At 71.2% G+C, this 55,404-nt stretch carries 61 protein-coding genes (1 of these 61 cut by a window edge); 31 read left to right on the top strand and 30 right to left on the bottom strand.

Annotated features, from left to right (window positions below):
- Positions 1-376: 376 nt before the first annotated feature.
- The 3 genes from C4V41_RS46760 to C4V41_RS46765 form a co-directional block, all read right to left on the bottom strand.
- Positions 377-829 carry a hypothetical protein gene (locus tag C4V41_RS46760; RefSeq protein ID WP_200824715.1) on the bottom strand — a complete coding sequence of 151 codons (453 nt, stop codon included), beginning with the start codon at positions 827-829 and terminating at the stop codon, positions 377-379.
- Positions 830-984: 155 nt separating this feature from the next.
- On the bottom strand, positions 985-1,128 hold the full coding sequence (locus tag C4V41_RS62405) for a hypothetical protein (protein WP_160150638.1): 144 nt from the start codon (positions 1,126-1,128) through the stop codon (positions 985-987).
- A gap of 123 nt (positions 1,129-1,251) precedes the next feature.
- Positions 1,252-2,301, bottom strand: coding sequence for a serine hydrolase domain-containing protein (locus tag C4V41_RS46765; RefSeq protein ID WP_103962505.1), 1,050 nt, complete (start codon positions 2,299-2,301; stop codon positions 1,252-1,254).
- Positions 2,302-2,429: 128 nt separating this feature from the next.
- Here C4V41_RS46765 and C4V41_RS46770 point away from each other — a divergent pair, with 128 nt between their 5' ends.
- Positions 2,430-3,656 (top strand): MFS transporter, encoded by a 1,227-nt coding sequence (locus tag C4V41_RS46770; RefSeq protein ID WP_103962506.1) that lies wholly within the window; start codon positions 2,430-2,432, stop codon positions 3,654-3,656.
- A gap of 25 nt (positions 3,657-3,681) precedes the next feature.
- Here C4V41_RS46770 and C4V41_RS46775 read toward each other — a convergent pair whose 3' ends face one another.
- From C4V41_RS46775 to C4V41_RS46790, 4 genes are all read right to left on the bottom strand, one after another.
- Positions 3,682-4,923 (bottom strand): MFS transporter, encoded by a 1,242-nt coding sequence (locus tag C4V41_RS46775; RefSeq protein WP_160150639.1) that lies wholly within the window; start codon positions 4,921-4,923, stop codon positions 3,682-3,684.
- A gap of 8 nt (positions 4,924-4,931) precedes the next feature.
- On the bottom strand, positions 4,932-6,026 hold the full coding sequence (locus C4V41_RS46780) for a MerR family transcriptional regulator (protein ID WP_103962623.1): 1,095 nt from the start codon (positions 6,024-6,026) through the stop codon (positions 4,932-4,934).
- A gap of 97 nt (positions 6,027-6,123) precedes the next feature.
- Complete coding sequence (locus tag C4V41_RS46785) at positions 6,124-6,666, bottom strand: YciI family protein (RefSeq protein ID WP_103962508.1); 543 nt, start codon at positions 6,664-6,666, stop codon at positions 6,124-6,126.
- A 4-nt stretch (positions 6,667-6,670) separates the two neighbouring features.
- Positions 6,671-7,801, bottom strand: coding sequence for an epoxide hydrolase family protein (locus C4V41_RS46790; protein ID WP_103962509.1), 1,131 nt, complete (start codon positions 7,799-7,801; stop codon positions 6,671-6,673).
- A 63-nt stretch (positions 7,802-7,864) separates the two neighbouring features.
- Between C4V41_RS46790 and C4V41_RS46800 the strand changes: the two genes are divergently transcribed.
- Positions 7,865-8,821: a helix-turn-helix transcriptional regulator gene (locus C4V41_RS46800; protein ID WP_200824716.1), complete on the top strand. Its 957-nt coding sequence runs from the start codon at positions 7,865-7,867 to the stop codon at positions 8,819-8,821.
- Here the strand turns inward: C4V41_RS46800 and C4V41_RS46805 are convergent.
- On the bottom strand, positions 8,808-9,464 hold the full coding sequence (locus C4V41_RS46805; protein ID WP_103962511.1) for a maleylpyruvate isomerase N-terminal domain-containing protein: 657 nt from the start codon (positions 9,462-9,464) through the stop codon (positions 8,808-8,810). The two genes, C4V41_RS46800 and C4V41_RS46805, sit on opposite strands and share 14 nt — an antisense overlap.
- A 77-nt stretch (positions 9,465-9,541) precedes the next feature.
- Between C4V41_RS46805 and C4V41_RS46810 the strand changes: the two genes are divergently transcribed.
- From C4V41_RS46810 to C4V41_RS46840, 7 genes are all read left to right on the top strand, one after another.
- The gene (locus tag C4V41_RS46810; protein ID WP_103962624.1) at positions 9,542-10,138 is read left to right on the top strand and encodes a class I SAM-dependent methyltransferase; all 597 of its coding nucleotides are present in this window, start codon (positions 9,542-9,544) and stop codon (positions 10,136-10,138) included.
- A 118-nt stretch (positions 10,139-10,256) separates the two neighbouring features.
- Positions 10,257-11,033 carry a polyprenol monophosphomannose synthase gene (locus C4V41_RS46815; RefSeq protein WP_235030813.1) on the top strand — a complete coding sequence of 259 codons (777 nt, stop codon included), beginning with the start codon at positions 10,257-10,259 and terminating at the stop codon, positions 11,031-11,033.
- Positions 11,034-11,111: 78 nt separating this feature from the next.
- Positions 11,112-11,549 (top strand): Clp protease N-terminal domain-containing protein, encoded by a 438-nt coding sequence (locus tag C4V41_RS46820; RefSeq protein ID WP_103962513.1) that lies wholly within the window; start codon positions 11,112-11,114, stop codon positions 11,547-11,549.
- 7 nt (positions 11,550-11,556) lie between these two features.
- The gene (locus C4V41_RS46825; protein WP_407670160.1) at positions 11,557-12,414 is read left to right on the top strand and encodes an ABC transporter ATP-binding protein; all 858 of its coding nucleotides are present in this window, start codon (positions 11,557-11,559) and stop codon (positions 12,412-12,414) included.
- A complete protein-coding gene (locus C4V41_RS46830; RefSeq protein ID WP_103962514.1) occupies positions 12,411-13,238 on the top strand; it encodes an ABC transporter permease in 828 nt (275 codons plus the stop codon). Before C4V41_RS46825 ends, C4V41_RS46830 begins: the two co-directional genes overlap by 4 nt.
- Positions 13,239-13,283: 45 nt before the next feature.
- Positions 13,284-13,703 carry an SRPBCC family protein gene (locus C4V41_RS46835; protein WP_235030814.1) on the top strand — a complete coding sequence of 140 codons (420 nt, stop codon included), beginning with the start codon at positions 13,284-13,286 and terminating at the stop codon, positions 13,701-13,703.
- A gap of 35 nt (positions 13,704-13,738) precedes the next feature.
- Positions 13,739-15,016: a hypothetical protein gene (locus tag C4V41_RS46840; RefSeq protein WP_103962516.1), complete on the top strand. Its 1,278-nt coding sequence runs from the start codon at positions 13,739-13,741 to the stop codon at positions 15,014-15,016.
- 221 nt (positions 15,017-15,237) lie between these two features.
- On the opposite strand, the gene C4V41_RS46845 is transcribed toward C4V41_RS46840, so the two are convergent.
- Positions 15,238-15,930, bottom strand: a complete 693-nt coding sequence (locus C4V41_RS46845; RefSeq protein WP_103962517.1) for a CTP synthase C-terminal region-related (seleno)protein — start codon at positions 15,928-15,930, stop codon at positions 15,238-15,240.
- 70 nt (positions 15,931-16,000) lie between these two features.
- Here C4V41_RS46845 and C4V41_RS46850 point away from each other — a divergent pair, with 70 nt between their 5' ends.
- On the top strand, positions 16,001-16,876 hold the full coding sequence (locus C4V41_RS46850) for a LysR family transcriptional regulator (protein WP_103962518.1): 876 nt from the start codon (positions 16,001-16,003) through the stop codon (positions 16,874-16,876).
- A gap of 3 nt (positions 16,877-16,879) precedes the next feature.
- Here C4V41_RS46850 and C4V41_RS46855 read toward each other — a convergent pair whose 3' ends face one another.
- The 5 genes from C4V41_RS46855 to C4V41_RS46875 all read right to left on the bottom strand — a co-directional run bounded on the left by C4V41_RS46855 (position 16,880) and on the right by C4V41_RS46875 (position 21,384).
- The gene (locus C4V41_RS46855) at positions 16,880-18,211 is read right to left on the bottom strand and encodes a serine hydrolase domain-containing protein (RefSeq protein ID WP_103962626.1); all 1,332 of its coding nucleotides are present in this window, start codon (positions 18,209-18,211) and stop codon (positions 16,880-16,882) included.
- Positions 18,212-18,229: 18 nt separating this feature from the next.
- Entirely contained in the window at positions 18,230-19,783 is a 1,554-nt protein-coding gene (locus tag C4V41_RS46860) for a hypothetical protein (protein ID WP_103962519.1), read from the bottom strand.
- Positions 19,784-19,801: 18 nt separating this feature from the next.
- Entirely contained in the window at positions 19,802-20,755 is a 954-nt protein-coding gene (locus C4V41_RS46865; RefSeq protein ID WP_103962520.1) for an alpha/beta hydrolase family esterase, read from the bottom strand.
- A gap of 85 nt (positions 20,756-20,840) precedes the next feature.
- A complete protein-coding gene (locus tag C4V41_RS46870; protein ID WP_103962521.1) occupies positions 20,841-21,026 on the bottom strand; it encodes a DUF4236 domain-containing protein in 186 nt (61 codons plus the stop codon).
- Between the two features lie 67 nt (positions 21,027-21,093).
- Positions 21,094-21,384 (bottom strand): hypothetical protein, encoded by a 291-nt coding sequence (locus C4V41_RS46875; protein ID WP_103962522.1) that lies wholly within the window; start codon positions 21,382-21,384, stop codon positions 21,094-21,096.
- A 257-nt stretch (positions 21,385-21,641) separates the two neighbouring features.
- Here C4V41_RS46875 and C4V41_RS46880 point away from each other — a divergent pair, with 257 nt between their 5' ends.
- Positions 21,642-22,466 carry an NAD(P)H-binding protein gene (locus C4V41_RS46880; RefSeq protein WP_103962523.1) on the top strand — a complete coding sequence of 275 codons (825 nt, stop codon included), beginning with the start codon at positions 21,642-21,644 and terminating at the stop codon, positions 22,464-22,466.
- A 67-nt stretch (positions 22,467-22,533) separates the two neighbouring features.
- Complete coding sequence (locus C4V41_RS46885; RefSeq protein WP_103962524.1) at positions 22,534-23,397, top strand: helix-turn-helix domain-containing protein; 864 nt, start codon at positions 22,534-22,536, stop codon at positions 23,395-23,397.
- A gap of 33 nt (positions 23,398-23,430) precedes the next feature.
- Here the strand turns inward: C4V41_RS46885 and C4V41_RS46890 are convergent, their stop codons facing one another.
- Both C4V41_RS46890 and C4V41_RS46895 read right to left on the bottom strand, forming a co-directional pair.
- Positions 23,431-24,378, bottom strand: a complete 948-nt coding sequence (locus C4V41_RS46890; protein ID WP_200824717.1) for a DUF5829 family protein — start codon at positions 24,376-24,378, stop codon at positions 23,431-23,433.
- A gap of 93 nt (positions 24,379-24,471) precedes the next feature.
- Positions 24,472-24,666 (bottom strand): CsbD family protein, encoded by a 195-nt coding sequence (locus tag C4V41_RS46895; RefSeq protein WP_103962526.1) that lies wholly within the window; start codon positions 24,664-24,666, stop codon positions 24,472-24,474.
- A 116-nt stretch (positions 24,667-24,782) separates the two neighbouring features.
- On the opposite strand from C4V41_RS46895, the gene recD2 reads away from it, so the two are divergent.
- From recD2 to C4V41_RS46910, 3 genes are all read left to right on the top strand, one after another.
- A complete protein-coding gene (gene recD2, locus C4V41_RS46900; RefSeq protein ID WP_103962527.1) occupies positions 24,783-26,996 on the top strand; it encodes an SF1B family DNA helicase RecD2 in 2,214 nt (737 codons plus the stop codon).
- 253 nt (positions 26,997-27,249) lie between these two features.
- Positions 27,250-28,314, top strand: a complete 1,065-nt coding sequence (locus tag C4V41_RS46905) for a L,D-transpeptidase (RefSeq protein WP_235030815.1) — start codon at positions 27,250-27,252, stop codon at positions 28,312-28,314.
- The gene (locus tag C4V41_RS46910; RefSeq protein WP_103962529.1) at positions 28,314-28,823 is read left to right on the top strand and encodes a GNAT family N-acetyltransferase; all 510 of its coding nucleotides are present in this window, start codon (positions 28,314-28,316) and stop codon (positions 28,821-28,823) included. Before C4V41_RS46905 ends, C4V41_RS46910 begins: the two co-directional genes overlap by 1 nt.
- A 30-nt stretch (positions 28,824-28,853) precedes the next feature.
- Here C4V41_RS46910 and C4V41_RS46915 read toward each other — a convergent pair whose 3' ends face one another.
- Positions 28,854-29,810, bottom strand: coding sequence for a radical SAM protein (locus C4V41_RS46915; RefSeq protein WP_235030816.1), 957 nt, complete (start codon positions 29,808-29,810; stop codon positions 28,854-28,856).
- A gap of 121 nt (positions 29,811-29,931) precedes the next feature.
- Here C4V41_RS46915 and C4V41_RS46920 point away from each other — a divergent pair, with 121 nt between their 5' ends.
- The 4 genes from C4V41_RS46920 to C4V41_RS46940 are packed head-to-tail and all read left to right on the top strand — an operon-like array spanning position 29,932 to position 31,776.
- Positions 29,932-30,255, top strand: coding sequence for a DMT family transporter (locus C4V41_RS46920; protein WP_103962530.1), 324 nt, complete (start codon positions 29,932-29,934; stop codon positions 30,253-30,255).
- Positions 30,252-30,902 carry a TetR/AcrR family transcriptional regulator gene (locus tag C4V41_RS63510; protein ID WP_200824718.1) on the top strand — a complete coding sequence of 217 codons (651 nt, stop codon included), beginning with the start codon at positions 30,252-30,254 and terminating at the stop codon, positions 30,900-30,902. The genes C4V41_RS46920 and C4V41_RS63510 overlap by 4 nt, the downstream gene beginning before the upstream one ends.
- Positions 30,903-30,922: 20 nt before the next feature.
- On the top strand, positions 30,923-31,477 hold the full coding sequence (locus C4V41_RS46935) for a GNAT family N-acetyltransferase (RefSeq protein ID WP_103962531.1): 555 nt from the start codon (positions 30,923-30,925) through the stop codon (positions 31,475-31,477).
- Complete coding sequence (locus C4V41_RS46940; RefSeq protein WP_103962532.1) at positions 31,465-31,776, top strand: DUF952 domain-containing protein; 312 nt, start codon at positions 31,465-31,467, stop codon at positions 31,774-31,776. Before C4V41_RS46935 ends, C4V41_RS46940 begins: the two co-directional genes overlap by 13 nt.
- 56 nt (positions 31,777-31,832) lie before the next feature.
- Here C4V41_RS46940 and C4V41_RS46945 read toward each other — a convergent pair whose 3' ends face one another.
- Positions 31,833-32,582: an SDR family NAD(P)-dependent oxidoreductase gene (locus C4V41_RS46945; protein WP_103962533.1), complete on the bottom strand. Its 750-nt coding sequence runs from the start codon at positions 32,580-32,582 to the stop codon at positions 31,833-31,835.
- Between the two features lie 349 nt (positions 32,583-32,931).
- Here C4V41_RS46945 and C4V41_RS46950 point away from each other — a divergent pair, with 349 nt between their 5' ends.
- Positions 32,932-33,306: a nuclear transport factor 2 family protein gene (locus C4V41_RS46950; RefSeq protein WP_103962628.1), complete on the top strand. Its 375-nt coding sequence runs from the start codon at positions 32,932-32,934 to the stop codon at positions 33,304-33,306.
- 656 nt (positions 33,307-33,962) lie between these two features.
- Positions 33,963-34,217: a hypothetical protein gene (locus tag C4V41_RS46960; RefSeq protein ID WP_103962535.1), complete on the top strand. Its 255-nt coding sequence runs from the start codon at positions 33,963-33,965 to the stop codon at positions 34,215-34,217.
- A gap of 517 nt (positions 34,218-34,734) precedes the next feature.
- Here C4V41_RS46960 and C4V41_RS46965 read toward each other — a convergent pair.
- A complete protein-coding gene (locus C4V41_RS46965; protein WP_200824719.1) occupies positions 34,735-34,980 on the bottom strand; it encodes a hypothetical protein in 246 nt (81 codons plus the stop codon).
- Between the two features lie 51 nt (positions 34,981-35,031).
- On the opposite strand from C4V41_RS46965, the gene C4V41_RS61200 reads away from it, so the two are divergent.
- From C4V41_RS61200 to C4V41_RS46985, 5 genes are all read left to right on the top strand, one after another.
- Entirely contained in the window at positions 35,032-35,292 is a 261-nt protein-coding gene (locus tag C4V41_RS61200; protein WP_200824720.1) for a hypothetical protein, read from the top strand.
- A gap of 263 nt (positions 35,293-35,555) precedes the next feature.
- The gene (locus C4V41_RS46970) at positions 35,556-37,259 is read left to right on the top strand and encodes an enoyl-CoA hydratase-related protein (RefSeq protein WP_103962536.1); all 1,704 of its coding nucleotides are present in this window, start codon (positions 35,556-35,558) and stop codon (positions 37,257-37,259) included.
- 16 nt (positions 37,260-37,275) lie between these two features.
- Positions 37,276-38,805, top strand: a complete 1,530-nt coding sequence (locus C4V41_RS46975) for a helix-turn-helix domain-containing protein (protein ID WP_103962537.1) — start codon at positions 37,276-37,278, stop codon at positions 38,803-38,805.
- A gap of 80 nt (positions 38,806-38,885) precedes the next feature.
- Complete coding sequence (locus C4V41_RS46980; RefSeq protein WP_103962538.1) at positions 38,886-40,049, top strand: tyrosine-type recombinase/integrase; 1,164 nt, start codon at positions 38,886-38,888, stop codon at positions 40,047-40,049.
- A 436-nt stretch (positions 40,050-40,485) separates the two neighbouring features.
- Entirely contained in the window at positions 40,486-40,677 is a 192-nt protein-coding gene (locus C4V41_RS46985) for a hypothetical protein (protein WP_200824721.1), read from the top strand.
- A gap of 146 nt (positions 40,678-40,823) precedes the next feature.
- Here C4V41_RS46985 and C4V41_RS46990 read toward each other — a convergent pair whose 3' ends face one another.
- The gene (locus C4V41_RS46990; protein WP_103962539.1) at positions 40,824-41,075 is read right to left on the bottom strand and encodes a helix-turn-helix domain-containing protein; all 252 of its coding nucleotides are present in this window, start codon (positions 41,073-41,075) and stop codon (positions 40,824-40,826) included.
- Positions 41,076-41,181: 106 nt separating this feature from the next.
- Between C4V41_RS46990 and C4V41_RS46995 the strand changes: the two genes are divergently transcribed.
- A complete protein-coding gene (locus C4V41_RS46995; protein WP_103962540.1) occupies positions 41,182-43,455 on the top strand; it encodes an ATP-binding cassette domain-containing protein in 2,274 nt (757 codons plus the stop codon).
- Here C4V41_RS46995 and C4V41_RS47000 read toward each other — a convergent pair.
- From C4V41_RS47000 to C4V41_RS47020, 5 genes are read right to left on the bottom strand one after another with little or no spacing between them, the layout of a single operon-like run.
- Positions 43,419-44,558 carry an alpha/beta hydrolase family protein gene (locus tag C4V41_RS47000; protein WP_103962541.1) on the bottom strand — a complete coding sequence of 380 codons (1,140 nt, stop codon included), beginning with the start codon at positions 44,556-44,558 and terminating at the stop codon, positions 43,419-43,421. The genes C4V41_RS46995 and C4V41_RS47000 overlap by 37 nt on opposite strands.
- Positions 44,555-46,003, bottom strand: a complete 1,449-nt coding sequence (locus C4V41_RS47005) for a S41 family peptidase (RefSeq protein ID WP_103962542.1) — start codon at positions 46,001-46,003, stop codon at positions 44,555-44,557. The genes C4V41_RS47000 and C4V41_RS47005 overlap by 4 nt, the downstream gene beginning before the upstream one ends.
- Entirely contained in the window at positions 46,000-47,046 is a 1,047-nt protein-coding gene (locus C4V41_RS47010; protein ID WP_103962543.1) for an ABC-2 transporter permease, read from the bottom strand. Before C4V41_RS47010 ends, C4V41_RS47005 begins: the two co-directional genes overlap by 4 nt.
- Positions 47,043-47,933 carry an ABC transporter ATP-binding protein gene (locus C4V41_RS47015; protein ID WP_103962544.1) on the bottom strand — a complete coding sequence of 297 codons (891 nt, stop codon included), beginning with the start codon at positions 47,931-47,933 and terminating at the stop codon, positions 47,043-47,045. Before C4V41_RS47015 ends, C4V41_RS47010 begins: the two co-directional genes overlap by 4 nt.
- A complete protein-coding gene (locus tag C4V41_RS47020) occupies positions 47,930-48,322 on the bottom strand; it encodes a GntR family transcriptional regulator (RefSeq protein ID WP_235030817.1) in 393 nt (130 codons plus the stop codon). Before C4V41_RS47020 ends, C4V41_RS47015 begins: the two co-directional genes overlap by 4 nt.
- Before the next feature lie 167 nt (positions 48,323-48,489).
- On the opposite strand from C4V41_RS47020, the gene C4V41_RS47025 reads away from it, so the two are divergent.
- A complete protein-coding gene (locus C4V41_RS47025; protein ID WP_103962546.1) occupies positions 48,490-48,924 on the top strand; it encodes a hypothetical protein in 435 nt (144 codons plus the stop codon).
- Here C4V41_RS47025 and C4V41_RS47030 read toward each other — a convergent pair.
- The 4 genes from C4V41_RS47030 to C4V41_RS65615 all read right to left on the bottom strand — a co-directional run bounded on the left by C4V41_RS47030 (position 48,921) and on the right by C4V41_RS65615 (position 52,893).
- On the bottom strand, positions 48,921-51,260 hold the full coding sequence (locus tag C4V41_RS47030) for an ATP-binding protein (protein WP_103962547.1): 2,340 nt from the start codon (positions 51,258-51,260) through the stop codon (positions 48,921-48,923). The genes C4V41_RS47025 and C4V41_RS47030 overlap by 4 nt on opposite strands.
- Positions 51,261-51,400: 140 nt before the next feature.
- Complete coding sequence (locus C4V41_RS47035; protein ID WP_103962548.1) at positions 51,401-51,784, bottom strand: ATP-binding protein; 384 nt, start codon at positions 51,782-51,784, stop codon at positions 51,401-51,403.
- On the bottom strand, positions 51,781-51,969 hold the full coding sequence (locus C4V41_RS47040) for a DUF5999 family protein (RefSeq protein ID WP_103962549.1): 189 nt from the start codon (positions 51,967-51,969) through the stop codon (positions 51,781-51,783). The genes C4V41_RS47035 and C4V41_RS47040 overlap by 4 nt, the downstream gene beginning before the upstream one ends.
- Positions 51,970-52,125: 156 nt before the next feature.
- On the bottom strand, positions 52,126-52,893 hold the full coding sequence (locus tag C4V41_RS65615; RefSeq protein ID WP_103962629.1) for a MerR family transcriptional regulator: 768 nt from the start codon (positions 52,891-52,893) through the stop codon (positions 52,126-52,128).
- Positions 52,894-52,964: 71 nt separating this feature from the next.
- On the opposite strand from C4V41_RS65615, the gene C4V41_RS47050 reads away from it, so the two are divergent.
- The 3 genes from C4V41_RS47050 to C4V41_RS47060 are packed head-to-tail and all read left to right on the top strand — an operon-like array spanning position 52,965 to position 54,858.
- On the top strand, positions 52,965-53,720 hold the full coding sequence (locus C4V41_RS47050) for a MerR family transcriptional regulator (protein ID WP_103962550.1): 756 nt from the start codon (positions 52,965-52,967) through the stop codon (positions 53,718-53,720).
- A 44-nt stretch (positions 53,721-53,764) separates the two neighbouring features.
- A complete protein-coding gene (locus C4V41_RS47055) occupies positions 53,765-54,073 on the top strand; it encodes an ArsR/SmtB family transcription factor (RefSeq protein ID WP_103962630.1) in 309 nt (102 codons plus the stop codon).
- Entirely contained in the window at positions 54,070-54,858 is a 789-nt protein-coding gene (locus C4V41_RS47060) for an SRPBCC domain-containing protein (RefSeq protein ID WP_103962551.1), read from the top strand. The genes C4V41_RS47055 and C4V41_RS47060 overlap by 4 nt, the downstream gene beginning before the upstream one ends.
- 42 nt (positions 54,859-54,900) lie before the next feature.
- On the opposite strand, the gene C4V41_RS65620 is transcribed toward C4V41_RS47060, so the two are convergent.
- On the bottom strand, positions 54,901-55,404 hold the 3' portion of the coding sequence (locus C4V41_RS65620) for a DUF4037 domain-containing protein (RefSeq protein ID WP_268808830.1). Its footprint extends 480 nt past the window's final position; only the last 504 of its 984 coding nucleotides appear in the window; its start codon lies off the right edge, out of view — the gene reads right to left on this strand; it ends in the stop codon at positions 54,901-54,903.

Raw genomic sequence — 55,404 nt, forward strand, 5'->3', positions numbered from 1 at the left:
AAAGGATCTGCACTTGGATACGTGAGCCGAAGCACGGTAGTCGCAACCGCAGGACCTGCGCGGACGGTAAAGGGCGAATTCGGCGTGTCCTGGCCGTATGGCAGAGGAACGAGACGCCGTGGGTGGTTTGTGGTCGCATCGCTGCTCGTAGGTGGACCTCCGGATGCGGGTGCCCGTCGACTCCGGCAGGCAGGGGCCGGCGCAGGAGCGCCACCATTGACGAGCTCCTGCGCGGCCCCACCATCAGCGACCCGACTCGTCGGCTTCCTCACCGGCCGCGACACCACGGCCGACCGGGAATGGCAGGGTCGCTCATCGACCTGCTCAGGTGCGCCATCGCAGAGCTGTGCCACCGCCTCCGCACAGTTGGCCGAAATCACCCGTAGTCGTCAGGGAAGAAGCCCTCATCCTTCTCGTCGGGGACCGTGGGCGCATACTGCTGCAGCGTGCCGTCCCGCAGCATCCACACCCGAAAGTACGCCTCCTGCTGATCCATCAGGAACACCTGGACGGCGCTTGGGCATCGCCAGGCGATGCACTGGACCCGATCAAGAACCGCGGGCAGATCAGCGTTATTGAGCGCCCCGGCCCACACGGTGCACTCGGGGGACTTCCCGCCACCCCACTGCAAATCCTGGCCGGTCGTCTCGCTCAGGAACCCGCATCCTCCTCCTGGCCGGTCCCGCAGCGGAGCCTCGGTCCGCAACCATTCGCTCAACGCCTCAACGTTGGGCCCGTCCATCACATCAACCGACACCATGAGGTTCGTCACCCAGCTCACCAGGCGATTATCGGGCACGCTCTCAAACCTCGCGGCCGAGATCGTCAACCAGCCGTCACCGATTTCTCCGGGCCCGTTCAACCTCACCCTCGACGACCGCAAACGCCAAGAGGCCTGAGCGTTCATCTGGGCACGCGTCGCCCAAGGCGAACCCCGCTCCGCGCCGCAACCCATCGAGGCCCGGCAGCCATTCAAGAAGCTCCTCATCCACCCGGCCGCCCCTGACCTCCGGCGAAGACCCAGTGGCCCTCCGTCTGGAGCCGGTCATTGAACACGTCGATCGCAGCGTCCTGGTCCGGGGTGGCGAGGGTGGCCTGGGCGTGGATCACGGAAATCAGGTACTGCATCTGAAGATCATCTCCTGTGATGTGAAGACAGCCCCGGATTTCGTGGCGGGCGTCGGACGGCTCGGGCGCGAGGGCGACCTCGTCGGGCCCGCGAGCTGGTGATCAAGCGGCCGGCACGCCCTCTCAGCGGTCGCACAGCGCGGCGACGAAGGCGTCGATCAGGTGTTGCCGGTTCTTGGGCACGCCGGTGGTGTAGACGGTGGCGGCGCGCCCGGCCCGGTCCCGGCCGCTGAACACCGCGGCCCCCGGCATGTCGCCGGCGGCGAAGTAGGCGTAGCCGCAGCTCGTGTTCATCCGGACCACGCCGTAGCCGTAGCGGGCGTCGGCGGGCCAGCCTTCCTGCCCGACCTTCACCGGCCGGATCATCAGCTCGCCCAGCGGGGCCTTACGCCAGAACCGGTTGAGGTCTTCGGGCGTGGAGACCAGGCCGCCGCCGGCCCCGAACGCGTACGTGGGCAGTTGATCGGTCAGGTCCACCTCGCCGCCCTGCGGACGGCCGGGGTGCACGCCGTAGCTGCGGGCGTGCGGGCCGCGGATGCCGTGGTCGCCCTTGGCCGGCCAGTACGTGTCCCGCATCCCGTACGGCCTGAGGATCAGGTCCCGGCTCGCCAGGCGGAAGTCCTTGCCGGTCACCTCGGTCACGATCATGCCGAGGACCAGGTAGTTGGTGTTGGCGTAGGAGAACGAGCCGCGCGCGGCAGGCTTGAGCGTCAGGGCCACCTTCAGGAAGTCCGGGAAGGGCTCCTTCCACTCGATCGCGCCGAGATATTCGGGCAGGCCACTGGTCTGCTGCAGCAACATCCTGACGGTGATCTTCCGGCCGTCGATCCCGGCGCCGTCGCCGGTGCCGCGCAGCACCCCGGGCAGGTAACGTTCCACGCTGGCGTTCAGGTCGATCTTCTTCTGGCCGGCCAGCCGCAGCACGGTGGCGGCGATGATCGGCTTGCTCCCGCTGGCGATCCTGAACCGGCCCTCGGGTCCGATCATCGGCTTCCCGGTGCCGCGCTCGGCGGTGCCGGAGCGCCGGGTCACCGTCGCGCCGCCCGGGCTCCGCACATGGCTCAGCGCGCCCGCCATACCGTCCTCGGTGGTGAGCACATCAAGGCTGGACTGCGGGTTGGCAGGGGCGAACGCAAGGGAACCCGCGACGGCGGCGGCGAGCACTTTCATCATGCGTCCAATCTCGCGGGAGGATCGTTCAAGATCAGTCACGCCTGCACGCCTGTCGAGGTGGGGCGTTCCCTACCGCCCGGCGAAAACGCGTTGCCGTAGAGGCGCGCAAAACGTAAGGTTTTGCGCTCGTGATCACAGTGGTGGAGAAAGTCCTGCCTGCCCGGCTGGGGACGGGATTCCGATGGTTGCTGGCGTCGAGCTGGCTGACGAATCTCGGTGACGGGGTCGCGGCCGCGGCGGGCCCGCTGCTGATCGCGACGCTGACCCGCGATCCGCTCATGATCTCGCTGTCGGCCCTGGTGAGCTGGGCGCCGCCGCTGCTGTTCGGCCTGTACGCGGGCGTGCTGTCGGACCGGTACGACCGGCGCAGGATCGTGCTCATCGCGAACGCGGTCCGGGCCGTGGTCCTGGCGGCCCTCGTCGCCCTCACGATGACCGGCACCGTGACCGTGGCGACGGCGCTGGTGGCGCTCACGCTCCGGTCCATCGCCGAGGTGTTCGCCGACAACGCCACGGCCACGCTGACCCCCATGATGGTCGCCAAGGACGATCTCGTCATCGCCAACGCCCGCCTGGGCACGGGCTTCATCACGCTCAACCAGCTCGCCGGCCCGCCGATCGGCGCCGCGCTGTTCGGCCTCGGCTTGACCTGGCCGTTCGCGAGCCAACTGCTCCTGGTGCTGGCCGGAATCATCCTGGTCTCCCGGATCACGCTGCCACCGCACGGCCGCCAGGCCGGCGACCCCAGGCCCGGCACCGTACGGGAACTGATCGCCGGCTTCAGATGGACCCTCCGGCATGCGGCGGTCCGCACGCTCGCGCTCACCATCCTGATCTTCAACTTCACGTTCGGCGCGGCCTGGTCGGTGCTCGTCCTCTACACCCAGGAGCAGCTCGGCCTCGGCGCCCTGGGCTTCGGCCTGATGACCACCATCGGCGGGATCGGCGGCCTGATCGGCACCGGCCTGTACGGGGCCATCACCCGCAGGGTGAGCCTCGGCGCCCTGATGCGGATCGGGCTCATCCTCGAGACGTTCACCCACCTGGGCCTGGCCCTGACGCACTCGCCGTGGGTGGCCGGGGGCATCTTCCTGGTCTTCGGCGCGCACGCGTTCATCTGGGGCACGACCTCGGTCACCGTCCGCCAGCGCGCGGTCCCGCGCGAGCTGCAGGGCCGGGTGGGCAGCGTCAACACCGTCTGCGTCTATGCCGGGCTGGTGGTCGGCTCGTTGATCGGCGGTGTCCTGGCCACCCGTTTCGGTGTCGCGGCGCCCTTCTGGTTCGCCTTCGCCGGTTCGGCGGTGTTCGTGGTGCTGTTGTGGCGCCAGCTCATGCACATCGCCCACGACGACTGAGGGGTGTACCTGACACCCGCGGGCGCTACCTGCCCGGCAACGCCCGTCCCGGCCGGCCGGCCGGAGTGCTCACGACGGTCGTGTAGGCGCGCAGCTCCGGCCACCCCCAGGCGATCGCCGCCACGGTCACCGTGACGAGCAGCCCGCCGGCGCCGATCACCAGCCGGGGGTCCAGGACCGAGGCGGCGGCTCCGTGCAGCAGGCTCGCGAGGTGCGGCCCGCCGAAGAGGACGACGGTGAGCGATCCCTGGATGCGGCCGCGCATGGCGTCGGGGGTGTGCGCCTGGGTGATGGAGTTGCGGAAGGTGCTGAGCACGAAGTTGACCGCGCCGCCGAGGACGAGCGCCGTCAGCGCCACCCACAGCTGCGCGGCCAGCCCGAGGAGCACGAGGGTGCCGCCCCACGCCGCGGCGGCCCCCGCCATGAGCGCGCCGTGGCGCCGGGCGCGGGTGAACGTGCCCGACACCAGCCCGGTGGTGAAGACCCCGGCCGGATAGGCGGCGTACAGCAGCCCCAGCTCCAGGCCACCCCCCGCAGGACCGCCGTAGGTGTGCTGGGCGAGCTCGGGGAACAGGGCGACCGGCATGCCGAAGACCATCGCCGCGAGGTCCACCAGGATCACCGCCACCAGCAGCCGGCTGCCCAGCAGGTACCGGCCGGGGTGCCGCGCGGCCGGTCCAGGGGCGGGCGGCAGCGGTGGCAGCTTGGCGACCGCCCACACGACGGCCGACAGGGCGACGGCGTCCAGCAGGTACAGCGTGCCGAGCCCGGCCACCGGGATCAGGGCGCCGGCCAGGACGGGCCCGAGGATCGACCCGGCGTAGCGGGTGAGCGAGCTCAGGCTGTTGGCCGCCGGCAGGAGCTCGACGGGGACCAGGCGGGGCACGGCGGCGCCCATCGTGGTCATGATCGCTCCCAGGGACACGCCCTGGCAGGCGACCAGCACCATCAGCACGGGTACGGACTCTCCGCCCAGCACGTTCTGCACCCACAAGGCCGCGTACGTGAACGCGAGAGCGCCATGGGCGGCCAGCAGCACTTTGCGCCGGTCCATGACATCGGCCAGGGCGCCGGCCCGTAACGCCGCCACCACCAGTGCGACGAACGACACCGCCCCCGCCACGCCCACGGCCGCCGAGGAGCCGGTCACCGTGAACAACTGCGTCGGCACGGCGACCACGCTGAACGAACCGCCCACCGCGCAGACCGCCGACGCCGCCCACAGCCGCCGGAAGGCGGGGATGGCCAGCGGGCGGCGATCGATCACGAGAGACCTCACCGCTCGGCGCCCGGTGTCTCCAGGCTCACCACGTCGGCGACGACGCAGGCGATGTTGTCGGGGGCGCCGGCGGCGTAGGCCCGCGCGACCAGTTCGTCGAGCACCTGCTGGGGCGCGCCGGGCCCGGTCAGCACGTCGCGCAGCGATCCGGCCGGCACGACGGTGGACAGCCCGTCGGAGCACAGCAGGTAGCGGTCACCGGCCGCGGCCTCGTGCAGGGACAGGTGCGGCTCGGCGCCGCCCGTGCCGGTCAGTGCCTGGGCGAGCAGGGCGCGCCGCGGATGTGAGGCCGCCTCCTCCGCGGTCAGCCGGCCCTCGTCGACCAGCATCTGGACGTAGGTGTGGTCGTGGGTGATCTGGAACAGCTCGCCATCGCGTACGAGGTAGGCCCGCGTGTCGCCGATGTGCACCAGCGCCAGTCGCGAGCCCGACCACAGCAGCGCCGTCAACGTGGTGACCGCCTCACCGTCCGGCGCCGACGCGGCGATCTCCCCGATGGCCCGGTCGGCCGCACCGACCGCGTCGGCGAGGGCGCCGAGCAGGTCTTCGGCGGGGACGGCCAGGGTCTCCAGCGGTTTGAGCGCGTCGACGGCCGCCGCGCTCGCCAGGTCTCCGGCCGGCCCGCGCACCCCGTCGGCCACCGCCAGCAGCCGGGGTCCGGCGTAGGCGGTGTCCTCGTTGCTCGTCCGCCTCAGCCCCGACTCCGACCGGGCGGCGTAACGGATTCCGAGTATGGTCGCCGTCTCTTCCACGGTGCTCCCTCTTCCCGACAGATAGTCGACGAGGAAGGTGGCCAGCTCTCCGCGGGCGGCGGTCTCGGCCTGTACCTGCTCCCAGTAGGCGGTGATCTCCGCGGCGGCGGCGCTCATGGGCAGGTCGCACACTCGCCGGATCCGCGCCAGCGGCATTCCCAGCCGCCGTAGCCAGGCGATCAGCCGGGCCCGTTCGAGCTGGCCGGGGTCGTAGAACCGGTATCCGGACTCGCCGTCGACCGCGGCCGGCCGCAGCAGGCCGAGCTCGTCGTAGAGCCGCAGGGCCTTGGGCGACAGCCGCGCCGCCCGGGCGAACGCCCCGATCGTCAGCAGCCGCACCACGTCCTCCTCGTCCCGGCCACCGTGGCCGGTGCCGACGATGTTGCGGCTTCACCCAGGGGGAAGGTCAACACCTCGGCCCGGCGGAGCGGGCGCGCTACGATCGGCCGCCGAACTGCCAGTTGTGCACCTCGATGGCGGCGTACCGGTCCTCGGTCAGGATGGTGCGGGCCGCGCCGGGGCCGGGTGCGCGCAGTAGCGCCGCGGTGCCCACCCAGGTGGTGCCGTCGTCGGACAGCAGCGGCCCGTAGGCGATCAGTTCGCCGGGCGGTACGGCGAGGTCGGCGGCCTGGCCGGTGCCGTGGCCGAGCACCAGGTAGCGGTTGCCGCCCTCCGCGCCGCCGGGAAAGTCCCACATGGTGCGCCCCAGCGTGTTGCGCCACCGCCGTAGCAGCACGTCCCGGTAGACGCCGGCCTGGTAGTTGGGCTCGTCGAAGGCGAACGCGCGGGCGGCGGCGGGGCCGGGCAGGTCGGCGATGTGCACGCTGCCGGTGGGGGTGTCGCCGTCGTCGGCCATGGTGGGGCCGCGGGCGATCAGCTCTTTGGCGTAGCGGTCCATGTAGGACCAGTGCTCTTCCAGCAGTTCGTCACGTAACGCCAAGGAGCCGGGCCGGTCGCGGTGGTAGCAGAAGAACTCCATCGGCCTAGCTTCGCACCTGACGGAAGAACGCGCGGACGTCGGCGACCAGCAGGTCGGGTGCCTCCATCGCGGCGAAGTGGCCGCCCCGGTCGAACTCCGACCAGTGGATCACGTTGTGCTCGCGTTCGGCGACGCGGCGGATCCCGGCGTCGCCCGGGAAGACCGCCACCCCGGTGGGGACGTCGGACTTCTCGACGGGCTGCCCCCAGTCGGCCGCGCCCTCCTTGTAGAGGCGGGCGGAGGATCCGGCGGTGCCGGTGAGCCAGTAGATGGTGACGTCGGTGAGCAACTGGTCGCGATCCACGGCCTGTTCGGGCAGGTCGTGGGCGGGGTCGGTCCACTCCTTGAACTTCTCCGCGATCCAGGCCAACTGACCGGCGGGGGAGTCGTGCAGGCCGAAGGCCAGCGTCTGCGGCCGGGTCGACTGGATCATGGCGTAGCCCGAGCGGTCGTGGTCGCCGTAGAGGGCCAGCCGGGCCTGTTCGGTCTCGGTGAGGCCCTCCATCTCGGCGGGTTCGAAGGTGGGGAAGCCCAGGGCGCCGTTGACGTGGACGCCGACGACGTGATCCGGGGCGACGCGGCCGAGGTCGGGCGAGACGAGCGAGCCGGTGTCGCCTCCCTGGGCGCCGTACCGGTCGTAGCCGAGGCGGCTCATCAGCTCGGCCCAGGCGCGGGCCACCCTGCGCAGGTTCCAGCCGGTCTCGCGGGTGGGGCCGGAGAACCCGAAGCCGGGCAGGGAGGGCGCGACCACGTGGAAGGCGTCGGCCGGGTCGCCGCCGTGGGCGCGGGGGTCGGTGAGCGGGCCGATGATCTTCATGAACTCGGCGATCGAGCCGGGCCAGCCGTGGGTGACGATCAGCGGGAGCGCGTCCGGCTCGGGTGAGCGTACGTGCAGGAAATGGATGTTCTGGCCGTCGATCTCGGTGGTGAACTGCGGGTATGCGTTGAGCGCGGCCTCCTGCCGGCGCCAGTCGTAGGTGGTCCGCCAGTATTCGGCCAGCTCCTTGGCGTACGAGGTCGGCACGCCGTAGGACCAGCCGACGCCGGGCAGCTCGTCCGGCCAGCGGGTACGGGCCAGGCGGTCGCGGAGATCGTCCAGGTCGGCCTGCGGGATGTCGATGCGGAACGGGTTCATGTCTCCGACGTTAGGACCCGGTTAGGACAGATCCGGTCCTAGGATGCGTACAGAATGGACATCATGCTGGAAACCTCCGCGCGGCTCCTGCGCCTGCTGTCCCTCCTGCAGACCCGGCGCGACTGGTCCGGCGCGGAGCTGGCGGAGCGGCTCGGCATCACGACGCGGACCGTGCGGCGGGACGTGGACCGGCTGCGGGAGCTGGGCTATCCCGTGCACGCCACGCCCGGCGCGCCGGGTTACCGGCTGGGCGCCGGGTCCGATCTGCCGCCGTTGCTGCTCGACGACGACGAGGCGGTCGCGGTCGCGGTGGGGCTGCGGACGGCCGCCGGGGGCACCGTCGCCGGGATCGAGGAGACGTCGGTACGGGCGCTGGCCAAGCTGGAACAGGTGCTGCCGGCGCGGCTGCGGCAGCGGGTGCACGCGCTGCAGTCGATGACGGTGCCCATGACGGGGGCGGCGGCGCCGGTGGATCCCGGGGTGCTGACCGTGATCGCCACGGCCTGCCGCGATCATGAGGGGCTGCGGTTCGACTACCGGGCGCACGACGGCCGGGAGAGCCGCCGTGCGGCCGAGCCGCATCGGCTCGTGCATTCGGGGCGCCGCTGGTATCTGGTGGGCTGGGACCTCGGTCAGGGGGATTGGCGGACGTACCGGGTCGATCGGCTGAGCCTGAAGACGCCGAACGGGCCGCGCTTCGTCCCCCGCGACCCGCCCGACGACGACCTCGCCGCTTATACCTCGCGGGCGATCTCCAGCGCTCCGTACCGTTTTCGGGCGCGTCTGATCATGCACGCCCCGGCGGAGGTCGTGGCGGGGCGGATGCCGCCGACGATGGGGACGGTGGAGCCCGTCGACGCGCGGACGTGCGTCCTGCTGTGCGGCGCGAACACCCTCGACGAGATCGTCGTGTGGGTGGCTCTCATGGACATCGGGTTCGAGGTCCGCGAGCCGCCGGAGCTGGCCGAGCGGGTCGGCGTCCTGGCCGATCGTCTTCGTGCGGCGTTCAGCCGAGGATGAACGGGAGCTTCGCCGCCAGTTCGCCGAGTTCGGCCCGTTCCGCGTCGGTCGGGGCGCGCCGTCCGGTGCCGACCAGCAGCGCGTCCTGGTCGGGGAACGACGCGGGGAACGCGGTCCCGGCGATCTTCTCCAGTGTCTCGCGGCACCGGGCGAGCGCCTGCGCGGGCGGTCGCGCCACCTGCGGGAGGTGGGCGGCCAGGTCGAGATGGTGCAGCGTCCACTCCATGACGTACGCCGACAGGTAGTCGGCCACGGTGATGACCTCGTCGCGGGTGCCGACCCGCAGGCCGGGGTCGGCGAGCTCGGCGGCGCGGCCGGCGGCGGAGCCGACGTCGTCGAGGTGGAACTTCAGCAGCCGGGGCTCCTCGTAGGCGGCGGCCAGCCGGACGGTCAGCGCGTCGAGCGGATCGTCGCCGGTCGGCGGCGTGCGCGAGACCTCCCAGTAGGTGACCGCGTCGCGGGTCGGTTCGGTGCCGGCCGGGGTCACGAGGGTGATCAGGACGTCCTGGGCGTCGATGACGAGATGGCACACCAGGTCTCGTACGAGCCAGCCGGCGCACCCCGACGGCTGCGCGAAGTCCTCGTCCGGGAGTTCGGCGACCGCCGCGCGCAACGCCGTCCACGAGTGTGAGAAGAGATCCACATCGGGCACCGTAGTCCCGCGCCCCGATGACGGACAAGCGCGTTCGCACCGGGGCCGGCTTCGGCAGAATGCCCGGCATGACGAAGAACGGCAGGCGATGGAACCACAACATCCATTACCACCCCCGCATCCTGGGCGCCGTCCCCGAAGGTGCCCGGAAAGCCCTCGACGTGGGCTGCGGCGAGGGCATGCTCGCCCGCGAACTCCGGCGCGCCGTACCGCGCGTCACGGGCATCGACCTGGACGAGCCAAGCCTGGAGCAGGCCCGCGAGCGCTCCGACGACATCGACTACGTGCTCGGCGACTTCCTCACCCACCCGTTCGAGCCCGAGTTCGACGTCGTCGCCTCCGTGGCCACCCTGCACCACGTGGACGCCGCCGCCGGGCTGGCCCGCATGCGTGACCTGCTGCGCCCCGGCGGTGTGCTGGCCGTCGTCGGCCTGGCCCGCAGCAGGCTGCCCCACGACCTGCCGCGTGACCTGGCCGGCGTCGCCGCCGGCACCCTCCACCGGGTCGTGAAGGGGCATTGGCAGCATCCGTCGCCCACGGTGTGGCCGCCGCCGGTGACGTACGCGCAGATGCGGGAGCTGGCCGCCGAGCTGCTGCCCGGCTCCGAGTACCGCCGCCACCTGCTGCTGCGCTACAGCATCGTCTGGCGCAAGCCGCTGGCGTGAGCTTTGTGGCGCGCGCCGGCGGCCACGACCGGCGGGTCCTGGCGATCGTGCGCTTCCTCGGCGAATGACCTTCTCCGGGGATCGGTATTCTCTGGTGATCGATTACCTTGGGGGCGTTGTGAAGGAGAATGGCTGGTCGTTGCCGTCGCCGTGGCGGGACGCGCACGTCGCGGTCGTCGTGCCGACCTACAACGAGGCGGGCAATCTGGGCGAGCTGACGGAGCGGATCTTCGCGCTGGGCCTGCCGAACCTGCGGCTGGTCATCGTGGACGACGACTCGCCGGACGGCACCGGTGCGCTGGCCGACGACCTGGCCAAGCGTTTCAACGGCGATCACCCTGACCGCATGGTGGTCCTGCACCGTACGGTCAAGGAGGGCATCGGGCGGGCCCACATCGCCGGGATGCAGGAGGCGCTCGGGCGCGGGGACACCTACGTGGTGCAGATGGACGGCGATCTGAGCCATCGTCCCGAGTACATCCCGCACCTGCTCGGCACGATCCTGGCGGCCGAGGCGGGGGTGGTGATCGGCAGCAGGTACGTGGTGGGCGGCTCCCTGTCCACGGACTGGGGCTGGCACCGCCGGCTGCTGAGCCGGTTCGCCGGTCTGTACGTGAACACGATTCTCAACCTGTCCATCCGCGACCCCACCGGCGGGTTCAAGATCTGGCAGCGCGACGTGCTGCTGGGCATCGACCTCGACGCGATCCGCAGCGACGGCTACAGCTTCCAGGTGGAGATGAACCATCGGTGCAAGCGGCTGGGGCATTCGATCGTGGAGATGCCGATCCATTTCGAGGAGCGCAACACCGGCTCCAGCAAGATCAGTTTCGCGGTCCAGCTGGAGTCCATGATCACCCCGTTCGCGCTGCGTTTCGGGCGGCCTCCGCACTGACCGGCATACAAGCAACCGTAGTTGACTAATTTCGAGTTAGTCAACTACGGTTGCTCGCATGTCATCAGGGAGGCGCACATGAGTGCGTTCGACACGTTCCTTCAGTCGGTCCTCGAACGGGCCGAGGCCGAGGCGCGGCAGGAGGGCTCGGCGACGATCGAGGCGCGGCACCTGCTGCTGGCGATCGCCGCCCGCGACCCCGGCGCGGCCGGTCTGGACTACCAGCGGGTGAAGGACGCGCTGCGCGGGGAGTTCGAGCACAGCCTGGGCTCGGCGGGGGTGTCGCCGGGGGTCCCGCCGACGCCGACCCGCGACCCGGGCCGGCGGCCACGGCTGGGCACCACGTTCAAGCTGGCCATGGAGCGGATGGCGGCCGAACACCGCAAGCGCGACCTGCGGCCGGAACACCTGCTGCTCGGGATCCTGCAGGCCGAGGCCGGCACGGTGCCGCGCGCGCTCGCGCTGGCGGGCATCGACCGGGCCGAGCTGATCGAGCGCGTACGGAGCACCCTGTGAGCGCCCTGTGAGCGCCCCCGTCGTCGACGTCGAGGGCCTGCGCATGCGCTACGGCGGCACCGACGTCCTGCACGAGGTGACCTTCCAGGTACGCCAGGGAGAGGTCCTGGCCCTGCTCGGCCCCAACGGCGCCGGCAAGACCACCACGATCGAGATCCTCGAAGGCTTCCGGCTGCGCTCGGCCGGCCGCGTCGAGGTGCTCGGCACCGACCCCGCGCGCGGCGGCGAACGCTGGCGGGCCCGCGTCGGCGTCGTCCTGCAGTCCTGGCGTGACCACGGCAAATGGCGGGTCCGCGAGCTGCTGGAGCACCAGGCGTCCTTCTACGCCTGCTCCGCGCGTGAGCCGTGGGACACCGGCGAGCTGATCGAGGCGGTCGGCCTCACCGAACACGCCGGCAAGAAGATCAGGACGCTGTCCGGCGGGCAGCGCCGCCGCGTGGACGTGGCGATCGGCATCGTGGGCCGGCCGGAGGTGCTCTTCCTCGACGAGCCGACCGCCGGCTTCGACCCGCGTGCCAGGCGCGAGTTCCATGAGCTGGTACGCGGCCTGGGCACCACCATCCTGCTCACCACCCACGACCTGGACGAGGCGGAACGGCTCGCCGACCGCATCGCCGTACTCGACCAGGGCCGCATCGTCGCCGACGGCACCCCGCGGGAGCTGGCCCGCCGGATCGCCGGCACCGACCAGGTGCGCTGGCGCCACGACGGGCAGCGCCACAGCGCCTCACCCCCTGACTCGACCGCGTTCGTGCGCGACCTGTTCACCCGCCACGGCGCGGCCATCACCGAACTCGAGGTCCACCGGGCCTCCCTGGAGCAGACGTACCTGAGCCTGGTACGCGACGCGGAGGCGACCCCATGACGACGTGCGCGCTGAAGGCCGGCCTGCGGCGCGGCCTGATCGAGCTGCGGCAGTCCTTCACCAACGGCGCGGAGCTGTTCAGCCACCTGTTCTGGCCGCTGCTGATGCTGGCCGCCCTGTGGTTCATGCGCGACAGGGAGTTCGGCGCCACCGGCTTCACGCTGGGCGCGCTGGCGCTGCCGAGCATCCTGGGCATGAACCTGTCCTTCGGCATGATCAGCATGAGCCAGCAGCTCACCGCCGAACGCGAGGACGGCACCCTCCTGCGCGCCAAGGCCACGCCGAACGGCATGGCCGGCTACCTCGTCGGGAAGATCGTCTCGGTCTCCGGCGGGCTGCTCGCCGACCTGGCGATCTTCCTGGTCCCGGCCCTGTTCGTCATCGGCGGGCTGACGCTCGGGCCGGGCCTGGTGTGGGTGGTGCTGCTCGGCCTGACGGCCACGCTGCCCATCGGCGCGATCCTGGGCTCGCTGTTCACCAGCTCCCGCAGCCAGGGGATCGTCCAGGTGCTGGCGCTCGCCATGATCGCGATCTCGGGAATCTTCTACCCGATCACGGCGCTGCCGGGGTGGCTGCAGGTGGTCGGACAGGTGTTCCCGGTCTACTGGCTCGGCCTGGGCATGCGCTCGGCGCTGCTGCCCGCCGAGGCGGCGAGCGTCGAGATCGGCGAGTCGTGGCGGCAGGTGGAGACGCTCGGCGTGCTGGGCGCCTGGGTGGTGTTCGGGCTGGCCGTGGCGCCGATCGTGCTGCGCGGGATGGCCCGGCGGGAGTCCGGCTCCAGCGTGGCGGCCCGCCGCGAGCGCGCCCTGCAGCGGGTCGGCTGACACACTGGGTTCCAGGGACGTTGCTTCAGAGGCGGGGATTTCGTGGTGAAACCCATTTACGCGGCCGCCGCCGCACATCTGCCGGCACCGCCGGAGCAGGTGTTCGCGCTGATCACCGACTGGCCCCGGCACCAGGAGTGGATGTTCATGACCACCGCCCGGACCGTGGGCGACTACGGGCTGGAGGCGTACACGGGGGTGCGGCCGTTCGGTTTCCTGGACACGATGACGATCACGCACTGGGAGCCGCCGACGCTGCTGCGCGTCACCCACACCGGCCGGCTCGTCCGCGGTCTCGGCGCCATCCGGGTGTCCGCGCAGGCAGGGGGCAGCCGGGTGGTGTGGGCCGAGCGGCTGGAGCTCCCGTTCGGGCCGCTGGGCCGGGCCGGGTGGCCGTTCGTCCGCCCGATCGCGCTCGCCCTGGTACGCCGTTCCCTGCGCAAACTCGCAACCCTCCTGACGTAGCGGAACCTGGGCGGTCCGGGCGGTGTAGGCATGGCATGACCCCCTACACCAGACGCCAGGCGCTCACCCTCGCCGGGGGCGCGGCCCTGCTGTCGGCCTGCACCGCCGAGGCCCCACGCGCCCAGCCTCCGTCCGCGGACCGGCACGTCCAGGCCCCGTCCGCGGCGCCGTCCGCTTCGGCGGCGGTGTCCCGTTCCGGCCGGTTGTTCGCCGACACCGCCGCCGGGCTGGCCGTGGCCGACCTGCTCACCGGCCGGGTACGCGCCACCTACCCGGGCGCCGTCGCCGAGGCCCGCTGGGCCAGGATCTACCAGCTCGACCGCGGCCGCCTGCGCACCTACCAGGCCGGCGACGGCACGCTCATCGACGATCTGCCGGCCGGGGGCGGGCAGATCAAGGCGGTCTCGGCCGATCTGGTGGTGATCGGGCCGCCGCCGGGGCCGCGGACCCGTACCACGCTGACCCTGGCCGGCGACGGCCGCCCGCGCACCCTGCGCCTGGCGGGCAACATCGAACCGGAGGCCTTCTCCCCGGACGGCGCCACCCTGTACGTCCTGGACCGCCTGCCCCCCGCCGCCCCCGACCGCTACCGCGTCCGCGCCTGCGACCTGGCCCGCGGCCGCATGACGGCCCTCAGCACCCGCGACAAACAGCAGGTCCCGCCCGGACAGGAGGAGGAGATGCGCGGCCAGGGCCGCCAGGCCGTCCTCGACCCCGTCCAGAACATCCTCTACACGCTCTACACCCACCAGGACGCCCACCTGCACACCCGCGACCTGGCCGCCGGCACCGACCTCAGCCCCGGTGTGCACGCCTTCGTCCATGTCCTGCACCTGGACCAGCGCTGGGCGTACTGCCTGGACCTGCCCGCCCCGTTCGGCCTCGGCCCCCCGGAAGCCCACACGCTCGCGCTGGCCGGCACGAGCCTGTACGTGTTCGACGCCTCCACCGGCCGCGCGCTCCTGGCCTCGACCGAGAACCTGACGATCAGCCGATCGGCCCTGCTGGGCAAGGCACCGGCCGGGGAGGCGTTCGCGGCGGCCGGCGGCGGCCACCTGTACGTGGCGGCCGGCACCCGGCTGACCGTGGCCGACGCCCGGACGCTGGCGCCGCAGGCCGCCCGGGACCTGCCGGGACCGGCACGCGGGCTGGCGCACCTGCCGGGACAACTCCTGGCGGGCGCGGCCGACCAGGTGCTGCGCCTGGACCCGGCCACCGGCGCCGACCTGAGCGCCGACCTGAGCGCCGGCCTGGGGGCCGTCCCCTTGCCGGGCCTGCGCGCCCTCCGCCACGCCGAGACCACCGCCGGCTGAACACCCGCCCGACGTTCCTGGCCGTCCCGGGACAACTACCTCATGACATGCGGGAACGCGTACCTCACCGTGGGCAGGTGTGCACATCGTGATGGTCGAACCCCATGACCTGTTCCGGCAGGTGCTCGCCGACCTGTCCGCCGGACGATCGATCCCGACCGGCACGGCCGGCGCAGCCATGCCCGCTCTTCAACAGATGCGGGCGGCGGCGAACGGGGGTCTCAGCCGGCGGATGTCAGTTGCCGGCGGGTGACCGCGGCGGCGAACGCCGAGATCACCGGGTGCGGGCGGTGCCCGTCGCCGGCCAGTTCCGGCTGGAACATGGTGGCCAGGAAGAACGGGTGCCCGGGCAGTTCGGCCGCGCGTACCGTGCCGTCGTCGGCGTGCCCGGAGAAGACCATTCCGTGCCCGGCCAGTGTGCGCTTGTAGTCCTCGTTGAGGCCGTAGGAGCAGATGTAGGCCTCCGTGGTGACGGTCGCGCCCATGATCTGTTCGATCAGGGTGCCGGGCGTGAGCCGTACCAGGCCCTCGTGGCCGGCCAGGGAGCAGGCCAGCGGCGTGAGCAGGAAGTCGCGCGCGCCCGGCTCGTTCTCGGCGTGCGCCACGTCGAGCCCGCACACGTGCCGCGCGTACTCCAGCAGCATGTGCTGGAACCCGGCGCACGTGCCCAGGAACGGGATCCGCCGCTCCCGCGCCACCCGCGCCGCCTCGACGGCGCCCGCCTCGTCCCGGTACGGGCTGCCGGGCAGCACCCAGATCCCGTCGAACCCCTCCAGCCCGCTCACGTCGGTGGTGGCGATCCAGTACGGGTCCAGCACGATGCCGTCGCGTTCCCGCAACGCCCGCATCAGCAGCGGGATCCGGGTGTGGGACCGGACGCTGGGGGAGCGATCCCCCACAAGAGCGATTCTCATGCCCCCATCGTGACCGCCCACCCCGGTTAAGCGCCAACGATGAAACCTGCATCTGCTATAAGCAACACTGATGGACCCTCACCTGCTGGCCACGTTCGTGGCCGTCGCCCGCCATGGCTCGTTCTCCGCCGCCGCCACCGAGCTCGGCTACACGCAGTCGGCGATCTCCCAGCAGATCGCCGCCCTGGAGGCCGATCTGGGGCTGCCGCTGCTGCGCCGCCGCCCGGTCGAGCCCACCCCGGCCGGCGCGCGGCTGCTCGAACACGCCGCTCCGCTGCTGCTGCGCCTGCGCGCGGCCCGCGCCGACGTGCTGCGCGCCGCCGCCCGGCCCCGGCACCGGCTGCGCCTGGCCGCCACCCCGCTGTCCACCGGCCCGGTCCTGGCGCGCCGCCTGGCCGGTGTACGGGCGCGCCGGCCGCGCCTGGAGGTCGCCCTGCACACCTGCGGCCTCGACCAGGTCACCGCCATGGTCGCCGAAGGGGAGGCCGACGTGGGCCTGGTCGACGGCATCGCCGCCCCCAGCGACCCGCTGCGCCTGCCCGACGCCGGCCCGATGACCACCGCCCGCGTGTCGGAGGAGGACCTCGCCGTGGCGCTGCCGGTCGATCACCCACTGGCGGGCCGGGCGGCGCTGCGGCTGGCCGGCCTGGTGGACGCCCGCTGGGTGCGCTCGCCGCTGTGCCCGCTCGCCCGGCTGCGCGACCTGATGGGCGACCCGGCGGGTGACGGTTTCCCCACCGGGCTGGAGCACACGGGCGACGACGTCCACACGGTGCTCGCGCTGGTCGCGGCCGGGCACGGCCTCACCCTGCTGCCCGCCTCGGCCCTGACGCCCCTGGTCGCCGGGGTGCCGCTGGCCGCGCCCCGCCTGGTGCACCGGGTGGAGCTGCTGCACGGAACCCTGCCGCCCGGCACCGCCGACCTGGTCAAGGACCTGTCGGGCTGACGGTCAGGCGTGCCAGTCGCCCGGCCCGCCCGGCACCGGCGCGGCCGGGTCGTAGGGCTCGCGGGTGAAGATGAAGGTGTTGAGGTCGAGGTGGTCGGCCGCCACCCGCAGCGTCTCGCCGGCGTAGTAGCCGTCGAGCCCGAGCCACGTCCCGTCGTCCTGCGGCACGAACCGGGAGGCCCGGCCGCCGCCGCTGACGGGCTCCAGCGACAGCCCCCGCTCGGGCAGCATCCGCAGCGCGTACGGCTTCGGCCCCCAATGCCACAGCCCGGTCAGCGCGAGCAGGTCGGGGTCGGCGGGCACGGGCCGCCACTCGTCGGGCAGCCGCGGCTCGTGCTCCTCCAGAATGTCGAGCAGGTCGTACAGCAGGGTGCCGGTCATTCCGGCGGTGGTGTTGGCCATGAACAGCGCGCCGAGGCCGTCGCGCGGCTCGGCCCACACGGTGGCCAGGAATCCGGGCATCGACCCGGTGTGGCCGGCCAGGCGGCGGCCGCCGTTCCTGGCCAGTTGCAGGCCGAGCCCGAACCCGCCGGTCCAGGCGTCGCCGTCGTCCACGCCGGCCGGTTCGCGCATCTCGGCGAGGGTGTCGGGGCAGAGCACGCCGCCGGTGTCGCCGCCGAGGAAGATCGCCCAGCGGGCCAGGTCGTGCGGCGTGGACCACAGTTGCCCGGCCGGGCCCATGGCGTCGGCGTCGTGTTCGGGCTCGGTCAGCACCACGTCGGCCCACGGGTGCACGGCGTAGCCGGTGGCGTGCGGGGCGCGGGGGCGGGCGGTGGTGGCGGTCATGCCGAGCGGGTCGAGCACCTCGGCGCGCAGCGCCTTGAGCCAGGTGGTGCCGCGCCGGCGGGCGATGAGTTCGCCGAGCACGGCGAAGCCGACGTTGGAGTAGTGGAAGCGCCGCCCCGGCCGGTGTTTGAGGTCGCCGGGCCCGAGGCGTTCCAGCAGGTCGGCGGCGGGCACGCCGGGGGTGCGTTCCCACCAGGCGGTGGGCGGTTCGGCGGTGAGGCCGGCGGTGTGCGACAGGAGCTGGGCGATGGTGAGGTGGCCGAGCTCGGTGCCGGGCAGGTGCTCGTCGAGGGGGTCGGTCAGCCGCAGCACGCCTTCGTCGCGCAGCCGCATGACGACGACGGCGACCATGCTCTTGGTGATGGAGCCGATGCGGTATTGGGTGGCGGCGGTGGGCGCGGCCCCGCCGACGCGGCCGCGCCCGCCGAACCATGCCGTGCGCCCGTCGCGGACGATCGCCGCCGTCAGCGACGGCACCCTGCATTCGGCCTGTTCGACGGCCAGCCGGTGCAGCAGGGCGCGCGCCGTCGAGTGTCCCACCTGAGTCATGAGCGACAACACTAGTGGCTAAATGAGCACCAGCCGTGGCCCGATCAGCTCGCCCTGGTGGGGCTGTGGGTGGGCCTGGTCGTGGAAGTAGTGGCCGGCGTACCAGACGACGACGTTGGTGCTGTTGAGGCTCTCGCCGTTGAGGAAGCGGTTGAGCGCGGCGCGGTCGCGGGGGCCGGGGTTGCCGTCGTCGAGCTCGCGCGGGTGGTGGCGCAGGAACCACAGGTCGGACACCCCGTAGGCGTCGGCAGTGCCGTCGAACGGGCCGGGGTGAATCTGGTAGCCGCGGCCGGAGGCCTTGTCGCGTACCTGCCAGTAGCGGGCGGGGTGGCGGCGCCGGCGGGAGGTCTCGCGGATGATCGGCACCGGTTCGGGAATGAGCGAGCCGGTGTCGTCGATCTGCTCGATCACGTCGTTGCCGGCGCCCTCGACGTCGAAGTCGAGCCGCCAGTAGGCGTGGTGGCGGTGGACCAGGCACGTCATGGGGTTGGCGGTGGCGGCGAACCCGAACCTGGGGGAGATGTCGCCGTTGTCGGCCAGGCGCCAGTCGCTGGCGTAGCGGTACCAGCCGGCGGCCAGTTCGCTGACGATGCGCAGCTCCTCGCCGTCGTAGTGGAAGGCGACGCCCTGGAAGTTGCCGGCGTCGGTGTCGGGGCGTTCCAGGATGGTGCGGGGGGCGGTGGTGCACAGGCGCCAGCCCCAGCCGACGGGGTCGGTGCCGTGGGCGTTGAACCGGGTCTCGAAGGCGACGTCGTCGCGGAAGGTGGTGCCTTCGTCGTATTCGACGTTGAGGATGGGCACGTGCGCCTGGCGCAGCACGAGCCGGCCGCGGTAGCGGACCTGGCGCAGCTCGACGCCGCCGCCCATGCCGGGGTTTTGGGGGGCGGAGGCGCGCGGCCGTACGACCAGCAGGTTCCACAGTTCGGTGGCGCCGCGGTGCACGCGGACGCGGACCTGGTCGGGGCCGCCGCGGTCGGTCAGCTCGTCGATGCCCTCCGGCACGCTGTTCTCGCAGTCGTGGTGCATGCGGACGTTGACGCCCGCCGGGGTCCAGTCGACCGACCGGGCGGCCAGGTCGACGGCCACGACGCGGTGCCGCAGCCCGGTGGGCTCGCCCGGCGTGTACAGGCCGAGGGTGGGGCGGCGCACGGTGGTGCCGTCGGGGTTCTCGGCGTCGGCCAGGGGCGGCATGGGGCGGTAGACGACGACGTCGTCGCCGGCGGGGAAGCGGGGGTCGGCGCGCAGGATCGCGGCGGCGGCGACGAGTTCCTCGCGGCCGGGCTGCGGCCGGTAGGAGCTGGGCCGTAGTTCGGCGCGTTCCGGCCGGTCCAGGGTGCCGCGCAGTTCGACGGCGCGGTTGCCGGCCGGGTCGAACACGGTGGCCTGGAACGGGGCGTTCTCGCCGGGGTCGTGGCCGAGGCCGGGCGCGAAGCCGACGGTGAGCCTGGCCGGGTCGGCGACCTCCAGCGCCGCGAGCGCGTCGGGGTGGCCGGCGACCGCCTCGCGCAGCCGCTGCGCGCTCAGGCCGGTGCGGGGGACTGCTTCGATCGTGACGCGTACCTCATCGGTCATGATGTTCTCCCCTAAGGGCTAACGGGAGGGGGCGTGGTCGAAGGTGTCGAGGATGACGGCGGTGGCGTCCACATCGCGGGTCGTGCCGCCGAGCCCGGGCACCTGGAGGGAGCCGGGCCAGGTGTGGCCGCCTCCGTCGATCGTGTACAGGCGCAGTCTCATGCCGGCGGGGCAGGATTTCCAGTCCTGCAGGCGTACCTGACGGGTGACACGACGTCCGGCAGGCCCGCCGCAGCCGAGCAGTTTCGCCCAGCCGCGGGCGGCCCGTTCGACGGGCGCGAGCGTGACCAGGTCGGCGAGGCCGCGCAGGTTTCCCGTCGCGTCCTGGAACGGGTGGCCGCCCCGGTAGGGGACGATGCGGTCGGCGGTGCCGTGGAAGGCCACGATCGTGGTGGGGCGGGCGCCGTCGCAGGGCGGCAGGATGTTGAGCCCGGCCACGGCGGCGACGGCGGCCAGCCGGCCGTCGAGGGAGCAGATGAGGCCGGTGGCCATGCCGGCGCCGTAGGACATGCCGGCGGCGAACTCGCGGCGGGGGTCGGCGCACAGGCCGCGTTCGAGGTGGTCGAGCAGCGCGGCCAGGAACGCGCTGTCGTCGGGGCCGCCGGTGTGGGGGAGGGTCCAGCCCATGCGGCCCGGGGCGGCCTGCGGGGTGGCGACGATGTAGCCGCGCCGTGCGCCGTCCTCGGGCAGGCGGCTGTAGACGGCCTGGCGGGCGGCGGTGGAATTGAGGCCGTGCAGGTCCAAGACGATGGGGTGGGGCCCGTCGCCGGTGGGCACCGACAGCAGGAAGCGGCGTTTCAGGCCGCCGGCGGAGATCGTGTGCCGGCCGGGCGCCAGCGGCCGTTCGGCGCCGCAGCCCGCGGAGGCCCGGGCGGGCGCCTTGGGCAGTTCGGGGGGCGGCGGCGGTGCGGCGCCGCAGCGGGGGGCGGCGAGCAGCGCGGCCGTCAGCACGATGATCAGGCGTGTGGGCATCTTGGGAGAAGTGTGCTCTCCCGCGCGCCTTCGCGCACGGGAACGGGCCGGAGACGTGGCGTCTCCGGCCCGTTGCCGTCAGCGGTCAGCGGCCGCCGAGGGTCTTGCGCCAGTGGAAGCCGCCGGGCAAGTTGACCGACAGCGTACGGCGGCCGTCGGCCGTACGTGTCACCCGGAACAGCCGGTTGCCCCAGCTGTGCCCCACGCCGCGGCGGGACAGGTTCAGCCGGAACGGGCCGGCCTTGATCGACTTTCGGTAGCTCCATCCCATATCGCATTCCTCCATGGTGAGTTCGCGAGGGCGTTCCACTACCCGATCAAGGCGCGTTCATGGGTTTCTAATGGATATAGACGCTCTGCCCGAACTCCGACACGGTGGAGCCGCCCGGGTAGACGAAGTCGGACGGCGGCCCCCCGCAGCCCGGCTCGTCGAAGACGATGACGACTCCGTCGGTATGGTTCTCGACCGCCAAGGGCCAGCGGTCGCTGTCGAAGCAGCCGGAGGGGTCGAACAGGGCCTCTCCGTTGAGGACGAGAACGCCGTTGGCCGCCAGCGCCGGGCTGATCGGGGCCAGGGCCAGCGCGCCGGCGGCGGTGAGGGCGGCGAGGGCGGTGGTGATGCGTCGCATGAGCGGATTCCGTTCTCGAGACGACAGTGCTTGGCCGAGACCATCTTGTACGGCGGGTAAGTGATCGGCTACTTACCGTGTCACGACAGTTGTGTGCGGTATGCGTACACAGACGTGGCGGTGGCGCCGGTATCTGAGCGCACCCTTCGCGAAGAGACCTCCAGCGAGACGATCGACTATGAATCCTGGACTTTCAAGCATTGGTTGTCCCGTGCATCCCTCATACGGTTGACCTTCAGTGAAAGGGGAGGCATCGCATGATTCTGGTCACCGGGGCGAGTGGCACCGTCGGCCGCCACGTGACGGCGCATCTGCTGGAGGCGGGGGAGCGGGTTCGCACGCTGACCCGGCGCCCGGCCGATCCGCCGCCCGCGGCCGAGAGTGTGCTCGGCGATGTGTCGGTGCCCGGCGATCTGCCGGTCGACGGGGTGGAGGCGGTGTTCCTCATCTGGCCGTTCGCCTCGGCCGAGGGGCTGGAGGCGGTGCTGGCGCGGGCGGCCGGGCAGGCCCGCCGGGTGGTGTACCTGTCGTCGGCGGCGGTACGCGAGCACGAACGGCAGGCGGAGCGGCTGATCGAAGCCTCCGGGATGGAGTGGACCGTGCTGCGGCCGCACGCCTTCGCGGCCAACACCCTGCGCTGGGCCGAACGGATCCGGGCCGGGGGCGTGGTGCGTGAGCCGTACGGGCGGGCCGCCATGTCGCTGATCCACGAGCGGGACATCGCCGCGGTCGCGGTGCGGGCCCTGACCCGGCCTGGCCATACCGGCACCGTCTACGAGCTGACCGGCCCGCACTCGCTGACCCAGGCCGAGCAGGCCCGCGTCATCGGCGAGGCGATCGGCCGCCCGGTGCGCTGGCAGGAGGACTCCCCGGCCGAGGCCCGGCGGCGGATGCTGGAACGCGGCTGGCCCCCGGAGGCCGTGGACGGGATCCTGCGCGCCCAGGCCGCCATGACCCACGGCCCCGCCCCGGTGACCGCCGCCGTGGAGCAGGTCACCGGGCGCCCGGCGCGCACGTTCGCGTCGTGGGCGGCCGAGCACGCGCCCGCCTTCGCGGGCGGCCGACACCCGGCTCTTTCCTGATTACGAATGAACTCCATTTAGGTCCGGGCATGGATGGCTGAGCGGCGAGTCAGGAACAATTCCGTACATGCCGCGTATCAGCCCTCCGTTACAGCAGGAGAAGCTCGGCCGGGAGTTACGCGCGTTGCGGACCGCCGCGGGTCTCACGATCGCCCAGGCCGCCGATCGCCTGCACTGCGCCAACAGCACGGTGTCGAACATGGAGAACGGCCACACCCTCGTCACGCCCGGCTACGTCCGCGACGTGCTCGACGTCTACGACGCCGACGAGCCGACCCGCCGGCGCTGCCTGGACCTGCTCACCGACGCCCATCGCAAGCCGTGGTGGCATCCGCAGTACCGGCGGGTGCTGGGCCGGTTCGTCGTCTACGAGACCGAGGCCAGGCTGCTGCGCTACTGGCAGGCGCAGGTGGTGCCCGGCCTGCTGCAGACGCTGGACTACGCCCGTGAGGTGATCGCCGCCGACCGGCCCTGGGAGGAGGACGGCCTGGTCCAGTTACGGGCCCGGGCGCGGATCGCCCGCCAGTGGGTGCTCACCGACGAGGCCGACCCGCTGGTGGTGGACGCGATCGTGAGCGAGGAGGCGCTGCGCCGCCCGGTCGGCGGCCCGGACGTGATGGCCGCCCAGCTCACCCGCCTGCTCGACGCGGGCGCCCGGCCGACGGTCTCGGTCCGGGTGGTGCCCCGCTCCGTGGGCGCGCACGCGGGCCTGACGTGCTCGTTCGTGCTGTTCAGCATGCAGGACCTGCCGACGATCCTGTACCGGGAGGGCGGCATCGACGAGATCGTCGACGCGGGGCTGGGGGTGGCGGAGGAGTACGAGCGGCGCTTCGAGCACCTCGCCGGCGTCGCCCTGCCAGCGCGGCCCTCGGCCGAGCTGATCGAGTCGATCCGAGAAGAGTTCGTGTGCACCGGCCGGGCCCTGGCGTAAAGAGCAAGGCCCGGCCGGGCACCGGGTGGGGTGTTACCGCGGGGCGTCGAAGGTCCACTCGGCGCGGGCGCCCGGGCCCACCGCCAGCGTCGAACGCCCGATCCGCTCCTCGTGCCGGGTCTCCACGGCGCGGTTGAGCGACATGCTCACCTGCTTCAGGCCCGCCTGCTCCCGCGCGACGGAGTCGAGCTGGATGGTGGTGCCGCCGCCCGAGGCGATGGCGCCGCCGCCGGTCGTCGCGACGTCGAACCCGCCCGCCTTGAGCAGCGGGATCGTGTTGGCGAGGTCACGCGCGGGGACGCCGATGCGCAGGTAGGTGATGTCACGCATCAACCGGTCGGCGTAGGTGTCGGGCAGGTAGCGCTCGCGGCTGACGTCACCGGGGTGGCTCTCCGGCTCGGTCTGGCTGCGCGGGTCGGCGAAGTACTCCGGGAAGTACTCCATCGCCCACGGGTCGAAGGCCTCGTACTGGGCGGCGGTGGTGCGGATGGTGTCGAACCACGGGATCGGGACACCGTCGCCGAAGTCACGCGTCTGGCGGTACGTGGCCGGGTCACTGATGCCCAGGGCGGCCAGCGCCGTGGTCGCCTTGGCCAGGTCACCGGCCCGGTCGGCCGACACGGCCAGCCCGGCGGAGCCGTAGAGGGCGTCCTGGCCGGGCAGGTCGTTCTCACCGAACAGCTCGATGTAGGTCTCGCGGCCCTTGAGGTAGCGGCCCTTCCAGGTCATTCCGCCACCGGTCGTGGTGCGGACCTCGAAGTTGGCGAACTCGCGCAGGTAGGCGGAGTTCTCCACGGCGTCGGCCGTCTCGCGGTCGACGACGCTGTAGGCATGGTTGTAGAACAGCAACTGCTTCTGGGACGACGCCTGCGCCTGGTCGGCCTGCGCCGTCCCCGCACCGCCCGCGATCGCTCCGGTGAGAGCGACGGCGCAGGTCGCGGTGAGGACGGTCATCATCCGTAATGTACGGCGAATCAGCATGAAGGTGATCTTAGAGCGAAGATGATCACCTTCACTATCGTTTTGACAGAACCCATACAGCCGACATGACACGCCCCCGGCCGGGTGCGCCCGTCACTTCTTGAAGGCGTCCTTGACCTTCTTGCCCGCGTCCTTGACCTTCTCCCCGGCCTGCTTCAGGCCGCCCTCGGCCTGATCGGCGCGCCCTTCCGCCCGCAGGTCCTCATCATCGGTGGCGTCACCGATGTTCTCCTTCGCCCGCCCCTTGAGCTCCTGGGCCTTGTTGCGGATCTTGTCGTCGGCGCTCATCTCACATGCCTTCCTCGTCGAATTCACGCGAACCCTTCCCCTTACCGGCCGCGAGGGACGAAAACATCGGCCCGGCCGCTGCTCTAATCTGGCCCAGGACGACAGAGGAGGTCTCGGTGGCGCAGGGTCCGGACGCGACGGCGGGTTACGCCTTAGACGCCGTCCTCGAACGCATCACCTACGCCAACGAGGAGACCGGCTACACCATCGCCCGCGTGGCCACCGACCGCGGCGGCTCCGAGCTGCTCACCGTCGTCGGCCCGCTGCTCGGCGCGCAGGTCGGCGAATCGCTGCGACTGCACGGCCGGTGGGGCTCCCACCCCCGCTACGGCCGCCAGTTCGAGGTCTGGTCCTACACCACCGTGCTGCCCGCCACCGTCCAGGGCATCCGCCGCTACCTCGGCTCCGGCCTCATCAAGGGCATCGGCCCGAAGATGGCCGAGCGGATCGTCGACCACTTCGGCACCGGCACCCTCGACGTCATCGAGCAGCAGCCCGAACGCCTGGTCGAAGTGCCCGGCCTCGGCCCCAAACGCACCAAGATGATCGCCGCCGCCTGGGAGGAACAGAAGATCATCAAAGAGGTGATGATCTTCCTGCAGGGCGTCGGCGTGTCCACCTCCATCGCCGTACGCATCTTCAAGCAGTACGGCGAAACCTCCATCTCCGTCGTCAGGACCCAGCCCTACAAACTCGCCGACGACGTGTGGGGCATCGGCTTCAAAACCGCCGACACCATCGCCCAGGCCGTCGGCATCCCCCACGACAGCCCCGAACGCGTCAAGGCCGGCCTGCGCTACACCCTGTCCGAGGCCGCCGACGACGGCCACTGCTACCTGCCCGCCCCCAACCTCGTCGGCGACGCCGTCAAGATCCTCGACGTGCCCGCCGACCTCGTGTCCTGCTGCCTGGAAGAACTCGTCGCCGCCGAAGGCGTTGTCCGCGAGCCCATCCCGGCCGGCGACAACGTCGTACCGGCCGTCTACCTGCCGCCCTTCCACCGCGCCGAGCTGTCACTCGCCTCCGGCCTGCTGTCACTGCTCGGCAACGGCCACGACCGCCTCAAAGCCTTCGCCGACGTCGACTGGGAACGCGCCGAGACCTGGCTGCACGCCCAGACCGGCGCCGAACTGGCCACCGAGCAGCGCCAGGCCGTCCGCCTGGCCCTGACCGAGAAGGTCGCCGTCCTGACCGGCGGCCCCGGCTGCGGCAAGAGCTTCACCGTACGCTCCATCGTGCTGCTGGCCCGCGCCAAACGCGCCAAGGTCATCCTGGCCGCCCCCACCGGCCGCGCCGCCAAACGCCTGGCCGAACTGACCGGCCACGAGGCCACCACCGTGCACCGCCTGCTGCAACTGCGCCCCGGCGGCGAGGCCACCTTCGACCGCGACAACCCCCTCGACGCCGACCTCGTCGTCGTCGACGAGGCCTCCATGCTCGACCTGCTGCTGGCCAACAAACTCGTCAAGGCCGTCGCCCCCGGCGCGCACCTGCTGTTCGTCGGCGACGTCGACCAGCTCCCGTCCGTCGGCGCGGGGGAGGTGCTCAAAGACCTCCTGGGCGCCGGCGACATCCCCCGCGTACGCCTGACGCAGATCTTCCGCCAGGCCCAGGAGTCCGGCGTCGTCGTCAACGCCCACCGCGTCAACACCGGCCGCCACCCCGTCCTGGAGGGCATGAAGGACTTCTTCCTGTTCCCGTGCGAGGAGCCGGAGGAGATCGCCGCCCTCACCGTCGACGTCGTCGCCCGCCGCATCGCCCGCAAGTTCCGCCTCGACCCCCGCCGCGACGTCCAGGTCCTGGCCCCCATGCACCGCGGCGCGGCCGGCGCCGGCGCCCTCAACACCGCCCTGCAAGAAGCCCTGACCCCAGCCCGCGACGGCATGCCCGAACGCCGCTCAGGCGGGCGCGTCTTCCGGATCGGCGACAAGGTCACCCAGCTGCGCAACAACTACGACAAAGGCGCGGCCGGAGTCTTCAACGGCACCGTCGGCATCGTCACCGCCATCACGCCCGACGAGCACAAACTCACCGTCCTGACCGACGAGGACGAATCCGTCGACTACGCCTTCGACGAACTCGACGAGCTCGCCCACGCCTACGCCGTCTCCATCCACCGCTCCCAGGGCAGCGAATATCCCGCCGTCGTCATCCCGCTGGCCACCAGCGCCTGGATGATGCTGCAGCGCAACCTGCTCTACACCGCCATCACCCGCGCCAAGAAGCTCGTCGTGATCGTCGGGTCGCGGCGGGCGCTGGCCCAGGCCGTACGGACCAAGGGAGCGGGCCGCCGCCACACCGGCCTCACTTACCGTCTCACGCCCCGGTGACAAGCCCGCACCCAGCAGAAGTGATGGAAATGTGACTGAACTCTCCCAAATGATTCGGCGTCTTACATGCGGGAGCATTAAGGTTTTTGAGGTGCCTTTTGGTGCCCTTGGGGAGAGGAAAGTCTTGAACGTCAGGCCCGCTTGGAGGAGACCCGCCACCGCAGCCGCGCTGCTCACCGCAGCAGCGCTGACCGCGTCATGCTCAGGCGGCCCCGCCCCCGCCCCAGCAGCCGACAGCCCTGAGGGCACCACCGTGGCCACCCCCCAAGCGCCCACCGTGAAGATCACCCCCGACGAGGGCACCAGCAAGGTCAGCCCCGAAAAGAAGGTCACCGTCGAAGCCGCGGGCGGCGCCCTGGAGAAGGTCACCGTCGAAGCCGGCGGCGAACAACTCGAAGGCAAATTCAACGCCGACAAAACCCGCTGGGTCTCCAAAACCCCGCTGAAGCCCTCGACCAGCTACAACGTCTCCGCCACAGCCGGCGCCACCACCGCCACCAGCACCTTCACCACCGCCAAACCCGAACGCGCCCTCCAGGTCGCCGACGTCACCCCCAACGCCAAGGGCGAAAAACTCGGCGTAGGCGCGCCCATCATCGTGACCTTCAACCAGCCCGTCGCCAACAAGGCCACCATCGAACGCGCCCTCGAGATCGAAGCCGAAAAGCCCGTCAAAGGCGCCTGGCGCTGGATCAACGACACCGTCGTCATCTACCGCACCGCCAAATACTGGCCCGCCCACCAGAAGGTCACCTTCAACGCCAACATCACCGGCATCAAAGGCGGCAAAGGCCTCTACGGCACCAAGGACTACACCGCCAACCTCAAGATCGGCGCCAAGCAGATCAGCAAGATCGACACCCGCAAGCACATGATGTACGTCTACAAGGACGGCAAACGCGTCCAGACCATGCGCATCAGCGCCGGCATGGCCACCACCCGCGAATACACCACCACCAGCGGCGTCCACCTGACCATGGAACGCGGCAGCCCCGTCCGCATGATCTCCCCGGGCCGCAAAAAAGGCGACCCCGGCTACTACGACGTCATGATCGACCACGCCGTCCGCATCTCCAACTCCGGCGAGTACGTCCACGCCAAGAACAACGTCTGGGCCCAAGGCGTCCGCAACGTCAGCCACGGCTGCATCAACGCCCGCCCCGACCAGGCCCGCTGGTTCTACGACAACTTCCAGCGCGGCGACGTCGTCGACATCGTCGGCACCGACCGCGCCCTGGAATGGAACAACGGCTGGGGCTTCTGGCAAATGTCGTTCTCCCAGTGGAAGAAGGGCAGCGCCCTGGACGGCAAGGCCTGATGAGCACACACATCCGGCCCGGCCGCGACGGCGACGTCCCCCTGGTCCTGTCCATGTTCGACAGCGCCGTCGCCTGGCTCACCGCCCAGGGCCGCACCGGCCAATGGGGCGACCAGCCCTTCACCGGCAACGCCAAACGCACCGGCCAGGTCACCTCCTGGCTGGACGGCGGCGGCATGCGCATCGCCGAACGCGACAACGGCCAGGCCGCCGGGTGCGTCGTCGTCGGACCCGCCCACGACTACGTCACCCCCGCCACCGAGCCCGAACTGTACGTCCAGGCCCTGGTCATCGACCGCTGCCACGCCGGCCACGGCGTCGGCCGCGCCCTGCTCGACTGGGCCGCCGACGAGGCCCGCGCCCGTGGTGCCGGCCTGCTGCGCGTGGACTGCTACGCCGGGGACGACGGCCGCCTGGTCGCCTACTACGAAAGCTGCGGCTTCACCCGCGCCGCACCGTTCACCGTGGGGGAGTGGCCCGGCATGCTCCTGCACCGCCGCCTGTCCTAGTCACCGCGTTCGCCGCGTTCGGGGTGAGGGTCACACCAGTTCGAGTTGCGCCGCCCGCGGCCCGCCCGACACCGCCTCCGGGGTGCCGCACCGTATGCCGTACATCTGGCACAACTGCGCGATCTGCCCCGTGATCCGCCCCTCATAGCCCGGCGACGGCAACCCTGTACGGTCGTACAGCTCCTCGTAGCGCTCCACCAGCCCCGGATGCGCCTGCGCCAGCCACTCCAGATACCACTCCCGCGTGCCCGGCACCAGCCGCAGCACCACCGGCTCCACCGCCCGGGCGCCCGTCTGCGCGATCCGCCGCACCGTGGCCGCCAGCTGATCGGCGGCGTCACTGAGCAGCGGCAGCACCGGCGCCATCAGCACCCGGCACTCCACCCCGGCCTCCACCAGCGCCGACACCAGCTCCAGCCGCGCCTGTGCCGTCGGCGCGCCCGGCTCCACCGCCCGCCGGATCCGCTCGTCCACGAACGCGATCGACACCGCCACCCGCGCACCCGCCCGCGCCAGCGCCTCGGCGTCACGCAGCACCAGCGCGCTCTTGGTGTAGACGGTGAACGGCGTCCCCGCCCCCGCCAGCGCGCCGATCACGCCCGGCATCAGCCGGTAGGTCTCCTCCGCGGCCTGGTAGCAGTCGCCGCCGACGCCCACCGCGAGCTCCTGGCCGTCCCAGCGCGCGAGCTCGGCCCGCAACCGCTCCACCACGTTGGGCCGCACCACGATCCGCGTGTCGAAATCACGCCCGGCGTCCAGGCCCAGCTTGCGATGTCCGGCGCGGGCGCCGCAGCCGCGGCAGGCATGGGCGCAGCCTCGGTAGGGAGACACGGCCCACCGCTGGGCGATGCCCGTGGCCTGCGGCACCCGCTCGATCACGGTGCGGGCCTGCAGCTCGTAGAAGCCGCCGCGCACCACGGCGCGCCGCTCGATCGGCGACCGCCCGTCATCGGCGGCATCGACCAGAGCAAGCGCGTCCCAACCCACGTACACCAGTGGAACACGTATTCGACTACGTTTTCAAGCTGTTCGGCAACCTCGGCGGGGGAGCGGCACCAGTAAAATTGGCACACCCGTACCACTTTTACGCCTTTTTGGGGGAAACACCATGGCCTGGATCCTGCTCGCCCTCGCCATCGCCACCGAAGTCCTCGCCACCTCCGCACTCAAACTCAGCAACGGCCTCACCCACCTCGGCTGGACCATCGTCGTCGCCGCCGGCTACCTCACCTCCTTCACCCTGCTGGCCCGCGTACTCAAACTCCAGCTCGACATGGGCACCGCCTACGCCATCTGGTCCGGCGCCGGCACCGCCGCCATCGCCCTCATCGGCGCCGCCTTCATGGGCGAGACCCTCACCGCCCTCAAGATCGGCGGTATCCTGCTCATCATCGGCGGCGTCATCGTCCTCAACCTCGCAGGTGGCCATTGAACCGGCAACAGGACCCGCACCAGACCCCCCAACCAGACCATCCGCTTTCCCGGCCCGCACAACACCCCGCCGGCACCCCCACCCACCCTCACAACACCCCCACCCAAGCCCGCGGCCGCCGCCGCCGCGCCACCCTGCTGTCCGCCGCCGTCGACCTGCTCACCGACGGCGGATTCGCCGCCGTCACCCACCGAGCCGTCGCCCAGCGCGCCCACCTACCCCTGGCCGCCACCACCTACTACTTCGCCTCACGCGACCAACTCCTGGCCGAAGCCTTCGCCCAGCTCGTCGAAACCGAACTCGCCACCACCCGCACCTGGCTCACCCACCACGGCCTGCCCACCCTCATCGACCAGGTCGCCACCACCGACCGCACCCGCCAGCTCGGCCTATGGGAGCTGTACGTCCACGCCGGCCGCGACCCCGTCCTGCAGACCATCGCCCGCCGCTGGACCGACGGCTGCGTACGCCTCCTCGCCGAAACCCTCGACCTGCCCCCCGAAGACCCCCGCGTACGCCTCCTCTACACCACCGTCTCCACCCTCTGGCTCGAGCACCTCGTCGAACAACGCCCCCTCGACGAAGCCCGCCACCTGCTCAACCTGGCCATCCAAACCACCCAGAAAAACACATTGCCGCCCCCCTGACCCCTCCCTACACTGCCCACGTGCTCAAACCCGACTACCCGATCACCACGGCCCGCCTCCTGCTGCGCCCCTTCACCCCCGACGACCTCGACGCCGTCAACGCCTACGAATCCATGCCCGACGTCGCCCGCCACCTCTACTGGGAACCCCGCGACCGCGACGCCACCCGCGAAGCCCTCGACAAGAAGATCACCCGCACCGCCCTCCACGACGAAGGCGACGCCATCGACCTCGCCATCACCCTGCGCGACACCGGCGAACTCATCGGCCAATGCCTGCTCATCTGGACCAGCAAGCAACACCGCCAAGGCGAGATCGGCTACATCCTGCACCCCGCCCACCACGGCCACGGCTACGCCACAGAAGCCGGCCAGGCCATGCTCACCCTCGGCTTCACCGGCGCCCGCCTGCACCGCATCACCGGCCGCCTCGACGCCGCCAACACCGCCTCCGCCCGCGTCCTGGAAAAACTCCACATGCGCCGCGAAGCCACCCTCATCGACAACGAGTACGTCAAAGGCGTCTGGGCCACCGAAGCCATCTACGCCATCCTCGAAACCGAATGGACCCCATGATCCACCACCTCGCCCTCGCCCGAGACTGGGCCGACGCCCAGAAGGCGGGGGAGTACCGCATCTCCACCCTCGGCCGCACCCTCGACGAAGAGGGCTTCATCCACTGCAGCCGCGACCTCGACCAACTCCACACCGTCCACACCACCTACTACGGCCACCTCACCGAGACCGACCCCCTGCTCATCCTCGACATCGACCCCACCGGCCTCGACATCCGCCTCGAAAACGGCTACCCCCACCTGTACGGGCCCCTCCCCATCACCGCCGTCACCACCACCCGCCCCTACCCGGGCACATAACCGGCCACAAGAGGCACACAGCAACAGACGACGGCATGGCACCCACACCGCCCCGATCAAGCGAGATAGCCGCCATCAATGTCCAGGACCGCACCCGTGATAAAGGACGCGCCAGGACCGGCGAGAAACGCGATGCCCGCAGCGACCTCCTCGGGACGACCGAAACGCCCCATCGCGTTCAGACCACGCTGCATGTCGGAATACGGGCCATCAGCCGGATTCGTGTCAGTCTCGATGGAACCCGGCTGCACCACATTGACCGTGATCCCACGCGGCGCCAGATCACGAGCAGCCGCCTTACAGTAAGCCGTGATCGCGGCCTTGGCAGCGGCATAATCCGCAACCCCCGGATACCCGGCACGGCTCGCCACGACCGAGCCGACCGTCACAATCCGGCCGCCCTGCCCCAGCACCGCGGCGGCGGCCCGAATCGTGGCCAGCACCCCACCGGCATTGATGACGAACTGCCGGTCAAGAGCCTCATAATCGGTGGCCGGATCATCGATCAAACCCATCGCGGGAGCCGCCGCGTTGTTCACCAGAATGTCGAGCCGCCCGAAATCAGACACCACATCACCGACCAGCCCGGCCACCTGCGCAGGATGCTCCTGATCGGCCCGATAGGCATCAGCGCGCACCCCCACCGCCCGCAACTCCTCGGTGACCTTACGGGCACAATCGACCGCGCTCGCATAACTGATCGCGACATCCGCGCCGGCATCGGCCAGGGCTCGGGCAGTGGCCGCGCCAATACCGCGCGATCCACCGGTGACCAGCGCGACCTTACCGGTCAGGGGTCCGGACATGAAATGCTCCGTGGGTAGGGGAGAAGGCGGGCAGCGTTCCCGATGAAGATCAGTAAAGGACGCACCCGTCCACCGGAAAACCCCCTACCCACCCCTCAAAACCGCCCCGCTACACCGAACGCGGAACCCGATCACCCAGCCCCGCCAGACACACCTCAAAATGCGGCCCCGACGTCACCAGCCCCCGCAGCCCCGCTCAGCCATCGACGCTGGCGACCTCGGCTACGACCCTCGATATCGGGCCTCCAGCCAGAAACGCGCATGTCCTCAAGCAGCACGCAAGTCATCCAACCCCGCGCACCGGCCACACAGCAGCCGGCAGGGGAGAGGACCCACCACAATGACCACCATGGACACCCGCAAAGCCGCCCAACACTTCGCCCACACCTGGCAACACGGCTGGACCCACCACGACGTCGCCGCCATCACCGCCCTCTACCGCGACGACGCCGTCCACACCAGCATGCCCTTCCGCCCCCCACACCACGGAAAACAAGCCATCGCCGACTACATCACCTGGTCGTTCACCGACGAAACCGACCCCCACGTCACCTTCGCCACCCCCATCGTCGACGGCGACCAGGCAGCCATCGAATTCCGGGTACACGCCCACGACAACGGCCGCCCCATCACCCTCGCAGGCTGCGTCTTCGCACAATTCGACAACGACGGACTCGCCGTACGGACCCGCGACTACTGGCACACCACCGACGGCCACACCTGACCACCCCACAGAACCGGCCCGCACAGAACCGGCACCCCAGCGATCAGCGCACCACCCGCAACGGCGCACGCCCCGCACCCACCGCCGCAACCGGCGGAACAACCGAGGCCGGCGCGGGAACAGGGGAGGGGCCCGGCTGCGGACGCGCCATCTGCTGCGTCTGAGCCTGCTGCTCCATCTCGGCACGCCGCTCGGCGCACCCACCCGCACAGTAACCGTTCGTCACGATCAACCGCCCACGCAGCGTCGTGTACGACTCCTTACCGGACGCGGGCAGAACCCCCTGACACACCTCACATAAAACCGACTGGCTCCCCACGTGCTGCTCCTCTCGCGGCGCGAATAGCAGGAGCTCCACCCTAAAACCAGATCTCCCGCCAAGGACAGCGAATCAACAGAGCGTCAAACCCCCGGTCAACGCCCGCCAGGAGCGCGCCACGCCCGCAAGAGAGCCACGAAACCCCCGCCCACCACCGCAGGAGCACCCGGCAGGCGCCCGAGCAGCCTACTGCGGCGCCGCTAAAAAATCTTCACTTCGAACCCATCGATCCCACCCGTACAGGGGAGCCCGATCACATCTACTTGACATAATGTTCATTATCAAGCAACCAACACCAAGCCCGCATAAACCCCGCACACCCGGGAAGACGCCCACCATGCGCCCCCTGGAGATCGGGACCCCAAGCCTCATCGCGCTCACGGCCGTCATCACCGCGGCCGCCATCTGGCTGATCATCTTCGCCGTCAGGGCCACCAAGAGCCCACGCAACCGGCCCGGCATCCGCGTCGATCTTGTGGACCAGGCCCGCGAGCTCAAGGCGCTCGGCCAGATTCAGGAAGCCGTCTTCCTCGTACGCGGCGAGACCGGCATGAGCCAGCGCTCGGCCGCCCGCTTCGTCAACCGCCTGTGACCGCTCTTCCCCTGCCGACCCAGGAAACCGACATTCAATCCCATACCAAACAGAATGGGGCTTCTGTTTGGTATGGGAATCTTCAGCGCAGAGAAGATCATCAGCGGTGCTCACCATGACGCCTGGCGGCACTCCGCGCATCGACGCCGGCCGCGGGTGCGTACGGCCAGGGCGTGCGTACGCGGTGGGTGTCGTCGGCGACGGCTACAGGGAACGGCCTGTCGGCGCGGCATATGACGACATCCCCGCCGGCCACTCCCCCGGGACGGCTCAGCCGAAAGTGATCACCAAGCGGCCGTCCGCGGCGAAGGACACAGCGCAGGGTGGCGATGGCGGCTTTCAGGCGTCGGTAAGCGCTTTCCGGACGGGTGGGCGAAGCTGAACACGCACCTGTTGGCCGGAAATGCTTCGCTGCGACGGACGCGGGCAGGGCGGCGCGTGGTGTGAGGTCATGGCCGTGGGCGGGGGTTCGGCGCGGCCGTGAAGGGTTCACCCGGTGCGGCCGCGCCGGCGGGGGTCATCGCAGGATGGTGGTGGCCTTGTTGCCCGCGTAGTCCTCCGGGACGGCGATGACGGGGCCGGTGGCGGACATGGTGACCGTTTCGGCGGCGCGGGTGGTGCGGCCGCGGATGATGTGCGGCTTGGCGCCTGAGCCGTAGGTGGTGGCGAAGGTCTTGGGCTGGCCGTTGTCGAGGATGGTCAGGGTGTGCCAGTCGGGCAGGGTGGGCCGGGAGAAGGTGAAGGTGGTGCCGTTGATCTTCACTGCGGTGGCCGGGTAGGGGGTGATCTCGGTGTCGGCGAACGTGCCTTCGCCGTGGATGCCGCGTCCTGGCTGGAGGCGACCGAAGGGTGGGGCCGGGCGATGGTGAGCGTCCTGGACGCGCTGCATGCCTGGCAGGCCGGTGGCCGTGCCAGGGCGGCCACGTTGCTCGCCGCCTCGCGTGAGCTGCAGGGCCGGTCGCGCGCCGTGCGGGCCGACCCGCCGCGCAACCGGTGGGGCGCCGCGCCGGTCCGGGTGGGCGACGGGGTGGTGGACGTGTTCCTGGCCGAGGCCGCCGCCCGGGTCGAATCGTAGGGGTTTTCGGGCCGGGGCGGGTGGTAGTGGAGCGACTACCCAACGGGATTTTTTCGGGCAAAGCGGGTCAATTGGGGCTGGTCAGGGCGGGTTTTTGCGGGGAATCGTCACCAGCAGTGGATGTTTCGTGTCAGCATCGAAGGTATGTATGGGTCATATGGGACTGCCGTAAATGCCCGGGAGCGGTGGGTCGACCCGCTCCCTAGGCCTGTGTAGGTCCCTGCCCCGGTGCCGTGCTCCCCCGCCTGGAAAGAAGTCCCGCGTTGCGTATCTTGCTGCTCTGCTCCTCCTTCAACGGCCTGACCCAGCGTGCCTGGCTGGAGTTGCGCCGCGCCGGCCACGACGTGAGCGTCGAGCTGGCCGTCTCGGAGACGGCGATGGTGGAGGCGGCCGAGCTGGCCAAACCGGACCTGGTCATCTGCCCGTTCCTGAAGGAGCGGGTGCCGGCCGGGTTGTGGCGGGCGCACCGCACGGTGATCATCCACCCGGGCCCGCCCGGCGACCGCGGCCCGTCGTCGCTGGACTGGGCGATCACCGACGCCGAACAGGAATGGGGCGTGACGGCGCTGCAGGCGGTCGAGGAGATGGACGCCGGCCCGATCTGGGGCTACCGCACCTTCCCGATGCCGGCCGAGGCGCCGCGCAAGTCGGCCCTCTACAACGGGCCCGTCGCCGACGCGGCCGTGGAACTGGTGGCCGAGGTCGCCGCCAAGGCGGGCGACGCCTCGTTCACGCCCACCCCGCTGGACTACCGCCTGCCCGAGGTGCGCGGGCGGCTGCGGCGGGCGATGCGGCACGCCGACCGCGAGTTCTCCTGGGAGGAGCCGACCGAGGACATCCTGCGCCGGGTCCGCGCCGCCGACGGCTCCCCCGGCGGCCGCACCCGGCTGTTCGACCTGCCGGTACGCGTGTTCGACGTCTACCGCGGCCCCGAGGTGAGCGGCCCCGCCGGCCAGGTCGCCGCCCGGCGCGAGGGCGCCGTCCTCGTGCACACCGGCGACGGCACCGTCTGGGTCGGCCACCTGCGCCTCGAACAGGACGGCGCCGTCAAACTCCCCGCCGCCATGGCCCTCGGCGACCTCGTGGCCACCGCGCCCGAACGGTCCGGCTACAGCGAGATCACCTACGACCGCAGCGAAGGCGTCGGCGTGGTCAGCTTCGACTTCTACAACGGCGCCATGTCCACCGACCAGTGCCGCCGCCTGGCCTCCGCCCTGCGCTACGCCGCCGCCCAGGACACCCGCGTCCTGGTCGTACGCGGCGGCGAGACCTTCTCCAACGGCATCCACCTCAACGTCATCGAGGCTGCCCGCCACCCCGAGTTGGAGGCGTGGATGAACATCAACGCCATCAACGCGGTCTGCCGCGAGATCGTCGGATGCACCGCCCAGCTCGTCGTGACCTCCCTGGGCGGCAACGCCGGCGCGGGCGGCGTCATGATGGGGCTCGGCGCCGACCGCGTCATCATCCGCGACGGCGTGGTCCTCAACCCGCACTACCGCACGATGGGCCTGTTCGGCAGCGAATACTGGACGTACGTGTTGCCGCGCCGCGTCGGCGCCGAGCGCGCCCGCCGCCTGACCCAGGACGCGCTGCCGATCAGCGCCGCCGAGGCGGCCGAAATGGGGCTGGCCGACAAGGTGCTGGCCGGCTCCCGGCTCGACTTCGAACGGCGCGTCCTGGAGTACGCCGAGCGGCTGGCCGCCGATCCCGGCTACGATCGGCTTCTGACGGGCCGCCGGCAGGTGCGGGAGGTCGACGAGCGGCGCAAGCCGCTGGACGCCTACCGGGCCGAGGAGCTCGCCGAGATGAGCCGTGACATGTTCGACGACCGCAGCGCCTTCCGCCAGGCGCGTAAGGCGTTCGTGCACAAGGCCAAGGCGGTGGCGACGCCCGACCACCTGGCCCGTCATCGTGAACTGACCGGCGCGTCGGCACCCTCGGGCGCAGGCGCATCTCATATGTGAGATAAGGTTGCCTGTTGTGGCAGATGATTATCTAGTGCGGATCGGCCGGCTGATCCGGGACGCGCGTCAGCATCGCGGTTGGACACAGCTGCAGCTGGCGGACGCCCTGGCGACGAGTCAGAGCGCCGTCAACCGGATCGAGCGCGGCAACCAGAACATCAGTCTTGAGATGATCGCCCGGATCGGCGAGGCGCTCGACAGCGAGATCGTCTCGCTCGGCTACGCCGGGCCGATGCATCTGCGGGTGGTGGGCGGGCGCCGCCTGTCGGGCAGCATCGACGTCAAGACGTCGAAGAACGCGTGCGTGGCGCTGCTGTGCGCGTCGCTGCTCAACTCCGGGCGCACGATCTTGCGCAAGGTGGCGCGGATCGAGGAGGTCTACCGGATCCTGGAGGTCCTGGCCTCCATCGGGGTCCGGGCGCGCTGGATCAACGAGGGCAGCGATCTGGAGATCATCCCGCCGGCCCGGCTGGAGCTGGAGGCGATGGACACCGAGGCGGCCCGCCGTACCAGGAGCGTGATCATGTTCCTGGGGCCGCTCATGCACCGCACCGAGCAGTTCCAGATCCCGTACGCGGGCGGCTGCGACCTCGGCACCCGCACCGTGCAGCCGCACATGTCGGCGCTGAAGCACTTCGGCCTCGACATCACCGCGACCGGCGGCTTCTACCACGCCCGCGTGGACCGCGAGGTGTCGCCGTCACGGCCGATCGTGCTCACCGAGCGCGGCGACACCGTGACCGAGAACGCGCTGCTGGCCGCGGCCCGCCACGACGGCGTCACCGTGATCCGCAACGCCTCCTCCAACTACATGGTCCAGGACCTGTGCTTCTTCCTCGAAGAGCTCGGCGTTCGGGTCGAGGGCGTCGGCACGACGACGCTGACGGTGCACGGCCTGCCGACGATCGAACGCGACGTCGACTACTCCCCCTCCGAAGACCCGGTCGAGGCCATGAGCCTGCTGGCCGCCGCCGTGGTCACCTCCTCCGAGCTGACCATCTGCCGCGTCCCGGTGGAGTTCCTGGAGATCGAGCTCGCCGTCCTGGAGGAGATGGGCCTCGACCACGACCGCGGCAGGGAATACCCGGCCGCCAACGGCCGCACCCGGCTGGTCGACCTCACCGTCCGCCCGTCCAAGCTCGTCTCCCCCATCGACAAGATCCACCCGATGCCGTTCCCCGGCCTCAACATCGACAACGTGCCCTTCTTCGCCGCGATCGCCGCCTCGGCGCAGGGCTCGACGCTGATCCACGACTGGGTCTACGACAACCGCGCCATCTACCTGACCGAGCTCACCCGCCTGGGCGCCTCGGTCAAGCTCCTGGACCCGCACCGGGTGCTGGTGGAGGGGCAGACGCGCTGGCGCAGCGCCGAGATGATGTGCCCGCCCGCCCTGCGGCCGGCCGTCGTGGTGCTGCTGGCCATGATGGCCGCCGAGGGCACCTCCGTGCTGCGCAACGTGTACGTGATCAACCGCGGCTACGAAGACCTGGCCGAGCGCCTGAACGCCTTGGGGGCGCGCATCGAGACGTTCCGCGACATCTGACTTTCTGTCGGTGAGGGCCGCTACCGTCGTTCCTGGATCTTTGCTGGGCTGGGTGTTGGGCAAGGTGAAAGGGGGCGCCGGTGCGGCCTGCGGAGCTCGACCGGGTGACGGTGGCGGAGGCGGCGGACCGCTATGTGGAGCTGGTCCGGGCCAAGACGCTGACGGGGGCGTTGTCGGCCTCGACGGCCGAGGTCTACGCCCGCGACGTGGCGACGCTGGTGGAGCTGGCCGGTGAGCAGGCGGTGCTCGACGACCTGACGGGCGCCGACGTGGACGCGATCCTGCTGGCCTTCGCCCGCAAACCGGACGGCCGCACCGCCGGCGGCCGCTCGGGCCGCTCTGGCGCGACCGGCCGCCAGGGAGCCGGAGGTTCGGCGGCGGAGGGGGCCGGCGGTGCGGGGGCTGAAAGAACCGGCCAGGCCGCAGCCGCCCGAGCGACGTCCGAGGGGCGCGGCCCATCGCCGTCCCCTTCCCACGCCCAGTCGCAGTCACCTTCGTCGCAGGCCCGGTTCCGCCGGTCGATCTCGGCGCTGTTCAAGCACGCGACGCTGGCCGGCTGGGTGCAGCTCAACCCGATGACGCAGTCGGCGGTGACGGCCAAGGAGCGCGGCGGGCTGCGGCCGGAGCGGCGGGCCCTGACACGCGAACAGGCCCAGGGCCTGATCGGGGCCGCGCAGGCCCTTCAGGAGACGCCACCGGAGCAGGGCAAACGCCGCGACCAGCGCACCGAGTTGCGCGACGCGGTGATCGTGCTGCTGCTGGCCACGATGGGGCCGCGCGTGTCGGAGCTGGTGCGGGCCAACGTCGAAGACTTCTACACCAACGACGGGGTGCGCTACTGGCGCATCTTCGGCAAGGGCGGCCGCACCCGCGACGTCCCCCTGCCCGACGACGTGGCGCTGGTGCTGCAGGCGTACCTGGCGCGGGGCCGGCCGGAGGTGCCGGACAAGGCGCTGCTGCTGTCGTGGCGGGGGCGGCGGCTGGCCCGCGGCGACGTCCAGGCCGTCATCGACCGGGTCCAGCGGCGCGTGGACCCCGACCAGCGACGCTCGGTGACCCCGCACGGGCTGCGGCACACCACCGCGACACACCTGCTGGCCGACGCGGTGGACATGGACGCGGTACGGCGGGTGCTGGGACACGGCGACCTGTCGACGCTGGGACGCTACCGCGATGATCTGCCGGGCGAACTGGAGGTGGCGATGCGCACCCACCCCCTCCTCCGTGACCGCCCCACCCCATAACCGGCCCCGCGAACCTGGGGGCACCGAAACGAGCAGCCCCGCACAGGCGCTGGAGCCTCACGCAGACGACGGTCGGGCACTGATCGTCAGCCCCTGCCCCTGGTCGGCGCCTGATCGGTCGGCGCTTGCCCGGGTCGATGCCCGCTCGGTTGGGGCGACGCCGGGTCGGCGCTCCGCCGGTGGGTCTGCTCGGCTGGGCGCCCAATGGTCGGCGCCCTCCCAGGTTGGCGCTCCGTCGGTGGGTCTGCCTGTGCCGGCGCACCACGGGGGTGGCGCGCCGGCATCAGTGCCCGACCGAGGCGGCGGCGCCCGGTTGCTCGCCCGGGTCGGCACCCGCTTAGTGGTGCCGACCCGGGTGCGGGCGCTTTCCCGGGTTGGCGCCTGACGGTCGGTGCCGGGCCGGTCGGCGCCGACCCGGCAGCAGGAGACGCTCATCGTGATCTCCCCGTTCACGACGTTGCCGCTGATGTTCCTGGGCTCGGCCGTGATGGACCTCGCGCCGGGCTGGGTCCGGGACGTGGCCGCGTACAACGCGGTGGAGTGGGCGGTCGCCACGGCGCGGCAGGCGATGCTCGCGCCCTCCGGCCGGGGTGCGGTCTGGGGCTGCTCGCGGCGGCGGTCAGGATGATGGGTTTCCTGGCCACGGGGGCGTTCCGCGTCTACCGCAAGGCGGCGTAGGTCCCGGGTGAGTGACTGCCCATGAACCTTGTGGGTGGTTCACGGCCGGGCGATCGGGACGTACGCCGGGCGCGTATCCGTACCCTCTGAAAAGGGTCAGGTGGGGGCGGGGGTGGTGTGGTCGGCGAGGTGGTCGAGGGAGATGCCGAGCACGTCGGCCAGGGCCGCGATGGTGAAGAACGCGGGCGTGGCGATGCGGCCGGTCTCGATCTTGCGGAGGGTTTCGGCGGACATGCCGGCCGCGGCGGCCACCTCGACGATGCTGCGTTCGCCTCGGGCCAGGCGCAGCACCAGGCCGAGTTGCTCGCCGCGGAGCCGCTCTTCGGGAGTCAGCGGGGGTCGCACCATGACGCTCACTCTATACCCCGGGATAAAAATACCGATTCGCCCCGAACCGTACGGTGTGCCGTACGGCATACGGAAAATGTCGGCGGGGTCGTCTACGGTGGCGGGCATGGACGACAGCATCGTGATCACCGGGGCGCGGGTGAACAACCTGAAGAACCTGTCCCTGCGCATCCCCAAGAACAAACTCGTGGTCTTCACCGGCGTGTCCGGGTCGGGCAAGTCGTCCGTCGTGTTCGACACCGTCGCCGTCGAGTCGCAGCGCCAGCTCAACGAGACCTACTCCTGGTTCGTCCGCAACCGGCTGCCCTCCTACGAGAAACCCGACGCCGAGGCGATCGACAACCTCGGCGCCGCGATCGTCGTCGACCAGAAGCCCGTCGGCGGCAACTCCCGCTCCACCGTCGGCACGATGACCGACATCCTGCCCATCCTGCGCGTCCTGTTCTCCCGCTACGGCTTCCCCAGCGTCGGCTACTCCTTCGCCTACTCCTTCAACGACCCCCAGGGCATGTGCACGGGCTGCGACGGGCTCGGCCGCGCCGTACGGCTCGACCTGGACGCCTTCCTCGACGAGGACCTCTCGCTCGACGAGGGCGCGATCCGGTTCCCGCTGTTCGGCGTGGGCACCTGGCAGTGGCAGATCTACGCCCGCTCCGGCACGTTCGACCCGGCCCGGCCCGTCCGCGACTACACCCCCGAGGAGCGCGAGCTGCTCCTGCACGGCGGCGGCTTCACCGTCGACGTCCGCGGCAAGAACGGCACCCTGAACAAGGTCGGCTACGAAGGCGTCGCCGACCGGTTCACCCGCCTCTACCTCAAACGCGACCTGTCGGGCCTGTCGGAGAAGAACCGGCGCGCGGTGCTGGAGTTCGTCACCGAGGGCCGCTGCCCGCGATGTGAGGGCGCCCGCCTCAACGAGGCTGCGCTGGCCACCCGGATCGGCCCGCACTCCATCGCCGACCACGCCGCCATGGAGATCGGCGACCTCATCGCCGTCCTGTCCGGGCTCGGCAACCCGGTGGCCGAGGCCGCCGTGCGGGCGCTGCGCCGGGTGGACGACATCGGGCTCGGCTACCTCAGCCTCGACCGGGAGACCTCGACCGTCTCCGGCGGCGAGGGGCAGCGGCTGAAGACCGTCCGCCATCTGGGCTCCAGCCTGACCGGCATGACGTACGTGTTCGACGAGCCCAGCGCCGGCCTGCACCCCAGCGACGTCGGCCGGCTCAACCGGCTGCTGCTCGCCCTGCGCGACAAGGGCAACACGGTGCTGGTCGTCGAGCACGACCCCGACGTCATCGCCGTCGCCGACCACGTCATCGATCTCGGGCCCGGTGCCGGCGTCCACGGCGGGCAGGTCGTCTTCGAAGGCACCGTCGAGCAGCTGAAACGTTCCGGCACCCGTACCGGCCGCCACCTGCTGCGCCGCACCGCGCTCAAGAGCGTGACGCGCCCGCCGGCCGGACGGCTCGCCATCACCGCCGCCGGCCTGCACAACCTGCGCGAGGTCAGCGTCGACATCCCCACCGGCGTGCTCACCTGTGTCACCGGCGTGGCCGGGTCGGGCAAGTCCACCCTCATCGGCGAGGTCCTGCCGGCCCGGCACCCGGGCGTCGTCGTGGTCGACCAGGCCGCCGCCGGCACCTCCGCCCGTTCCAGCCCCGCCTCCTACATCGGCGTCCTGGATCCGATCCGGCGGCTGTTCGCCCGCGCCGGCGGGGCCGAGCCGGGCTTGTTCAGCTTCAACTCCACCGGCGCGTGCCCGCAGTGCGAGGGCCGCGGCGTCATCCACACCGATCTGGCGTTCATGGACCCGGTGACGGCGGTGTGCGAGATGTGCCGGGGGACGCGCTACCGGCCCGAGGCGCTGGAGCACCGGCTGCGCGACCTGACGATCGTCGACGTGCTCGCCCTGACGGCCGAGCAGGCGGCCGGCTTCTTCACCGAACCGGCGGTGGCCGGCCGCGTCCGTACGCTGGTGGACGTGGGGCTCGGCTACCTGACGCTGGGCCAGCCGACCTCCAGCCTGTCCGGCGGCGAACGCCAGCGCATGAAGCTGGCCGGCGAGCTGTCCAAGAGCGGCGCCGTCTACGTGCTCGACGAGCCCACCACCGGCCTGCACCTGTCCGACGTCGAGGCGCTGGTCGCGCTGCTGGACCGGATCGTCGACGCGGGCAACACCGTCATCGTCATCGAGCACCACCTGGACGTGATCGCCCGCGCCGACTGGGTGATCGATCTCGGGCCGGGCGGCGGCAAGCACGGCGGGCGGGTGGTGTTCGAGGGCACCCCGCGCGACCTGCTCACCGCGCCCGGGTCGGTGACGGGCGCCCACCTGCGCGCTCTTCAGCAGGCCGCGGGGCAGAACGTGGCCTCGGGGTAGCGCGGCGACGCCTTGTCCAGCAGTGGCTGCCGCCGGCCTTTGAGGTGCTGGTCGAGGAAGGCCGCCACGTAGGTGCGGGTGAGCTCGGCGGCGCGCGCGGCGGGCACCTGGCCGTGGGGCGGCCGGATGGCCAGGGCGCCGGCCAGCAGCGGGATGTCGGTGAACGACTGGTGGTCGGTGCCCGTCATCACGATCCAGCGTTTCCACCCGGTCAGCAGCTTCCAGTCGCGCTCCCACGGCGCGGAGGCGGCGCCGGGGACGTGCTGCGCGGAGCCGAGGAACATGAACGGCCGGGACAAGCCGCTTTTGGGGATCCGGGCGTAGGTGGTGCCGTCCATGTCGATCCCGGCCCGCACGCGCGGGTCGTTCACCATGGCCGCCACGGCGCTGGCCCCGCCGATCGACTGCCCCACCATGGCGATCTTGGAGCGGTCGATCCGGCCGGCACCGTCCCACGCCGACGGCAGCCGGTCCAGGACGAACGACACGTCGGCCGCCCGCCCCTGCACGACGCCCGCGCCGAAGCCCGGGTCGGTGTCGCTGTCGCAGGCCAGGCATGCGGCGACCCGCCCGCCGGACAGGGTGGTGACGTGGCTTTCGTAGGTGTGGTCGATGCCGGCCACGACGTAGCCGCGGCTGGCCAGGTCCTCGGCCAGCGACGTCAGCGAGCTGAGCGGTTTGGTGAAGCCGGGCGACAGCACCACCAGCGGCAGCTTCCGCCCCGCCGGTCGCGCGTCTTTGACGGCGTTCGTGCGGGTCTTGCTGAGGGTGTCGTACGGCACGCCCCCGATCGACGAGCCTTTCATGAACAGCTCCGACTCCTGGGCGCTCATGTACGGCGCCGGCCGGCCGGCGCCCTGTTCGGCCGGGTACCACAGGGTGACCTTGAGCTCGCGGGCGGCGGCGTCGAGGTTCCACGGGTCGGGGCGGGAGGTGTCCTTCAGGTACAGGACGGTGGTGCCGGCCGGGTGCGGCCCGGTGGGGGCGGGCAGCACGGCCGGGCCGGTCGGGGTGGGCGACGGGGCGGCGGAGCGGGGCGGCGTGGGCGCCGAGCACGCGGCCAGGACGGCCAGCCCCGCCGCGGCGGCCAGGATCGCTCTCATCGAACAGGTCCCTTCAGCAGGGTCAGGGCCTTGGCCAGGGCGGCGTCACGTCCGGCGGCCGCGTCCTCGGGTGTGGGCGGCACGTGGTGGTCGGGCGGCACGCCGATCCGGTCGATCACCTCACGGCGAGGCCCCAGATGGTGCCGGGCGGGGAAGCTGATCACGGTGTTGTTGCCGAGCAGGTACGGCTGCGCCGGCCCGGAGATGACGCCGGCGGTCCTGGTGCCGACCAGCCGGCCCGCCCCCAGGTCCTTGATCGCGGCGCTGAAGTGCTCGCACGCCGACGCGCACCCACGGTCGGTGAGGACCATCAGCGGCAGGCCGACCAGGGCGACGGTGTCGTCGGTGCGGGAGGTCTCGCAGGCGCCGTCCACGGTGCACTGGTGGGCGGTGATCTGGCCGTGCGCGAACGCGCTGACCAGGCGGGTCGCCTCCACGGGGCTGCCGCCGCCGTTGCCGCGCAGGTCCAGTACCACCCCTGTGAGGGTGCGGCCGGCGCGCAGCCGGGAGATCGCCGTGAACACCCTGGTCGCGGAGTCGGGGGCGAAGCCGCGCATCCGTACGTAGGCGACGTCGTCGTCCAGCAGCTTCGACGTCACCAGGCGCAGGCCGGCCAGGTCCCGCTCGTACAGGCCGGGCTGGAGCGTGACGTTCCAGCGGCGGCCGGTGCTCTGCCGCAGCAGCCGCAGCCGCACCGGCCGCGCCTCGGGGTAGCTCGGGTACAGGGCGGCGATCGCGGGTGTGGCCTCGCCGTCGATGAACGGCGCCGACCCGTTGATCGATTCGATGATGTCGCCCGGCCGCAGCCCGGCGGCCCGCGCCGCGCCGCCCTGCACGGTGGTGACGAACAGCGGCGCCAGCGCGACCTCGGGGTTGCCGTCCACCTGCGGGCCGTACACGCTGGCCTGCACGCCCAGGCCGTAGCCGTCGCCGTCGTAGTAGCCGGGGGGCCGCTCGGCCGGGCCGGGCGCCCAGGCGGCGTGGTTGTCGCCGAGGGCGGCCACGATCGCCTTCAAGGTGACGACGGCCAGCTTGTCGCGCAGGCCGGGCACCTGGTCGGTGGTCTTGCGGTAGGCGGCCTCGAAGGCGGCCCAGTCGGCTGCGCGGTCGCCGGTCAGCGCCGGCATGGCGGCCTCGGGCACGTCGCGCCCCTGCCGGTTGAGCTCCCGGGTCAGGGCGGCGAATCCGGCGGTCAGCAGCGTCCGCGCGTCGAGGGTGGCGCCGCTGTAGTAGCGGCCGAGGATGCAGAAGTAGGCCTGCTCGATGACGTCGATCGTGGTGGCCGTCGGCGCGGCGGGCGGCGCCTCGGGGGCGGCGCAGACCGTACCGGCCGTGGCCGCCAGGCCGCGCGGCGGCGCGGGCGCCGTACAGGCCGCGACCATCACCGCGGCCATCACCGTGACCATCGGCAGGGCGAGCCCGGCGGTGAGGCGTCGGGCGGTCATGACAGGCGCCTGCGGATCCACCAGAAGCACAGCCCGGTGAGGACGAGGCTGAGCAGGGCGTAGATGCCCGTCTCGATCCATTGGAAGGGCCAGAACCGCTCCAGCGGATGGTAGATCGCCTGCTGCCGGTAGCCGAGCCGGTTGATCTCGGCCATGCAGGAGTCCCCGCGTCCCGCCTGGGCCGGCGAGCACGGGCCCGAGGTGGTGGAGACCTTGACGAAGAACTGGTCGGTGTCGTCGAGGACGCGCCCGGACGGCTCGACGAGCCTGCTGGACAGCACCCAGGCGCCGGCGTGGCCGGGAACCGACAGCTCCAGCTCGACATGCGGCGACAGGCCGCCGTCGCGGGGGATGCCGAGACTGTCCACGTTCGCCTTGCCGAGCTCGAACGTCCCCGTGACCGGCGGCATCAGGTGGGCGCGGACCAGCAGCGGCATCACGAGCTGGATCGTCAGGAACACGGCCAGCGTGAGCGCCATGGCGGGCAGCGTGCGGCGTACCAGCATGCCCACGCTCACGCCCAGGACGAACGCGAACGCCGCGTACCCCATCGGCGCGATGCCGCGCGCGCCGAACACCAGCGGAGCCATCAGCGCCAGGCTCTCCGAGGCGGACTTGTCCAGCGGATCGGACCACCAGGTCACCATGAGACCGCACAGGCAGGTCGCGGCCACGGCGGTCGCGCCCATGAGCCCGAGCTTGACCGCCAGCCAGCGGCCGCGCGTGACGCCCTGGTTCCACACCAGCAGATGCGTGCCCGCCTCCAGCTCGCGGGTGATCAGCGGCGCCCCCCAGAAGAGCCCGACGAGGGCGGGCAGCAGCAGCACGGCGAGGGTCAGCGCCATGAACGGCATCTCATGCGCGCCGAAGAACCGGTTGTAGAACTGCTCGCAGCTGCTGTCCTGGACGCAGGCGGCGATGCCGGTGGTGTAGTCGGCGGCCATCCGCGGCCCGGTCAGGGCCAGCGTGACGGCCAGGGCGAGGAGCAGGGCGGCCATCATCGCGGCCGCGCCGCGGAACTGCCGCCAGGTCAGCCAGATCATCGCCGCACCTCCAGGGCGGGCCGCGGGGTGCCGGTGGCGCGCTGGTCCATGTACGCCAGGACGAGGTCCTCCAGGCTGAGCCGGCTGACCTTCCAGGCGGGGTCGTGGATCGGGGCGCCGGTGCGGATCACGTACGTGCTCTGCCGGTCGGTGTGCCGGGCGCAGACCACGTGCTGGTCGGCGGGCAGCCGGTCGGGGTCGCGGCGCGCCCCGGTGAGCCGGTGATGGGTGTCCAGGAGCTCCTCGACGTCGCCGGCCACCTGCACGCGGGAGTCGACCAGGACGATGAGGAAGTCGCAGACGCGTTCCAGGTCGGAGACCAGGTGGGAGGAGAGCACCACGCTGAACCGGTGCTCGACGGTGGCCTCCATGAGGCCCTGCAGGAACTCGCGGCGGGCGAGCGGGTCGAGCGAGGAGACGGGTTCGTCGAGGATCAGCAGGTCGGGCCGTTTGGCCAGGCCCAGGGTGAGGGCGAGCTGGGCGCGCTGGCCGCCGGATAGCCGGCCCGCCCGCTGGGAGGGGTCCAGGCCGAGGCGTTCGATGCGCTCGCGCGCCATGGCGGCGTCCCAGCGCAGGTTGAGCCGCGCGCCCAGCCTCAGGTGCTCGGCGACGGTCAGCCCGGCGTAGACGGGGGTGTCCTGGGCGACGAACCCGACCTTGGCCAGCTGCGCGGGCGTGTTTCCCGGCCGGCCGCCGAGCACGGTGATGCCGCCCGCGGTCGGCTCCAGCTGGCCGCTGGCCAGCTTCAGCAGCGTCGTCTTACCGGCCCCGTTGGGGCCCACCAGCCCGACGACGTGGCCGGCCGGGATGTCGAGGGTGCACTCGCGCAGCGCCCAGCGCTTGCCGTATTTCCTGCCCAGAGCCTGGGCCTGCAGGACAGAGGTCACGCTATGTCCTCCTGTGCGGTGGTCCGAAAAGTGGTCATGAACAGGGCCTCGATGCTTTCGTCGTCGAGGCCGGCGCGGCGGGCCTGGGCCAGCCAGCGCCGCAGCTCCAGCCGCAGGGGGCCGTGCGCGGCCAGCGAGGCGTCGGTGAGCGTCGCCGTCACGAACGTCCCCACACCCGGCCGGGCGGCCACCAGGCCCTCGTGTTCGAGTTCCCGGTAGGCCTTCAGGACCGTGTTGGCGTTGATCGCCAGCAGGCCCACGACCTCTTTGACCGTCGGCAACTGGTCGCCTTCGCGTAGCACGCCGAGCCGTAGCGCGTGACGTACCTGCTGGACGAGCTGCTGATACGGCGAGACACCCGACCTGCCGTCCAGATGGAACTCGATCACCGGCTTCTCCATTTATCTAGCCTGCTAGCACTTTAGAGTTATCAATGTTAAAGGATCATAAGGAACGACTACCTACGTTCGCCAAGAGGGGAGAAATCCCGTTCCACCGGCGGCGGGCGCCACGGCAGGCTGGAGCCGTACCGTCAGCCTCGGGGGAAAGGATTGACGTGCACACCACTCACGAACAGGCCAGGCCCGCCCTGCGGCCACCGTCCTGGAACACCCTGCTGACCCTCGGCCACACCGTGGCCGTCCGCGCCGGCTGGGCCGCGCAGGAACGCGAGGTGTCATGGCTGCTGTCGGCCTGGCCCTCCGCGGTGCCGTGCGCCCGCCGCATCACCGCCGCCCGCCTGACCGCCTGGGGCCTTCGCGGCCAGGCCACCGCAGCCGAACTCCTGGCCGGTGAACTCGTCGGCGACGCGCTGCGCGCCGGACCCGCCACCATCAGACTCACGCTCGGCGTGGCGGACGGGCTGGTACGCGGCGAGGTCGAAGCCCGCGCCCACCGCCCGCGCCCCTGCGACCGGCTCCTCGCCCGGCTGGCCTGCTGCTGGGGCGTGACCGGCCGCATCGCCTGGTTCGAACTCCCCGCGACGCACTAACCCGCGTCGCGGCCGCGCTCACCCACCCACATCGCGATCTGGGCGCGCGAATTGAACCCCAGCTTCGTCAAAATGTGCTCGATGTGGCCCTCGGCGGTCCGCTGCGCGATCACCAGCGACGCCGCGATCTCCTTGTTCGTCAGCCCCTGCGCGACCAGCTCGGCGATCTGCCGCTCCCGCCGCGTCAACGGCGCCGGCCCCGCCTTCTCGCCCGCCTCCCGCACCGGCCGATCCTCCTGCAGCGCGTACGCCAGCGCCTCCGCCCGCGGCAGCGCCGCACCCCGCCGCACCGCCGCCGCGAACGCCGCCTCACCCAGCGCCTTACGCGTGCGCGCCACACACTCCTCGTGATAGCCCGCCAGATGCCCGTACCCCGACAGCGGAGCCCCCATCGCCGCCCACACCGTCTCCAGCACCCCCAGCAGCCGCGCCGCCCGCTGATGCCGGCCGCCGGAGGCCGCGATCCACGCCAGCACCTCCACATCCATCCCGATCCCCGCCAGATCACCCAGCGACCGGTTGAACGACAGGCTCACCCGCGCCATCTCCGTGGCCCGCCCCAGCTCCCCCTGCCGCCACAACTCCACCCCCAGCGCCATCATCATGTACGCCTTGTGCCAGCCCTCCCCATAGGACTCGCACACCGCCAGGCACTCCTCACCCGCCGCGACCGCCTCACCCGACCGGCCCACGAACGAATACGCCAGCGACAACCGGATCAGCGTCAACGCCAGCCCCGCCGGATCCCCGGTGCCCCGATGCCGCTCCAGCGCCTGCCGGTAATGCCCGATCGCCTCCTCCGCACGACCGCCCCACATCGCGGCCATGCCCTCGAACAACGCGGCATAGCCGAGCACCGCATCGTCACCCAGCCGCCCCCCGAGCCGCCGCGCCTCACCCAGCAGCCCGCACGCGGCCGGCACATCGGCCTGGATGAGCGCCAGCCAGGCCGACGCCCACAACGCCCGCGCACGCACCGAATCAGGCTCGCGATCCAGGGCCAGCCCCCGCTCCAGCCAGCCCCGGCCCTCACCCAGGTAATAACTGGTGATCCAGTGATACAGCAGATCCGTGGCCATGCTCAGGCCGTCCTCCGCACGCTCCGGCGCGGCGAACGACCACTCCAGGGCCGTGCGCAGGTTCGCGTGCTCGGCCTGCAGCCGCCGGAACCAGTCCACCTGACCGGGGCCGAACACCTCCGCCCGCGCCCGATGCGCCAGCGCGCGGTAATAACCTCGATGCCGCTCGCGCAGCGGCTCCAGCTCGCCGGAGTCCGCCAGGCACTCGCGGCCGTACTCGCGCAGCGTCTCCAGCATGCGATACCGCACCGCGCCCCGATGGTCTTCGCGTATCAGCACGCACTTGTCCACCAGGCCGATCACCAGATCGACGACGTCCCGGCGGTCGATCCCCCCGCCCGAGCAGACCGTCTCGGCCGCCTCCAGGTCCAGTCCTCCGGCGAACACCGATGTTCGCCGCCACAGCAGTCGTTCCTCGTCCGAACATAGGGCGTAACTCCAGTCGATCAGTGCCCGAAGCGTCTGATGCCGGGGCAGCACGGCGCGTGACCCGGCGGTGAGCAGGCGAAAACGGTCATCGAGCCGGTCCAGCAACTGCTGGGCCGACAGGGCGCGCAGCCGGACGGCGGCCAGCTCGATACCGAGCGGAAGGCCGTCCAGGCGGTGCACGATACGGCAGATCACCTCATGGTTGTCCTCGGTGACGGCGAAATCCGGCAGCACCGCGCGCGCCCGCTCGGCGAACAACCGGACCGCCTCCGCCTGCAGCAGCGCCTCCAGCGGCGCAACCACCCCGTCACAGTCGGGCAGCGGCAGCGGCTGCACCGGCACCGCGTGCTCGCCCACGATGCCCAGCGCCTGCCGGCTGGTGGCCAGGATGCGCAACTCCGGCGCCGCGCGCAGCAGCGTCTCGGCCAGGACGGCGCACGCGTCCAGCAAATGCTCGCAATTGTCCAAAACGATCAGGGTCTGCCGGTCGCGCAGGCGCTCACGCAGCACGTCCACCGGCCGTGAAGCCGAACGGTCGCGGATCTCCAGCGCCTCGGCCACCACATCGGCCAGCATGTCGGGACTCGTCAGCGCGGCCAGCTCCACCAGCCACACACCGTCGCGGAAGGCCCGCCGCACCTCCTGGCCCACCCGCAGCGCCAGCCGCGTCTTGCCGACGCCGCCGGTGCCGGTCAAGGTCACCAACCTGGACGCGGCCAGCAGGTGTTTGACGTCGGCCACCTCGTGCCGACGTCCGACAAAGCTCGTCACCTCCGCCGGGAGCCCGTCGTGCCGGCTCCGGGAGGTCTGGGTCGTCACCGCTGTCATGGCACCTCGAACGACCAGGGCCGGCGACCACCATGTACGCCGATACCTCATCGTCGTTAACCAGGTTATGTCCAGCCCGCTATCCGCGGGGCCCCTGGTCAAGAAGCCACAGCAAGTTTTGACCTGGCCATGGGCGGACACTAAGCCGCGACCGCCACAGGCGCCGGCAGCTCGAACCAGACGACCTTGCCCGTCCGCGTACGCGCACTGCCCCAATCGGACGAAAGCCCCGCCACCAGGGCCAGCCCCCGCGACCCCTCATCGTCGTCGCGGGCGGCCCGGAGGCGGGGCAGCCGGGAGGTGGCGTCCTCGACCTCGCAGCGCACCAGCCCGTCCACGGCCGACACGCGCAGCCGCACCAGGCCGCGCGCGTGCCGGATCGCGTTCGTGACCAGCTCACTGACCAGCAGCTCGGCCAGGTCGCAGGCGTGCTGCAGACCCCAGGCGAGCAGTTGCGTCCTGATCAGGCGCCGCGCCGTGCGCGCGGAGACGGGCCGGGACGGCAGCGTCCACGACGCGCTCACGCCGCGCTCCCCATCGTGACGGGGACGACGCTACGGCCGTCGGGCAGCAGTTCGCCGGTGTCGTCGAAGCTCACCACTCCGTTGCACAGCAGCCCCCACCCCTGCTCGGGATGGTAGGCCACCATACGGGCGGCCTCACGGCCGGTTGCCTCCGCGGGAGGGCAGGGCGGTTGATGGTGGCACATGATGTCGTTCCTCGTTCCCCGCTGTTCAGCGGATCGCGCTTACACCATGAGCGTCTCGCACCCATCACCCCAGCAAGAGGCCAAGAATCCCCATAAAGGTACCTATTTAGGCATACGTAGGTAGAGGTCTCACCCCATACGCCACCAGCTCAGCAATCACGACTCCTCCTCCAGACAGATCATCACATGAGTCACCAGATCCTCCGGCGACGTCACCGCCGGATCCGACACGTACACCTCACGAATCGACCCCCCAGGCACGATCCGCCGCTCCGCACACCACGCCAGCAACGCATGCACCGTCAAAGAAATCTGGTCATACGGCCCCACATGCGTCACACAAGCAAAACTCCCACCCGGCAACACCTCATCACCATCCTCCGCCACCCGCCCCACCACCACCTCCACCACTTCACTCAGATCCACCGGAAACAACCCCACCAGCCGCACCGGCCCCTCACCCCCCAGCAACCGCCCCACCGCCACCGACGTCGCCCGCCCCACATCCTCAGAACCCGCCGCCCACTCCCGCACCACCCGCACCCGCAACGCCGGCTCCCGCACCACCCGCACCACCGCGGACGGCAACCCCCGCGCCATCACCCGCTCCAACGCCGCCAACGTCCGCCGCCGCCGCGCCAGCTCCGCCTCCAACCCATCCCGCACCCCCGCCAGCGCACCCGCCGCCCCCGACAACACCTCACCCACCACCGGCAACGGCACATCCAACGACCGCAACAACGCGATCGACAACGCCTCCCGCGCCTGCGACGCCCGGTAATAGCGGTAACCCGTCTCCGCATCCACATACGCCGGCCGCAACAACCCCAGCTCGTCGTAATGACGCAACTGCTTCACACTCAACCGGCCCAACCGCGCGAACTGCCCGATCGGCAGCAACTCCTCATCCACACCCACCAGCATGAGGCCTCCCGCAAAGGCAAAGTCCAGCTCACATTGACCCTCACGCAACGTCACCCGGCACAGTGGACCCCATGAGCTTCTCCATCGGCCAAGTCGCCCAACTCGCCGGCATCACCGTCCGCACCCTGCACCACTACGACGACATCGGCCTGCTCACCCCCGGCGAACGCACCCACGCCGGCTACCGCCGCTACACCGACGACGACCTCATCCGCCTGCAGCAGATCCTCCTCTACCGCGAACTCGACTTCCCCCTCGAAGACATCGCCGTCATCCTCGACCAGCCCCACACCGACGAACTCGCCCACCTACGCCGCCAGCACGAACTCCTCACCCGCAAAAAAGCACGCCTGCACGACGTCATCACCGCCATCGAACGCGCCATGCAAGCCCGCACCCTCGGCATCACCCTCACCCCCGCCGAACGCTTCGAAATCTTCGGCACCTTCCACCCCGAAGACCACGACGCCGAAGTCGAACGCCGCTGGGGCACCACCGAGCAATACGCACAAAGCCGCCGCCGCGTCGCCACCTACACCAAAGCCGACTGGCTCCAACTCAAAGCCGAAGCCCAGACCATCACCGAAGGCCTCACCGCCGCCTACAAAGCCGGCCAGCCCCCCGACGGCGAACACGCCATGAACCTCGCAGAACGCCACCGCGGCCACATCACCCGCTGGTTCTACGACTGCACCCCCCACATCCACCGCTGCCTCGGCGACATGTACGTCGACGACCCCCGCTTCAAAGCCACCTACGACGCCCTCACCCCAGGACTCGCCGAATACCTCCGCCAAGCCATCCACGCCAACGCCCGCCGCACCTGAACATACCCTTGCGGGCATATAACCCAATCGGTATATTCACCGGCATGCCCTTCGACGTGCTAGCAGAACCCGCACGACGCCACATCCTCGACCTCCTCCTCCAACGCCCCCACCAAGTCAGCGAACTCACCCACCACCTCGGCCTCACCCAACCCGGAACCTCCAAACACCTCCGCATCCTCCGCCAAGCCGGCCTCGTCACCGTCCGCAAAGACGCCCAACGCCGCTGGTACGAACTCCGCCCCCAACCCCTCACCGAAATCGACGCCTGGCTCACCCCCTACCGCAAACTCTGGAACCACAGCCTCGACCGCCTCGAACACCACCTCAACACCATGGAAGACGACCAATGAACGAAACCCTCACCCTCCACCCCAACGGCCGCACCACCCTCCGCATGCAACGCCGCCTCCCCCACCCACCCGCCAAAGTCTGGCGAGCCATCACCGACCCCCAGCACCTCGCCCACTGGTTCCCCGCCGACATCACCATCAACGGCGACCACATCACCTACGGCTTCGGCCCCGACGGCCACATCACCGAGAACAACCCACCCCACACCTACGCCCACACCTGGGGAGACGAAGACCTCCGCTGGGAACTCCACCCCGACGGCACCGGCACCCTCCTCACCTTCACCCACACCTTCACCGACCACCACGGCGCCGCCAGCTTCGCCACCGGATGGCACACCTGCATCCAGGCCCTCCACCTCCACCTCGACGACCGCCCCATCCCCCAGCAGAACGACCCCGCCCAAAGCGCCCGCCTCCACGAGGACTACGTCACCATCCTCGGCCTCCAGCCCGCCACCGCCACAGAAGACGGCATCCGCGTCGAACGCCAGCTCACCCACCCCGCCGACCACGTCTGGCGCCTGCTTCGCGGCGACGACGCCACCCCCGGCACCCCACCGCCCGGCCCCTTCACCGTCCCCGGCCTCACCACCGGAGCCGTCACCCGCACCGAAACCGGCAAACTCCTCGAGTACGACACCGCGAACGGCACCGTCCGCTGGGAACTCAACGAGGGCACCGGCCAAGGCCCCCGCCTGGTCATCACCCACACCGGCGACACCACGTACCTCAACGCCTGGCGCATCCGCGTCGAAGAGTTGGCTGTTGCTCTTATGGGGTGATTTTTCTACCACCCACGCCCTTTACAATGTAGATCAATAGGCTCAGAGGCCCAGCACCGCCGCCGTCATCGCCCGCGCCCGCCCCGGCACGACCAGCAGATCCGTCGAATCCGACATCTGGTCCACACACCCGGTCACCGGCAACCCTTTGATCACCGGATCCGTCACCGACGCCATCAGCGCCCCGGCGAACCGGTCCCCGTCGATCACCCGGAACGGCCGGTCATAGAAGGCGCGCACCCCCTCATCCAGCCGCTCGGCCAGCACCAGCCGGTTCTGCCACGCCGCCACCCGCCCGTACGCCGCCGCCAGCCCCTCCTCCCGCTGCCGCCACGTCCGCGCCGCCAGCGCCGCCCCCAGCGACGTTGCCAGCTCCGCCGAACCCGGCATCCGGACCAGAGCGCTGCCGAGCCATTTGGCGTACGGCGGATAGCGGCGCCGCAGCAGCAGCGCCAGTCGCATCACCTCCCGGGCCAGCCGCGCCCCCACGACGGCCGAGCCCAGCTCGTCCCCCACCTCGCCACATCGGCCCGGGAACGGCTCCTC

The organism is Nonomuraea solani (assembly GCF_900108335.1).
In the GTDB taxonomy this organism is placed as follows: Bacteria; Actinomycetota; Actinomycetes; order Streptosporangiales; family Streptosporangiaceae; genus Nonomuraea; species Nonomuraea solani.

Bases quoted from the DNA above. Each gene is read 5' to 3' on its own strand.
- C4V41_RS46945 (WP_103962533.1), bottom strand. From the start codon at position 32,582: ATGTCCGGACCCCTGACCGGTAAGGTCGCGCTGGTCACCGGTGGATCG.
- C4V41_RS46785 (WP_103962508.1), bottom strand. From the start codon at position 6,666: ATGGAGTTCTTCTGCTACCACCGCGACCGGCCCGGCTCCTTGGCGTTA.
- C4V41_RS46940 (WP_103962532.1), top strand. From the start codon at position 31,465: ATGGACCCCATGATCCACCACCTCGCCCTCGCCCGAGACTGGGCCGAC.
- C4V41_RS46920 (WP_103962530.1), top strand. From the start codon at position 29,932: ATGGCCTGGATCCTGCTCGCCCTCGCCATCGCCACCGAAGTCCTCGCC.
- C4V41_RS46830 (WP_103962514.1), top strand. From the start codon at position 12,411: ATGACGACGTGCGCGCTGAAGGCCGGCCTGCGGCGCGGCCTGATCGAG.
- C4V41_RS46880 (WP_103962523.1), top strand. From the start codon at position 21,642: ATGATTCTGGTCACCGGGGCGAGTGGCACCGTCGGCCGCCACGTGACG.
- C4V41_RS46810 (WP_103962624.1), top strand. From the start codon at position 9,542: ATGACGAAGAACGGCAGGCGATGGAACCACAACATCCATTACCACCCC.
- C4V41_RS46845 (WP_103962517.1), bottom strand. From the start codon at position 15,930: ATGAGAATCGCTCTTGTGGGGGATCGCTCCCCCAGCGTCCGGTCCCAC.
- C4V41_RS46800 (WP_200824716.1), top strand. From the start codon at position 7,865: ATGCTGGAAACCTCCGCGCGGCTCCTGCGCCTGCTGTCCCTCCTGCAG.
- C4V41_RS46950 (WP_103962628.1), top strand. From the start codon at position 32,932: ATGGACACCCGCAAAGCCGCCCAACACTTCGCCCACACCTGGCAACAC.
- C4V41_RS46995 (WP_103962540.1), top strand. From the start codon at position 41,182: ATGGACGACAGCATCGTGATCACCGGGGCGCGGGTGAACAACCTGAAG.
- C4V41_RS46895 (WP_103962526.1), bottom strand. From the start codon at position 24,666: ATGAGCGCCGACGACAAGATCCGCAACAAGGCCCAGGAGCTCAAGGGG.
- C4V41_RS46870 (WP_103962521.1), bottom strand. From the start codon at position 21,026: ATGGGATGGAGCTACCGAAAGTCGATCAAGGCCGGCCCGTTCCGGCTG.
- C4V41_RS47040 (WP_103962549.1), bottom strand. From the start codon at position 51,969: ATGTGCCACCATCAACCGCCCTGCCCTCCCGCGGAGGCAACCGGCCGT.
- C4V41_RS47010 (WP_103962543.1), bottom strand. From the start codon at position 47,046: ATGATCTGGCTGACCTGGCGGCAGTTCCGCGGCGCGGCCGCGATGATG.
- C4V41_RS46860 (WP_103962519.1), bottom strand. From the start codon at position 19,783: ATGACCGATGAGGTACGCGTCACGATCGAAGCAGTCCCCCGCACCGGC.
- C4V41_RS65615 (WP_103962629.1), bottom strand. From the start codon at position 52,893: ATGCTGGTGGGTGTGGATGAGGAGTTGCTGCCGATCGGGCAGTTCGCG.
- C4V41_RS47030 (WP_103962547.1), bottom strand. From the start codon at position 51,260: ATGACAGCGGTGACGACCCAGACCTCCCGGAGCCGGCACGACGGGCTC.
- C4V41_RS46885 (WP_103962524.1), top strand. From the start codon at position 22,534: ATGCCGCGTATCAGCCCTCCGTTACAGCAGGAGAAGCTCGGCCGGGAG.
- C4V41_RS47055 (WP_103962630.1), top strand. From the start codon at position 53,765: ATGCCCTTCGACGTGCTAGCAGAACCCGCACGACGCCACATCCTCGAC.
- C4V41_RS46910 (WP_103962529.1), top strand. From the start codon at position 28,314: ATGAGCACACACATCCGGCCCGGCCGCGACGGCGACGTCCCCCTGGTC.
- C4V41_RS46855 (WP_103962626.1), bottom strand. From the start codon at position 18,211: ATGACTCAGGTGGGACACTCGACGGCGCGCGCCCTGCTGCACCGGCTG.
- C4V41_RS46850 (WP_103962518.1), top strand. From the start codon at position 16,001: ATGGACCCTCACCTGCTGGCCACGTTCGTGGCCGTCGCCCGCCATGGC.
- C4V41_RS47060 (WP_103962551.1), top strand. From the start codon at position 54,070: ATGAACGAAACCCTCACCCTCCACCCCAACGGCCGCACCACCCTCCGC.
- C4V41_RS46790 (WP_103962509.1), bottom strand. From the start codon at position 7,801: ATGAACCCGTTCCGCATCGACATCCCGCAGGCCGACCTGGACGATCTC.
- C4V41_RS62405 (WP_160150638.1), bottom strand. From the start codon at position 1,128: ATGCAGTACCTGATTTCCGTGATCCACGCCCAGGCCACCCTCGCCACC.
- C4V41_RS46875 (WP_103962522.1), bottom strand. From the start codon at position 21,384: ATGCGACGCATCACCACCGCCCTCGCCGCCCTCACCGCCGCCGGCGCG.
- C4V41_RS46765 (WP_103962505.1), bottom strand. From the start codon at position 2,301: ATGATGAAAGTGCTCGCCGCCGCCGTCGCGGGTTCCCTTGCGTTCGCC.
- C4V41_RS46840 (WP_103962516.1), top strand. From the start codon at position 13,739: ATGACCCCCTACACCAGACGCCAGGCGCTCACCCTCGCCGGGGGCGCG.
- C4V41_RS47000 (WP_103962541.1), bottom strand. From the start codon at position 44,558: ATGAGAGCGATCCTGGCCGCCGCGGCGGGGCTGGCCGTCCTGGCCGCG.
- C4V41_RS46960 (WP_103962535.1), top strand. From the start codon at position 33,963: ATGCGCCCCCTGGAGATCGGGACCCCAAGCCTCATCGCGCTCACGGCC.
- C4V41_RS46865 (WP_103962520.1), bottom strand. From the start codon at position 20,755: ATGCCCACACGCCTGATCATCGTGCTGACGGCCGCGCTGCTCGCCGCC.
- C4V41_RS47005 (WP_103962542.1), bottom strand. From the start codon at position 46,003: ATGACCGCCCGACGCCTCACCGCCGGGCTCGCCCTGCCGATGGTCACG.
- C4V41_RS46820 (WP_103962513.1), top strand. From the start codon at position 11,112: ATGAGTGCGTTCGACACGTTCCTTCAGTCGGTCCTCGAACGGGCCGAG.
- C4V41_RS47050 (WP_103962550.1), top strand. From the start codon at position 52,965: ATGAGCTTCTCCATCGGCCAAGTCGCCCAACTCGCCGGCATCACCGTC.
- C4V41_RS46990 (WP_103962539.1), bottom strand. From the start codon at position 41,075: ATGGTGCGACCCCCGCTGACTCCCGAAGAGCGGCTCCGCGGCGAGCAA.
- C4V41_RS46890 (WP_200824717.1), bottom strand. From the start codon at position 24,378: ATGCTGATTCGCCGTACATTACGGATGATGACCGTCCTCACCGCGACC.